General features: G+C 60.8%; 58 protein-coding genes and 4 pseudogenes (1 of these 62 running past the window's edge). 38 read left to right on the top strand and 24 right to left on the bottom strand.

What is annotated here, in order from left to right:
* The 5 genes and pseudogenes from ABIB99_RS39545 to ABIB99_RS39525 all read right to left on the bottom strand — a co-directional run.
* On the bottom strand, positions 1-598 hold the 5' portion of the coding sequence (locus ABIB99_RS39545; protein ID WP_354121983.1) for a class I SAM-dependent methyltransferase. The gene continues 14 nt to the left of window position 1, outside the view; the window shows 598 of its 612 coding nt (coding positions 1-598); the start codon lies at positions 596-598; the stop codon falls past the left edge of the window.
* 81 nt (positions 599-679) lie between these two features.
* The gene (locus ABIB99_RS39540; RefSeq protein WP_354121984.1) at positions 680-1,324 is read right to left on the bottom strand and encodes a c-type cytochrome; all 645 of its coding nucleotides are present in this window, start codon (positions 1,322-1,324) and stop codon (positions 680-682) included.
* Between the two features lie 130 nt (positions 1,325-1,454).
* Positions 1,455-1,718: pseudogene (locus ABIB99_RS39535) on the bottom strand (efflux RND transporter permease subunit); the annotation flags it as partial.
* A 17-nt stretch (positions 1,719-1,735) separates the two neighbouring features.
* On the bottom strand, positions 1,736-2,155 hold the full coding sequence (locus ABIB99_RS39530; RefSeq protein WP_247314859.1) for a hypothetical protein: 420 nt from the start codon (positions 2,153-2,155) through the stop codon (positions 1,736-1,738).
* A 570-nt stretch (positions 2,156-2,725) separates the two neighbouring features.
* The gene (locus ABIB99_RS39525) at positions 2,726-2,926 is read right to left on the bottom strand and encodes a hypothetical protein (protein WP_247314858.1); all 201 of its coding nucleotides are present in this window, start codon (positions 2,924-2,926) and stop codon (positions 2,726-2,728) included.
* A 305-nt stretch (positions 2,927-3,231) separates the two neighbouring features.
* Between ABIB99_RS39525 and ABIB99_RS39520 the strand changes: the two genes are divergently transcribed.
* The 5 genes from ABIB99_RS39520 (at position 3,232) to ABIB99_RS39500 (ending at position 6,037) form a co-directional block, all read left to right on the top strand.
* Positions 3,232-3,441: a response regulator gene (locus ABIB99_RS39520; protein ID WP_247314857.1), complete on the top strand. Its 210-nt coding sequence runs from the start codon at positions 3,232-3,234 to the stop codon at positions 3,439-3,441.
* A gap of 225 nt (positions 3,442-3,666) precedes the next feature.
* Positions 3,667-3,822, top strand: a complete 156-nt coding sequence (locus ABIB99_RS39515; protein WP_247314856.1) for a hypothetical protein — start codon at positions 3,667-3,669, stop codon at positions 3,820-3,822.
* An 84-nt stretch (positions 3,823-3,906) separates the two neighbouring features.
* On the top strand, positions 3,907-4,125 hold the full coding sequence (locus tag ABIB99_RS39510) for a hypothetical protein (RefSeq protein ID WP_247314855.1): 219 nt from the start codon (positions 3,907-3,909) through the stop codon (positions 4,123-4,125).
* A 360-nt stretch (positions 4,126-4,485) separates the two neighbouring features.
* Positions 4,486-4,644, top strand: a complete 159-nt coding sequence (locus tag ABIB99_RS39505) for a hypothetical protein (protein WP_247314853.1) — start codon at positions 4,486-4,488, stop codon at positions 4,642-4,644.
* Between the two features lie 226 nt (positions 4,645-4,870).
* Positions 4,871-6,037, top strand: a complete 1,167-nt coding sequence (locus tag ABIB99_RS39500) for a serine hydrolase domain-containing protein (RefSeq protein WP_354181113.1) — start codon at positions 4,871-4,873, stop codon at positions 6,035-6,037.
* Positions 6,038-6,389: 352 nt separating this feature from the next.
* Here ABIB99_RS39500 and ABIB99_RS39495 read toward each other — a convergent pair whose 3' ends face one another.
* Both ABIB99_RS39495 and ABIB99_RS39490 read right to left on the bottom strand, forming a co-directional pair.
* Positions 6,390-6,734 (bottom strand): hypothetical protein, encoded by a 345-nt coding sequence (locus ABIB99_RS39495; RefSeq protein ID WP_247342836.1) that lies wholly within the window; start codon positions 6,732-6,734, stop codon positions 6,390-6,392.
* Positions 6,734-7,803 (bottom strand): annotated as a pseudogene (locus ABIB99_RS39490) (IS5 family transposase). Before ABIB99_RS39490 ends, ABIB99_RS39495 begins: the two are co-directional and overlap by 1 nt.
* Between ABIB99_RS39490 and ABIB99_RS39485 the strand changes: the two are divergent.
* From ABIB99_RS39485 to ABIB99_RS39455, 7 genes are all read left to right on the top strand, one after another.
* Positions 7,750-8,037: a hypothetical protein gene (locus ABIB99_RS39485; protein ID WP_247342839.1), complete on the top strand. Its 288-nt coding sequence runs from the start codon at positions 7,750-7,752 to the stop codon at positions 8,035-8,037. The pseudogene ABIB99_RS39490 and the gene ABIB99_RS39485 sit on opposite strands and share 54 nt — an antisense overlap.
* 394 nt (positions 8,038-8,431) lie before the next feature.
* Positions 8,432-9,019 (top strand): hypothetical protein, encoded by a 588-nt coding sequence (locus ABIB99_RS39480; protein WP_247342843.1) that lies wholly within the window; start codon positions 8,432-8,434, stop codon positions 9,017-9,019.
* A 294-nt stretch (positions 9,020-9,313) separates the two neighbouring features.
* Entirely contained in the window at positions 9,314-10,240 is a 927-nt protein-coding gene (locus ABIB99_RS39475; RefSeq protein ID WP_354121730.1) for an ArdC family protein, read from the top strand.
* A gap of 675 nt (positions 10,241-10,915) precedes the next feature.
* On the top strand, positions 10,916-11,227 hold the full coding sequence (locus tag ABIB99_RS39470) for a DUF736 domain-containing protein (protein WP_247316004.1): 312 nt from the start codon (positions 10,916-10,918) through the stop codon (positions 11,225-11,227).
* A gap of 130 nt (positions 11,228-11,357) precedes the next feature.
* Complete coding sequence (locus ABIB99_RS39465; protein WP_247316005.1) at positions 11,358-11,666, top strand: type II toxin-antitoxin system RelB/DinJ family antitoxin; 309 nt, start codon at positions 11,358-11,360, stop codon at positions 11,664-11,666.
* Positions 11,663-11,959: a type II toxin-antitoxin system RelE/ParE family toxin gene (locus ABIB99_RS39460; RefSeq protein WP_247316006.1), complete on the top strand. Its 297-nt coding sequence runs from the start codon at positions 11,663-11,665 to the stop codon at positions 11,957-11,959. Before ABIB99_RS39465 ends, ABIB99_RS39460 begins: the two co-directional genes overlap by 4 nt.
* A 552-nt stretch (positions 11,960-12,511) precedes the next feature.
* Entirely contained in the window at positions 12,512-12,823 is a 312-nt protein-coding gene (locus tag ABIB99_RS39455) for a DUF736 domain-containing protein (protein ID WP_247316007.1), read from the top strand.
* A gap of 407 nt (positions 12,824-13,230) precedes the next feature.
* Here the strand turns inward: ABIB99_RS39455 and ABIB99_RS39450 are convergent, their stop codons facing one another.
* Together ABIB99_RS39450 and ABIB99_RS39445 are read right to left on the bottom strand one after the other, a co-directional pair.
* Entirely contained in the window at positions 13,231-13,734 is a 504-nt protein-coding gene (locus tag ABIB99_RS39450) for a type II toxin-antitoxin system YhaV family toxin (protein ID WP_247316008.1), read from the bottom strand.
* Positions 13,731-14,072, bottom strand: a complete 342-nt coding sequence (locus ABIB99_RS39445; protein WP_247316009.1) for a type II toxin-antitoxin system PrlF family antitoxin — start codon at positions 14,070-14,072, stop codon at positions 13,731-13,733. The genes ABIB99_RS39450 and ABIB99_RS39445 overlap by 4 nt, the downstream gene beginning before the upstream one ends.
* 157 nt (positions 14,073-14,229) lie before the next feature.
* On the opposite strand from ABIB99_RS39445, the gene ABIB99_RS39440 reads away from it, so the two are divergent.
* Positions 14,230-14,415, top strand: a complete 186-nt coding sequence (locus ABIB99_RS39440; protein ID WP_247316081.1) for a DNA -binding domain-containing protein — start codon at positions 14,230-14,232, stop codon at positions 14,413-14,415.
* A gap of 9 nt (positions 14,416-14,424) precedes the next feature.
* Here ABIB99_RS39440 and ABIB99_RS39435 read toward each other — a convergent pair whose 3' ends face one another.
* Positions 14,425-15,624 carry an RHE_PE00001 family protein gene (locus ABIB99_RS39435; RefSeq protein ID WP_247316010.1) on the bottom strand — a complete coding sequence of 400 codons (1,200 nt, stop codon included), beginning with the start codon at positions 15,622-15,624 and terminating at the stop codon, positions 14,425-14,427.
* A 212-nt stretch (positions 15,625-15,836) separates the two neighbouring features.
* On the opposite strand from ABIB99_RS39435, the gene ABIB99_RS39430 reads away from it, so the two are divergent.
* A complete protein-coding gene (locus ABIB99_RS39430) occupies positions 15,837-16,070 on the top strand; it encodes a DUF433 domain-containing protein (RefSeq protein ID WP_247316012.1) in 234 nt (77 codons plus the stop codon).
* Positions 16,070-16,438: a DUF5615 family PIN-like protein gene (locus tag ABIB99_RS39425; RefSeq protein WP_256468597.1), complete on the top strand. Its 369-nt coding sequence runs from the start codon at positions 16,070-16,072 to the stop codon at positions 16,436-16,438. Before ABIB99_RS39430 ends, ABIB99_RS39425 begins: the two co-directional genes overlap by 1 nt.
* A 289-nt stretch (positions 16,439-16,727) precedes the next feature.
* Here ABIB99_RS39425 and ABIB99_RS39420 read toward each other — a convergent pair whose 3' ends face one another.
* On the bottom strand, positions 16,728-16,931 hold the full coding sequence (locus ABIB99_RS39420) for a transcription factor (protein ID WP_247316016.1): 204 nt from the start codon (positions 16,929-16,931) through the stop codon (positions 16,728-16,730).
* A gap of 140 nt (positions 16,932-17,071) precedes the next feature.
* Here ABIB99_RS39420 and ABIB99_RS39415 point away from each other — a divergent pair, with 140 nt between their 5' ends.
* The 5 genes from ABIB99_RS39415 (at position 17,072) to ABIB99_RS39395 (ending at position 22,732) form a co-directional block, all read left to right on the top strand.
* Complete coding sequence (locus ABIB99_RS39415) at positions 17,072-18,160, top strand: hypothetical protein (protein ID WP_354121728.1); 1,089 nt, start codon at positions 17,072-17,074, stop codon at positions 18,158-18,160.
* A 333-nt stretch (positions 18,161-18,493) separates the two neighbouring features.
* Positions 18,494-19,696, top strand: coding sequence for a plasmid partitioning protein RepA (repA, locus tag ABIB99_RS39410; RefSeq protein ID WP_247315821.1), 1,203 nt, complete (start codon positions 18,494-18,496; stop codon positions 19,694-19,696).
* Positions 19,681-20,712, top strand: coding sequence for a plasmid partitioning protein RepB (repB, locus tag ABIB99_RS39405; RefSeq protein ID WP_354121727.1), 1,032 nt, complete (start codon positions 19,681-19,683; stop codon positions 20,710-20,712). The genes repA and repB overlap by 16 nt, the downstream gene beginning before the upstream one ends.
* Positions 20,713-20,975: 263 nt before the next feature.
* Positions 20,976-22,208: a plasmid replication protein RepC gene (gene repC, locus ABIB99_RS39400; RefSeq protein ID WP_354121726.1), complete on the top strand. Its 1,233-nt coding sequence runs from the start codon at positions 20,976-20,978 to the stop codon at positions 22,206-22,208.
* A 104-nt stretch (positions 22,209-22,312) separates the two neighbouring features.
* A complete protein-coding gene (locus tag ABIB99_RS39395; protein ID WP_247316018.1) occupies positions 22,313-22,732 on the top strand; it encodes a hypothetical protein in 420 nt (139 codons plus the stop codon).
* Positions 22,733-22,871: 139 nt separating this feature from the next.
* Here the strand turns inward: ABIB99_RS39395 and ABIB99_RS39390 are convergent, their stop codons facing one another.
* Positions 22,872-23,072, bottom strand: coding sequence for a hypothetical protein (locus ABIB99_RS39390; RefSeq protein WP_354116457.1), 201 nt, complete (start codon positions 23,070-23,072; stop codon positions 22,872-22,874).
* 138 nt (positions 23,073-23,210) lie between these two features.
* Between ABIB99_RS39390 and ABIB99_RS39385 the strand changes: the two genes are divergently transcribed.
* From ABIB99_RS39385 to ABIB99_RS39375, 3 genes are all read left to right on the top strand, one after another.
* Entirely contained in the window at positions 23,211-23,393 is a 183-nt protein-coding gene (locus ABIB99_RS39385; RefSeq protein WP_354121725.1) for a hypothetical protein, read from the top strand.
* Between the two features lie 711 nt (positions 23,394-24,104).
* Positions 24,105-24,416 carry a DUF736 domain-containing protein gene (locus ABIB99_RS39380; protein ID WP_354121724.1) on the top strand — a complete coding sequence of 104 codons (312 nt, stop codon included), beginning with the start codon at positions 24,105-24,107 and terminating at the stop codon, positions 24,414-24,416.
* 63 nt (positions 24,417-24,479) lie between these two features.
* Complete coding sequence (locus ABIB99_RS39375) at positions 24,480-24,623, top strand: hypothetical protein (protein ID WP_354121723.1); 144 nt, start codon at positions 24,480-24,482, stop codon at positions 24,621-24,623.
* Positions 24,624-24,641: 18 nt separating this feature from the next.
* Here the strand turns inward: ABIB99_RS39375 and ABIB99_RS39370 are convergent, their stop codons facing one another.
* Both ABIB99_RS39370 and ABIB99_RS39365 read right to left on the bottom strand, forming a co-directional pair.
* A complete protein-coding gene (locus tag ABIB99_RS39370) occupies positions 24,642-24,941 on the bottom strand; it encodes an HU family DNA-binding protein (RefSeq protein ID WP_354121722.1) in 300 nt (99 codons plus the stop codon).
* A 104-nt stretch (positions 24,942-25,045) separates the two neighbouring features.
* Complete coding sequence (locus ABIB99_RS39365) at positions 25,046-25,306, bottom strand: WGR domain-containing protein (RefSeq protein ID WP_354121721.1); 261 nt, start codon at positions 25,304-25,306, stop codon at positions 25,046-25,048.
* A gap of 597 nt (positions 25,307-25,903) precedes the next feature.
* On the opposite strand from ABIB99_RS39365, the gene ABIB99_RS39360 reads away from it, so the two are divergent.
* The 4 genes from ABIB99_RS39360 (at position 25,904) to ABIB99_RS39345 (ending at position 29,646) form a co-directional block, all read left to right on the top strand.
* Complete coding sequence (locus ABIB99_RS39360; RefSeq protein WP_354121720.1) at positions 25,904-26,665, top strand: ParA family protein; 762 nt, start codon at positions 25,904-25,906, stop codon at positions 26,663-26,665.
* Positions 26,655-27,632 (top strand): ParB/RepB/Spo0J family partition protein, encoded by a 978-nt coding sequence (locus tag ABIB99_RS39355; protein ID WP_354116462.1) that lies wholly within the window; start codon positions 26,655-26,657, stop codon positions 27,630-27,632. The genes ABIB99_RS39360 and ABIB99_RS39355 overlap by 11 nt, the downstream gene beginning before the upstream one ends.
* 421 nt (positions 27,633-28,053) lie before the next feature.
* Positions 28,054-28,572: a MobC family plasmid mobilization relaxosome protein gene (locus ABIB99_RS39350; RefSeq protein WP_354121719.1), complete on the top strand. Its 519-nt coding sequence runs from the start codon at positions 28,054-28,056 to the stop codon at positions 28,570-28,572.
* A gap of 189 nt (positions 28,573-28,761) precedes the next feature.
* The gene (locus ABIB99_RS39345; protein ID WP_354181100.1) at positions 28,762-29,646 is read left to right on the top strand and encodes a relaxase/mobilization nuclease domain-containing protein; all 885 of its coding nucleotides are present in this window, start codon (positions 28,762-28,764) and stop codon (positions 29,644-29,646) included.
* 621 nt (positions 29,647-30,267) lie between these two features.
* On the opposite strand, the pseudogene ABIB99_RS39340 reads toward ABIB99_RS39345, so the two are convergent.
* Together ABIB99_RS39340 and ABIB99_RS39335 are read right to left on the bottom strand one after the other, a co-directional pair.
* A pseudogene (locus ABIB99_RS39340) lies at positions 30,268-31,326 on the bottom strand (recombinase family protein); the annotation flags it as partial.
* A 12-nt stretch (positions 31,327-31,338) separates the two neighbouring features.
* Complete coding sequence (locus ABIB99_RS39335; protein WP_354116466.1) at positions 31,339-31,551, bottom strand: hypothetical protein; 213 nt, start codon at positions 31,549-31,551, stop codon at positions 31,339-31,341.
* A 279-nt stretch (positions 31,552-31,830) separates the two neighbouring features.
* Between ABIB99_RS39335 and ABIB99_RS39330 the strand changes: the two genes are divergently transcribed.
* Positions 31,831-32,019 carry a helix-turn-helix transcriptional regulator gene (locus ABIB99_RS39330; RefSeq protein ID WP_247447555.1) on the top strand — a complete coding sequence of 63 codons (189 nt, stop codon included), beginning with the start codon at positions 31,831-31,833 and terminating at the stop codon, positions 32,017-32,019.
* Between the two features lie 104 nt (positions 32,020-32,123).
* Positions 32,124-32,807 carry a DNA-primase RepB domain-containing protein gene (locus ABIB99_RS39325; RefSeq protein ID WP_354116467.1) on the top strand — a complete coding sequence of 228 codons (684 nt, stop codon included), beginning with the start codon at positions 32,124-32,126 and terminating at the stop codon, positions 32,805-32,807.
* A gap of 4 nt (positions 32,808-32,811) precedes the next feature.
* Here ABIB99_RS39325 and ABIB99_RS39320 read toward each other — a convergent pair whose 3' ends face one another.
* Positions 32,812-33,276: a tyrosine-type recombinase/integrase gene (locus ABIB99_RS39320; RefSeq protein WP_354116468.1), complete on the bottom strand. Its 465-nt coding sequence runs from the start codon at positions 33,274-33,276 to the stop codon at positions 32,812-32,814.
* A 597-nt stretch (positions 33,277-33,873) separates the two neighbouring features.
* Between ABIB99_RS39320 and ltrA the strand changes: the two genes are divergently transcribed.
* The gene (gene ltrA, locus ABIB99_RS39315) at positions 33,874-35,256 is read left to right on the top strand and encodes a group II intron reverse transcriptase/maturase (protein WP_354116469.1); all 1,383 of its coding nucleotides are present in this window, start codon (positions 33,874-33,876) and stop codon (positions 35,254-35,256) included.
* Between the two features lie 216 nt (positions 35,257-35,472).
* Here ltrA and ABIB99_RS39310 read toward each other — a convergent pair whose 3' ends face one another.
* The 4 genes and pseudogenes from ABIB99_RS39310 to ABIB99_RS39295 form a co-directional block, all read right to left on the bottom strand.
* The gene (locus ABIB99_RS39310; RefSeq protein ID WP_354121717.1) at positions 35,473-37,578 is read right to left on the bottom strand and encodes an NHL repeat-containing protein; all 2,106 of its coding nucleotides are present in this window, start codon (positions 37,576-37,578) and stop codon (positions 35,473-35,475) included.
* 171 nt (positions 37,579-37,749) lie between these two features.
* Positions 37,750-38,217 (bottom strand): annotated as a pseudogene (locus tag ABIB99_RS39305) (IS66 family transposase); the annotation flags it as partial.
* A gap of 352 nt (positions 38,218-38,569) precedes the next feature.
* The gene (locus ABIB99_RS39300; RefSeq protein WP_354116474.1) at positions 38,570-39,592 is read right to left on the bottom strand and encodes a DUF2971 domain-containing protein; all 1,023 of its coding nucleotides are present in this window, start codon (positions 39,590-39,592) and stop codon (positions 38,570-38,572) included.
* Positions 39,593-40,119: 527 nt separating this feature from the next.
* Positions 40,120-40,923 carry a TIGR02391 family protein gene (locus ABIB99_RS39295; protein WP_354116475.1) on the bottom strand — a complete coding sequence of 268 codons (804 nt, stop codon included), beginning with the start codon at positions 40,921-40,923 and terminating at the stop codon, positions 40,120-40,122.
* Between the two features lie 1,004 nt (positions 40,924-41,927).
* On the opposite strand from ABIB99_RS39295, the gene ABIB99_RS39290 reads away from it, so the two are divergent.
* The 4 genes from ABIB99_RS39290 (at position 41,928) to ABIB99_RS39275 (ending at position 46,319) form a co-directional block, all read left to right on the top strand.
* Positions 41,928-42,692: a bestrophin-like domain gene (locus tag ABIB99_RS39290; protein WP_354116480.1), complete on the top strand. Its 765-nt coding sequence runs from the start codon at positions 41,928-41,930 to the stop codon at positions 42,690-42,692.
* Positions 42,693-43,056: 364 nt separating this feature from the next.
* Entirely contained in the window at positions 43,057-44,649 is a 1,593-nt protein-coding gene (locus ABIB99_RS39285) for an arylsulfatase (RefSeq protein ID WP_354116481.1), read from the top strand.
* Between the two features lie 29 nt (positions 44,650-44,678).
* Complete coding sequence (locus tag ABIB99_RS39280) at positions 44,679-45,767, top strand: HAD family hydrolase (RefSeq protein WP_354116482.1); 1,089 nt, start codon at positions 44,679-44,681, stop codon at positions 45,765-45,767.
* A gap of 18 nt (positions 45,768-45,785) precedes the next feature.
* Positions 45,786-46,319, top strand: a complete 534-nt coding sequence (locus ABIB99_RS39275; RefSeq protein WP_354116483.1) for an HdeD family acid-resistance protein — start codon at positions 45,786-45,788, stop codon at positions 46,317-46,319.
* Positions 46,320-47,535: 1,216 nt separating this feature from the next.
* Here ABIB99_RS39275 and ABIB99_RS39270 read toward each other — a convergent pair.
* Positions 47,536-48,219, bottom strand: coding sequence for a hypothetical protein (locus ABIB99_RS39270; protein WP_502916679.1), 684 nt, complete (start codon positions 48,217-48,219; stop codon positions 47,536-47,538).
* 388 nt (positions 48,220-48,607) lie between these two features.
* Between ABIB99_RS39270 and ABIB99_RS39265 the strand changes: the two genes are divergently transcribed.
* Positions 48,608-50,167, top strand: a complete 1,560-nt coding sequence (locus tag ABIB99_RS39265; RefSeq protein ID WP_354116484.1) for a Do family serine endopeptidase — start codon at positions 48,608-48,610, stop codon at positions 50,165-50,167.
* Between the two features lie 109 nt (positions 50,168-50,276).
* Positions 50,277-50,579 (top strand): hypothetical protein, encoded by a 303-nt coding sequence (locus ABIB99_RS39260; protein WP_354116485.1) that lies wholly within the window; start codon positions 50,277-50,279, stop codon positions 50,577-50,579.
* Here the strand turns inward: ABIB99_RS39260 and ABIB99_RS39255 are convergent.
* Positions 50,558-51,016, bottom strand: a complete 459-nt coding sequence (locus ABIB99_RS39255; protein ID WP_354122499.1) for a response regulator transcription factor — start codon at positions 51,014-51,016, stop codon at positions 50,558-50,560. The genes ABIB99_RS39260 and ABIB99_RS39255 overlap by 22 nt on opposite strands.
* A gap of 372 nt (positions 51,017-51,388) precedes the next feature.
* Here ABIB99_RS39255 and ABIB99_RS39250 point away from each other — a divergent pair, with 372 nt between their 5' ends.
* Entirely contained in the window at positions 51,389-51,736 is a 348-nt protein-coding gene (locus tag ABIB99_RS39250) for an HdeA/HdeB family chaperone (protein WP_354116487.1), read from the top strand.
* A 459-nt stretch (positions 51,737-52,195) separates the two neighbouring features.
* On the top strand, positions 52,196-52,594 hold the full coding sequence (locus tag ABIB99_RS39245; protein ID WP_354116488.1) for a hypothetical protein: 399 nt from the start codon (positions 52,196-52,198) through the stop codon (positions 52,592-52,594).
* A 465-nt stretch (positions 52,595-53,059) separates the two neighbouring features.
* Here ABIB99_RS39245 and ABIB99_RS39240 read toward each other — a convergent pair.
* Positions 53,060-53,993: IS3 family transposase (locus tag ABIB99_RS39240; RefSeq protein WP_354181092.1), on the bottom strand; the 934-nt coding region annotated here is incomplete at its 5' end.

The following is a 53,993-nucleotide window of genomic DNA, read 5'->3' as shown; positions in this document are numbered from 1 at the left end:
CCTGGCCCTCATACATGAAGGTCATAGGTTTCAGTCCATTCATGTAACCGGTGTGCATCACTTCGATATCAAAGCCGTTTCTGCGAAGCACGTCAGCAATGTCTCGATTGAGATGACAACCGCCTGAGATGCGCCTCCATGCGGGCGTCAGGCGATCTTGCCACCACCGCACGCGCGGTTCGGGCGCGCGGCCGTGCTCGACGAAGACCAACTTGCCGCCCGGCGTCAGCACCCGGCGGGCCTCCGCGAGAGCGCGGTCGATATCCGGGATGCTGCACATAGTCCAGGTCGTCACAACGGTATCCATGCTGCGGTCCTCTATCGGAATCGCCTCGGCCGAAGCTTCGACGAATTCGACGGGAATATCCGGCTGTCGGGCGTGGCGCGCCATCTCGAGGAGCTTCGGACCGGGTTCGAGCCCCACGACTTGCTTCACGGCCGGCCCGTAGAAGGGGAGATTGCGGCCAGATCCGATGCCGATCTCGAGCACCCGGCCCCGTGCCGCACGGATCGCCCGCTCGCGGTAGGGCAGTAGATCCTTGTTCCGCATCGCAAGATCGCAGAGCCGCGGCAAAATGACGTCGTTGTAGAAGCCCATTGGGAATCTCCTAGCAGTGCGGTTCGATTGTCTTGCTGATCTCGGCGGGCGCGGCAAAAATCACATCGGCGCGGTCGCCCATCATTCCCGCACGAGCGCAGGCGCGCCGCTTTGCGGGCTATCTTTGCCGGAATCCGTCTTCATGCGAAGATTGCGTTCCCAGAATGCGCGCGTTTTGCCGTCCGCGGTGGTGACGCGATAGGTGTCGTGGCAGTAGGTGATCGCCTTAACCTGCATGTTCGGATCGAGACTTTTCAAGTTGGGATCGCGGCCGCCCCCACCCATCATTCCGCCCATCATGCCTCCCATACTGCCCATCGGAGCCTGGGCATTCCGCTGGGCCGGGCCGCCGGGTTTCGTGGCTTCCTTAAGGAACGCGAGCAGATCGGCACGGGCGCGGCCATCCTTGATGCCATTGAAAGGCATTTCGTTGCCCGGCACCATGCGATCCGGGGCAGTCAGCCAGGCGTCAAGGGAGCGGTCGTCCCAAATGATTCCGGACGACTTGAGCGCGTCGGAGTAGCGCTCCAAGCTTTGCAGGCTACCCGCCTTGCGGCCCCACACGCCTGCGAGGCTGGGGCCGGTCATGTTCCGATCCGGCTCGAGGGAGTGACAGGGCATACAGGCCCGGAAATCCCGTTCGCCTCGCGCGGCCGCATCCTGCTCCGCGAGAACAGGTGAGCACATCAGGGTGGCAGCCAATGCTGCAAGAACGGGACGACGCATCCTCAATCTCCCTTGGAGAGATATTTGATCAGCGCCGCAGCCGCCAAGACCAGAACGATGACGACCAGGGCGAACGTGAGCCCCATTCCTCCCATCATTCCTGACGTCATGTCGTTCATCATGGTTCACCTCATTCGGCTCGCTCGGGAATCGGCTCCCGACGCCGTGTGGACCTGATCGGCGGCAGAGGCACAACTTCCGCGGGCGACTCGGGCGGCAGACCGACGCCCTTGATCAGCCCGAAGATCGCTGGGATCACGATCAGCGTCAGCAGCGTCGAGGAGGTCATGCCGCCGATCATCGGCACCGCGATGCGCTGCATGATCTCGGATCCGGTGCCGGTGCTCCACATGATCGGCAGCAGGCCGGCCACGATGGCGACCACCGTCATTCCACGAACATTAGTCGAGCTCAAGGCTGTCCGGAGCGTCGGATCAATTCCTCTGCGCGGTCCAAGTGCCTGCACAGCGCGACCCGTCCGCGCGACCGCATCCAGATGCCTCTGCCCGACGCTCCGGACAGCCTGCCCGATCCCGATGCGTACTTCTGTCCGACTCTGACCGAGGCGCGAACGGCCCCGGACGGCGTCACACGGCCTCTGAAGGTCAGGATGTTCGGGTGGCTGACGTTGCCATTCACGACATTGACCGTAAAATTGTAGGTCGAGTCGCAAGCGCCGCGCTGGGTGACGAAGACCAGATTCCAAGTCCCGTCGAAGCGGGAGCCTGCGAGCGCCTGGTTTTGGAGTCCCAGGCCGGATCCGCCGAGCACGAGGTACAGGGCGAGCATCCGCGCCGTCCGATGAATGGCCTGCCGCACTTGGTCGCTCATGGCTATTCCTCCTTGACGTTGCCGCCAGCGATGTCCACCGGAGTCACAGCGCGCTCAAATCGTGCCGAACGGATGACCGCTCCTTGAGAGCGGCCCTTCCGTACAAATCAATCGGTCCGGGCGGCGGCCGTTCCATCGGATGTGGGTCGCACACTCGAGCTGCTCCTCGGCGATTCCAGGTTGCATCATCGGCCGAAGGGGCCGTCGCAGCCTCAAACGCGCTCCTTTGTAGGAACTGCCGGACGCGGCCAGGCTTCGGTCGGGGAAGCAGCGAAGGCGATACTGATCGCCGCGAGTGCGGCGACAAGGACGGGCGACGAGCCGGATTGAGGGAATAAATTTCGTCCCGTAAACAGGAGCCGCTGCGCGGCGAACGCGTTGGGCAGCATGCGTAGACGTTCGGCCGAGATCGGCGGTGAGTTCAGATGGGCAGTGATCCTGCTCCTCGTCCTCGGGATCTGCCTGGTCGAGGCGTGGCGGAGGCGCAGCACGTGAAGACGACTACGCCATGATGCGCTCCTAGGCCGCGGTGGCCATCGTCCGAGGAAGTCTTTTGCGGAGCCAGCCGGCCTATCGCCACATGGTGGGCGCTTCGCTCAAGGCTCTCCGCCCGACCTGCTTGAGATTGACCACCGAGGTCTCGCCCCTGATGGCGCATTCCAGGAGCTTCGAGGCCACGTGTGTCCTGGTGCCGGTTTCATAGCGGGACACGGTTTCGCAGACCTCATCGAGGACGGCGCGCAAGCGCGCTGTCGTTTCGGCGTCGAACATGGAGATCTCCCCCTGCGGTGGCCGCATGATGCATCACTCGTCCGCTGCCGGGATTCAAACAAGTTAAATGCTGCAAGAAAAACTCGCCCGAAACCGGACTTCCCGCGATGCAGGATGAGCGTGGCCCCGCCTTTGGGGACTGGGGGGGCTTGAGGGCGGAGCCGCGCAGGCCACGCATTTGCGCGCGGCCTGACGAAGCAACGGCACCGGACCGGCGTCGTTCCTCGCTACGGGAAAAGCTCCGCTCACGAATATTGCAGACTCCGGCTCCGGACGTCGTATGATCCGCGCCGGGGATCACAGGGATGATCGCATCGAGCACCGATCGGCCGATGTGTCCGGTATGCAAGCACCGGATGGCGCTGGCGCGCATCTCGCCTGGCGCACATGGCTTCGAAGAGCGCACGTTCGAGTGCTCGACCTGCGAGCGGACCGAAAAGATCTCGATCGTCGTGGATCCGATGCAGACGGACGCGGTCGGCTGGCTCGCCGGCGAGCTCAAGCCTCCGAAGTGAAGCGGCTTCGGCCATAGCAGTACGGAGAGCCGCCGAGCGGCGTGGATCGTCAATTAGATCTCCCTCGCGGACATACCGCGCTCAGCCGTCGCCGCACCACGACTGGGACTAATCCCAGCCCGGGGACCGATCCACATTCGGCTGGCGCGTGAGAGCTTCACACGCGCTGGCGCGAACATCCGCTACCCTTGCCGTCGTCACCGTTTTCTTCGAGGAGATCGAAGCATGGATTGGGCGGCCAAGGCGCTGGCGAGCGCGACCGGCACGGATGTGGACATCGAGCAATTCACGACCGTCGCGATCTTCTGCGGCGCGGGTCTGCTGCTGTCCCTGGCGGCGGTCATGACCTTCGGCCTCGAGCTCGGAGCCGCTCTCTTCTGAATGACTGCCGGGAGTGCCGCGTCTTGACTCCCCGGCCGCGGATATAGTCAACTCCTGCGAGCAGTGATTTCGTAGGAGTGCGTCATGGAGCGGAAGGAGTTCTACAGAGGTCTGGCGCAGCGCGTGCGCGACCTGGCCGAGAAGGCCGATCCCTTCACCAGAAGGCGTTTGCAGAAGCTGGCGGAGCAATACGACCTGAAGGGCGGTAGCGCCGTACGGCCAGCGAGAGCGGTCGAGCGCCCGCTGCCGGTGCCGCGCACGACGCCGCCGGCGTCGATCTTCTCCGGACCGGGCGAGGCCTGACTGGTCCACCCGCCCGGCCAAGTCTACACGTCGTCCTCGGTGAGCTTCGTCTCGAGCCGGAGGCTGTTCAGCCTGACGCTGCGGTGGCGAAACCGGGACCCGCGCATCAGCACGAACTTGAGCCGACCGGCGACCAGCATCTGCAGGATCGGCGTCAGCGCGTCCTAGGGGATTCCGATGTTGCCGGAGACCCGATCCGTCAGGACGCTGAGGGATCCTAGCGCGACGGGCTCGAACGACTTCCGACGCTCCTCCACGAGATCGGGCGCGGGCAGCAGCGAAATCTCCGCCTGGTCCGGCTTCATCCCGCCGCCGCAGGCTATTGTTCTTCATCGCTGCATTGTCTGGAGGAGGAGACCGATGATGGCCGCACTGGCGAAAGTGCTATCGCATTCCATTGGCGCGGACGTCGACGCCGACGGACTGAAGACCATCCTGATCTTTTGCGGAGCCGGTCTTTTCCTGTCGCTGATGGCCGCCATGACATACGGCCTGAACATCGCGGCGGACCTGTTTTGAGCGGCTGGCCGCCTGGTGTCCGGTTTACCGCCATCAGCGGCCAAAGAGCGGATGGTCTCCGAGGTCGCAGATGGGCCAAACCCAGACATAGCGCCCACACGGGACTTAGGACGCTCTTCACCACGCATTTATAATCAACCTATACGGTTCTATTATAATGAAGACAACCGAAACGAAAGGCGCTAAAGTTTGCTTGCGATCCAGCGTGTAATGGGGAGAGGCGCTCATGGCTTTATCGGACCCAAGCTCGGCGATCCAAAGCATCATAGACGCCGCTGTCAGCGATTACATGGCGATGGCAGTATACGTCTTTACGGATTTTGACGGCTCCGGCGTCCCCTCTGCAAAGTTCTTCTCTCCCTCTAAGATTGAGGTTTGGGACTCAAGCCATAGTTTCGTGAGCGCTGCGAACCTGCCAAATACTCTGTTCGAAATCGGATCCATTTCAAAAGTTTTCACATCCAGAATTTTTTACGGTCTTCAAGGCACATATGATGGAAATACGGTTGGGTCCTGCATGCCCTCGATTTCCCTGCCTGCAGCAATCAGCGGGATTCCGGTTGCCGACATCGTCACTTATGCTTCGGGGTTTCCGCAGGACAATGGCCTGCCTCCCGATCCGCGTGGACAATTCTGCCCGGCCAGTAACTTGCAGACCTTCGCCGAGCTCGTCGATTGGTTCAACAGCGGACAGAACTCGGCTTGGATCTGCCCCGCGGGCCAGTGCTACACGTATTCAAACCTTGCCTGGTCCCTCCTGGCTATCGTCGGCCTCAACCCGCAGAACCCCTACGTCGACGTCTATAATGCGTACAACGGGCAACTCGCGGAGCTGTGCGCGGATCTGGGCATGGGCAACACCGCGTTGTTCAATACGAGCCAAGTTCCCAGCATGGCGTGTGGATATGACGGGACGACGGCTTTCACCGTAAACCAGAGCTACCTGCCGTGCCCACCGATGGTGTTCGGGAGCGGATCGATGGTCAGTAGCGCCTCGGACATGCTTCAATGGCTGCTCTACAACATGGGCCAACTGCAGCCTTCGCCAACGGAATTCGCCATCCTGCAGACGCAGCAGCAGACCGGCTCGGCCCGTGGCCAATGCGGTACGACGGGCACCTGCAGCGTACAGGCGCAGGGCCCCACGGTCGGAATTGGATGGTTCTTTCCGAATATCGCCGGCGCCGCGGGACGTGTCCTGTCGAAAGATGGGGGCGTACCAGGCTTCAGCTCGTGGATGGGGTTTGAGAGCTGGGTTCAGAACGGCGCAAACGCTCCGTCGTGCAATGGCGTAGTGGTTCTGTCCGCTGGCGCCCTCGCTTCGCCAGTGGGACAGAAAATTATGTCCACTCTTCTGAACGCCGAGGTCGAGGCTGGTTTGTCGTCGAGTTGACCTAAGTCCGGGCCCGTCCTTTCGACGACAGTGTGACGGATAATCCTGCGAAGGGCCTGAACGTCCATGATTTCGATGATCCGGCCTCGCTCTCAGGCGGAGCTGAATCGCCTGCCGCAACTCATCCATGACGCGCCGTGCTTCCCGTCGCATGAGGCCATTACGCGCCAACCAACCCGTCGGTCCTCCGGCGCGCCACCTCGGTACCGAACTGGGTCGCTAAAAGCACTCCTGTTTGGGCCTGAAGAGGCGAATAAAGGTGCGAAGAGGACGCACGACAGTTTGTTCCTCGATTTCGCGCAAAGTCCCTGCAAATCGACCTGTAAGATGCACTAGCAGGCTGTTGAAGAACTCAGCCGCGTTCGCAAACGAAGCCTGAATCGTCGCCATTATGTATGTAGAAGTGGCCGACGAGCCTGCCCGCAGCGCCGATCATAACCCATCCGCGACCGCAGGCCGGGTCATTCTCGTCGTGTCCTTCCCATGAGAACTCCGCGCAGGCCGAACCGTCTCGCGCGCCGTAGCGGACGTCGAGAAAGCCCTTCAGCGCTCCGAAGGCAATTTCGCCGTCGGACTTACCCTCGAAGGTGAGATGCGCCTCTTCGACAAGATCGAGAAAGTCGCTGTCCCAGTTGTCCATTTCGACGATGCGCCAGCGGCCGGCAAAGGCCTTGGTGAAGCCGGGTACCCTGGCCATCAGCCGGCCTCCGCTATCAGCTTCGGCAGCCGCACCAGATTGTAGGCGGCGGCAGCGAAGGTAAAAGCCCATGCGACGCGATCACGGCCACGGAAGCTCGTCTTCTCTTGCCGTGCGATCGTTTGATCCAGCCGAATGCCTCCTCGATGCGCTTGCGGATGCGCTGGCTGACGGCATAGCCGCCGTGTCGGGTCGTTCGCCCGTCGATCGCAGAGCTGCGGCCGCTGGTGTTCTGTGCAACATGCGGCGTCACGTTCATCGAGCGCAGCTCGTTGACGAAGTCTTCTGCATCGTAGGCTTTGTCGGCGCCAAGTGTGATCGCTGTCGGTCGGTCGGCACGAGGCTCAATCATGTGCAGCGCGGCCACCCGTTCGGCGTGCCCGTCCGCCAGCGTCAGACAGGCATCGACCAGCAGGCTGTGGCGGTTCTCCATCAGCCCATGCCCGATGAAGCACAGCTTCGTCTCCTTGCCTTTACCCTTGCGATAGAGCCTAGCATCGGGATCGGTGATCGAAGCATGGGTGTCGTTTGAGCGTCTCTGGCCATGGAAGTCCGCTTCGGCATTGCGCCCGCCGCCTTGCGCCGGCGGCTCGCCCGAGCCGTCCTTCGGCTTGACGCTCTTCATCGAGGCCCAGGCCTCGATCAGCGTGCCATCGACCGAGAAGTGATCGCTCGACAGAAGCTTCTTCACCTTGGGCTGCGCCAGCAACGCCGCGAGGAACTTGGCCGAGATGTCGCCTTCCAGCAGCCGGTCGCGATTCTTCGAGAACACCGAATGGTCCCAGGCTGCGTCGTCAACGCCGATTCCGACGAACCAGCGGAACAGCAGGTCGTATTCCAGCCGCTCCATCAGAAGCCGCTCCGAGCGGATTGAATAAAACGCCTGCAATAGCATCGACCGCAGCAGCTTCTCCGGCGGGATCGACGGCCGCCCAATCGGCGAATAGAGCGCGGCAAACTCGCGCTCCAGCGCCGAAAGCGCCTCGTTCACAATCGTCCGGATCGTTCGCAGCGGATGGAAGCCGCGCAAGCCGAGACGCAGCGCCGTCTCGGCCTCATCGAGCGCCAGATCGCGTCACGGGCCGAACGGCTGACGATCACCGACCGGACGAAGCGAAGGCAGCGCGGCCGTAACGCATCGAGCTGGACGAATGCGGATGAGCGGCTGTTTCAGCAGCATGTCGCGGAGCTCGCCTTGGCTCGTCGCGGCGAGATCGACGCTCTCACGCGCAAGCTCGATCGGCAGGAGACGGCGATCGCCCAGTTTCGGACGCGTCATCGCGTTTCCGCTGCGTGGCGGTGAGAGGCGAAGGGCCCACCAATTGGAGCGCGAGCGGCGCGCGCGCAAACACTTCATGTCTAGGCGGAGAGTTTCAGCGGGTTTGGTCCAACCTCTCACGGTTTCGGCGCGCCGCTGACCCTTGCCCGTCACTCCCTCGGTTTGTGCTGCGGTCTGAACCGGCCGCGATCCGCTTCAAGGGCAAGTCGCGAGGCGATCGGCGGCCGCCGTCTCGCGATGGGGGCCGCGTTCTTCGCAGGCCTGAAGGCCCGCTCGCCCGCAACCCACCCATGCTCGCCTTGGCAGCCACCGCCCCCTGAAGCGGCTCGCTGAAGCCGGTTCTGGTCGACCGCACCCGAGGGGGCGACGGACAAGGGCCCGATCGCTTCCCAAGGCGAAACCGAGAAAGGATCTCATGATGACCAAGACCGCCCGCTCTCCCCGCTCCTCGGCCCGTGTCATCCCGCTCCGCCGCGGCACGACCCTCGAAATGGTCCGCCTCGTCTGCCCCGACTCCGCACAGACACTGCGCATCTCCGAGAGCTTCGGCCTTGCGGTCCTCGACAGCGACGGCATCCGCGACTTGCACAAGCGGCTCGTCATCGAGACCGCCGACGCACTCAGGGATGGCCTGAGTGAACGCGCCATGCAGATCCACCTGCAACGGATCGTCGGTGCTTATGTCGGGTCGGCCCACGGCGCCGGCCAGTTCTACACCCGGGCAGTCACCGAAGCGCGAGATGCGACCGCCAAGCTCGCCAACGACAGCCGCGATGAGGACCTCGATGGTCCGGTCGGCTTCGATAGCCAGGCACAGCGCAAGCGTGAATTCGCCGCCGACATGGGCGCGCAGGCTCACGCGCTTCGCATGGCCGCCGAAGGCGCCGTCGCCGCCTACGAACAGGTCGTCGGCGAGACCTGGAAGCCTTTCGAGCGTCCCATCGACAACACGGCCGACACCGTCGGCCGGAAAGCGGCCAAGGCGCAGATATCGGCGTTCGACTGACCGCCGGCGCGGGGCCTCGGCCCCGCGCCTCTTCCACAGTAGCCACGTGACGGGCCGGTCGTCGAGACCGGCCTTTTTCATGTCGCTGCTTTAACAAAGGGAATCGCCGCTCGTGCTGCTCGCCATCCTCGGCCCCTCCCCGTGCGTGGTCCTGCGCCGGACCCGATGTCCGCGCAACGGCTTCGCCGTCCTTCGCTCTGCTTCGGCCCTTCGGGTGCGCGGACTTTGGGCCCGGCGGTGGCGGACCCCGTGAGGGGCCGTGATGGCGCGGCCTCCCGAACGGAGGTTATTATAATGAGCAGGAACGGAGAAAAGTCGCGAAGCGACCTGTACACCCGCATCACGGACCGCATTATCGCCGAGCTCGAACGCGGCGTGCGCCCCTGGGTTCAACCCTGGACCGCCACGAATATGGCGGGCCGCATCACCCGACCGCTGCGACACAACGGCCAGCCCTATACGGGCATCAACGTCTTGCTGCTTTGGTCAGAAGCCATCGCGCGCGGCTTCTGCTCGCCGATCTGGATGACGTTCAAGCAGGCCAGTGAACTTGGTGCGCATGTCCGTAAGGGTGAGACCGGCAGCACTGTGGTGTATGCGAGCCGCTTCACCAAGACGGAGACCGACGCTCACGGCGACGAAATCGAACGGGATATCCCCTTCCTCAAAGCTTATACCGTCTTCTGCGTCGATCAAATCGATGGCTTGCCCGCGCATTACTACGGTCGTCCGCCCGCCGTCGCATCAACGATCGAGCGCAACGCGCACGCCGACGCTTTTTTTGCCAACACCGGGGCGATCGTTCGGCACGGCGGCTCGATGGCGTTTTACGCGCCTTCGTCCGATCATATTCAGATGCCGCCGATCGAAAGTTTTCGCGACACGGGTTCCTATGTCGCCGTCAGAGCCCATGAGACCGTGCATTGGACCGCTCCCGCTCACCGCGTTAATCGCGATCTCAGCCGTTACGGCAAGGATCGGAGCGAACGCGCGCGCGAAGAGCTGATAGCCGAACTCGGGAGCTGCTTCCTCTGCGCGGATCTCGGGATCGTTCCCGAACTTGAACCGCGGCCGGATCATGCAAGCTACGTCAAGTCGTGGTTGGAGGTCTTGTCTAATGAGAAGCGCTTTATCTTCTCGGCTGCTGCGCAAGCGCAACGCGCCGCCGCCTATTTGCACGACCTGCAGCCGAAGGCAGCAGACGTCGAGGAAGCGGCATGATGAGCGCACAGCGTGATTGGGGCCGGCGCTTGCCGGCCCTTACTTATCCGGCGATCAGCGCCGAGACTGCTGCCCCTTGCTTGGCCGCTCGACGGCCAGCGCCCTCTGTTTCTCGTGCTGGATACCGCGACCTGACGGCGATCTTGCTTGCCTTCCTTCGAGGGTACGACTTCTGGCTTTGCACGGGTCGTCGCTTTGCCGCGCAAATCACGCTCGTGGTCTGCGGGTTTACTTTGCGGGCCGTGTGACTCTTGAGGGCCGAGCAGCGCGCCCGCCTTCCCGGTTCGTACCTCAACGCGCAAGCCTGGCGGTTTGCCAGATGTGTGCGATGAGCCGTGATCGGGTTCTTTCCTCGGTCAAGGTATTGATGATCGCAATTCGTGTTCCTCAGCCGTTTCTTCTGGCACGCCCACGTCGTCCTCGATTTGGCATGTCTGACCGTAGGGCGTCGTCGCTTAAGCGCCGCCTCGCTCTTCCCCCCGCAACAGCCGGTTACGACTTTCTTCCCCTGGACTGCTGCGCGTCCATTCCTCGCGCAAAACAAGAAAGTCGCGCCCTGGCTGCCCTCTACTGCGTGCCGGCCCCTTCGGGGTGCGGGTCGACCGCCTCCGGTCTGTCGCCAGCCATCGAGGCCGCGAGGGGCGCGGCCCGGGAAACTGAAAAAAGGACACCACAATGGCGACCATCGGCACCTTCACCTCGACCGGCAAGGGCTTCACCGGCACGGTTCGCACCCTCGCCCTCAATGCCAAGGCCAAGCTGGTTCGGGTCGAGAACCCCTCCGACAAGGGACCCCACTTCCGCATCTTCGCCGGTAACGTCGAGCTGGGCGCGGCCTGGCAGAAGACCGCCAAGGACACCGAACGCGATTACCTCTCGGTCAAGTTGGACGATCCGAGTTTCCCGGCTCCGATCTACGCCACCCTGATCGAGGTGGAAGGCCAGGACGGCCTCCAGCTCATCTGGTCCCGCCCCAGCCGGGACTGAGGGCCCGCGACAGCGGCCCCGCCAAAAGGCGGGGCCGTTTTGCCGTTGTGCTCCCCGGTCACGGGGCTGTGACGCCTCTGGCGCATGTCATTCAAATGCATTACATTAGCCGCGAACAAAGGAGGTCGCTATGGCTTCGAATGCCCTTGTCCAAACCCGAATCGATGCGGACGTAAAGGAAAAGGCCACCGCGGTTCTGGAAAACATGGGTCTCACAGTATCCGACGCTGTGCGGATCCTGCTGACACGCACGGCCAACGAAGGGATGCTTCCGCTGGAGCTCGTGAGCAACAGCCAAGCTTACGATAGCTGGTTTCGCGAGAAGGTGCGCCAGGCGCTGGCGGATACCCGGCCCAATCTCGATAATTCCGAGGTCGAAGCGCATTTCGCGCAACGCCGTGCCGCAGCGCTTCGAAAAGCGGCGGAGCATGAACGGTGAAACTCGTCTGGTCGCGCTTCGCGTTGTCCGATCGCGACGGCTTTTTTAGCTACATCGAAGCCGAGAATCCCCGTGCGGCGGTTCATGTTGATGAACAGATTGCCGATGCCGCGCGGCGCCTGCTCGACTTTCCCGACAGTGGTCGGCCCGGGCGTGTCGCTGGCACGCGCGAGTTGGTCATCCCGCGCACGCCTTATGTCGCGGCCTACCTGGTCGACGGTGAAACCGTTCGCATCTTGCGCGTGCTTCATGGCGCGCAGATGTGGCCCGACGAACTTACCAATGACGATTGAGGCCGGCTCCGTACAGTATCCTGCGACCGGAGCTGGATCCCTTTTTGCGGCTATTCTTGTCAATGCTCCGGGTTCGGCTGGAAGAGGTGGCCGGAGAGTTTGTCGGATGCCTTTGGTGTCCGTACTCGGGCTCCCAAATGCTGCTGTTGATCAAGCGCGGTGTTAACTCAGGCTCGCCACGGACTTTCAGCGCCGGCCTTAGGGCACTGTTGGTCTGGAATACATGATCAGTTGCAACGTCGCGGGGAGCGTTGTCCGCCATCGCGTCCCACGGCCGTTTCTTCTGGCACACCCACGTCGTCCTCGATTGGCATGTCTGACCGAAGGGCGTCGTCGCTGCGCGCCGCCTCGCTCTTACCCCCGCAACAGCCGGTTACGACTTTCTTCCCCTGGCCGCTGCGCGTCCATTCCTCGCGCAAAACAAGAAAGTCGCGCCCTGGCTGCCCTCTACTGCGTGCCGGCCCCTTCGGGGTGCGGGTCGACCGCCTCCGGTCTGTCGCCAGCCATCGAGGCCGCGATGGGCGCGGCCCGGGAAACTGAAAGGACACCACAATGGCGACGATCGGCACCTTCACCTCGACCGGCAACGGCTTCACCGGCACGGTTCGCACCCTCGCCCTCAACGCCAAAGCCAAGCTGGTTCGGGTCGAGACCCCCTCCGACAAGGGACCGCACTTCCGCATCTTCGCCGGTAACGTCGAGCTGGGTGCGGCCTGGCAGAAGACCGCCAAGGACACCGAGCGCGATTACCTCTCGGTCAAGCTGGACGATCCGAGCTTCCCCGCTCCAATCTACGCCACCCTGATCGAGGTGGAAGGCCAGGACGGTCACCAGCTCATCTGGTCCCGCCCGAACCGGGATTGAGGGCCCGCGGCAACGGCCTCGCCGAAAGGCGGGGCCGCTTCTGCATTGACACCAGCAGATGTGCGCACGCTCAGGGCGCCGGCGCGGGTATGGAGCCTGTTTAGCTTATCCCTGTGAATCGCCGCCTTGCTACGGGGATATGAACCGACCAGTTTGAACTGGAGGCCAAAGTCGTAGTTCGACTACGATAACTAACATTAATCTAAGCGAGGAGAGTGACCTTTATTGATCCGCACCAGGGCACGATTACAAAACGTCCCACGCGCAATACGTCGCTGTCTGGTCGCCCTGCGCAGGCCGGGCTCCGCGACGAGATCCTGCGTCGCGCCGGGGTGGCGAGTTGCTCCGCTACCATCCGCCGAGACGCCCGAACCCCACCGAACGCTCGGTTGCTGGCCGAGCGAGAGCTATGTCTTAGGAGCGGCGCGAGCCAGCCGTTGCTTCGCCGAATCTGCGCTCGCCGCCGCGAGCAGGTTGGTCCAGCTGTCGGGCGGATTGCCGCGATTGAGCATCCTGCGAAACACCGCGTAGGCGTCGTCTGCGCTCTCATAAGCGCGCAACGTCGTGTCGTCATTGACCCAAGCCAACACTATCACCTTCGCGTCCGCGGACTGCTGGTAGCGAAAGAACAGCCGGAACTGCTGCAGGAATTTTGCCCGGAACCAATGCTTGTACGCGTCGCCGAGCGTGCCGCCCTGGCGGTAGGTGTCGCGCGTCGGGTCGCTCGGAATGTCTTCGAACGCGACCTTGAGAACGGCCGCGAGCAGTTTTGTAGCGCGCTTCTTCTTGTATCCTTGCGGGTCTTTCTTCCGCGCTTTTTCGACGGCGCCGATCATCGCCTCAAGCTGGTCGAGAAACAGCGGGTGCGCGTAGATCGTCCAGCCGTTGATTTCGAGCGTCTTGTCGCTCACGCCTCGTCATCCGCAAGCGGCGCGTCGAGATCGACTTTAACGCCCTTGACCAGGTCCTTGCCGCGGGACACGAGTGAGCGCGGCACCGGCCGAATCCGCGACGGCTCTTTCGCCATGTCGCGCGCGAGAAATGAGAGAAACTTGCCGATCACCGGATCGCCATCCTCGACCTGAGCCACCTTCTTCGCGATCACGACGGTGCCATCCGCAAGCCCGCGAAACACCACCTGATCGCGCTTGCCGAGCGCGAGCATTTTCCGGATTGCCGCGGGCACGGTCGTCTGGCCACGCTCAGTGATGGTGGCGGGGATTTCGAGAATTTCAGCCGTTTTCGCCATGGCCGGCTCCGGGGTTGCACACTCTTCGATGTAATGCATTTGCATTGTATGTCAAGCCGCCAGCGGGCGTGATCGAGATACAGCAAGAGCCACGGTGCGCGATGCACCGACCGCCTCCGTTCTGACCGGCTACGACGAAGAGCACCTGGTCACCTAACTGCGCCTGCTCGACGCCGAAGCCGACGGCGCCGACTGGAAAGAGGTTGCGCGGATCGTGCTGCACCTTGATTCGGCCCAAGAGCCTGATCGTGCCCGCCGCGCCTGGAGATCCCATCTCGCCCGCGCCCACTGGATGACGGAGCACGGCTATCGGCATCTGCTTCGTGGCGGGGCACCGCACTAACTCGGCGTCCTACAGGATGCCCCAGGCCCGATAGCGTCCACGCCCGGTCGCCTCGCGCAGGCCGAGCTCGGCAACGAGGTTTTGGGCCGCACGGGGCGTGATCCCGAGCTCTTCGGCGATCATGCCCGCCGAGACGATCGGCCGGGTCAGCACGTAATCGAGGAGCGCCGGCAGCTTTGAAGTGGCGCGCCGGCCGGCGAGTTTGCGGGCGAGCAGGTTTCTGGTCATCAGCCAGCGGTCGTGGTCCTTGCGGCCGGCCTCGGCGGCGGCCGTCATCGCCTCGAGCTGCACGGCAAGCCGCGCTGCGGCGTCGCGCGGCCGCCGGCGCTCACGCGAGATGCCCTTCAGCCCGGCATGCAGGCACGGCAGATGCCAGCGCGTCTTGCCGCGGGCCCGCAACACGCTAGCTGCGAGCAGGCGGCCGAGCCAAGGCGTGTGCTCGAGCGGTTGGATCGCGTTCCAGGCATCCGCGGCGATCGCCGCCGCCAGGGTCGGCGGCAGCGTGCGGGTCTCGTCAACGACGGCGCGCCAGTCGTCGAGGCGGCCGTCCTCGTCCCAGTCGGGATCGTAGACGAGGGAATCCCGCTCCGGCCGCGACCGGGCCTCGTCGGCGAGCCTGCGCTCCGCCCTGGCGTTCGCGGCGTCGACCGCGGCGAAGGCGGCGGCCAGGTGGGGATCGGTGTTGATGGCGCCAAGCGGTCCTTCGAAACCCGCCTCCTCCCGCTCCGCGTCCTCGTCAACCTCAAAACTTCCCTCATCTTCCTCCCGGTTGCCCGTCCCCTCCTCTCGCTCGCTCCGTCCGCGGAGGCCAGCGAGCCCGGCAACGGACAGCACCCAATCGGGCTTCGCCTCGGCGATGCGCCGACGGGCGCGCAGCACGGCATGAGCCCGGGTCAGCTCGTGGGTCGGGGCGCGGACGTCCATGCCGGCGTCGTGGAGGACGAGGTCGTCGAGGTGGACAAGTTCGCCGTCGAGCCACAGACTGGCGCAGGCATCAGTGAAGTGCATCCGGCTGATCGCGCCGTCGCGTATTGGGCTTTTGGCCAGCCGCTCGTCGAAGCGGGCGAGCGCATCCTCGGCGACGGCGAGCGGCCCGGCGAGCTGGGCCCAAGGTAGCGGTTCGGGGATTTTGTAGCTGGGCAGCAAGGTCTTGATAACCTTAACAGGAAGCGGCGCAACGGAAGCTAACATGGCTTTGGCTTCCGTCATAGCGAGGCCTGTTCCCGGCCAGCTCTCCTAATCGAAACCACCGCTTATCGATGGTGTTGGGAAATCGCGTTTCCAGGCCCCTGAGGTCGACCAAAGGTCGTCCCTCCTCCTCTGTTGCGGGGGAGCCTGTTCTTCCCGGATGCTCTGTCATCTCGAGTGCCCGCTTGGCGCCAACTATGATAGGCTGGCGTTGCGATGTCGAGGTGAAACGCATGAACGAGTTTAGGCGAATTACGCAAGATCCTGCCGTGATGGGCGGGAAACCCTGCATACGTGGCCAGCGCGTTACCGTCGGCATGATCGTCGGCCAGATCGGCGCCGGCCGCAGCATCGATGCGCTGCTTGCCGACTATCCCTATCTCGCGCGCGAGGACGTGCTTGAGGCCTTGCGCTACGCCGCCTGGCGGGCCGAGGAGCGCGAGGTCGATCTGCAGCACGCATCCTGATGCGATTCCTGATTGACATGAACCTGTCGCCGAGCTGGGTTCCTTTCCTTCAGAACGCGGGGTTCGAAGCGGTGCATTGGTCGGCGGTGGGTGCGGTGGACGCGTCTGATCGCACGCTGATGCAATGGGCGGCCGGGCACGATCATGTAGTGGTGACCAACGACCTCGATTTTTCGACGATCCTTGCCGCGACGCAGCGCCGCAAGCCGAGCGTCATCCAGATTCGGGCCGATTTGCTGACGCCAGTGGCGATCGGCAGCGCCGTGCTCCGTGCAATCGCACAAACCGAGCGCGAGCTCGCCGAAGGCGCCTTGATCTCCATCGATCTCGACCGGGCGCGGGTGCGTATCCTCCCGCTCGGGTCGTAAATTTCATGACAGGGGCGGAAATCAACCCGCAGAATCGGCGATTCTGGCGCCAAGGCACCTGCAAATCCCGTCCGCCCAGGCCCCGGATGGATGAGAGACGACCACGTCAGCCCAGCCCCCTCCCCTTCCGCCGTTTTTTCGGTTGGCGCCGGTCGTCTGCGCGGACGCGATCGAGGTCAGGCGTCGTCGAATAGACCGTCACGAAGTACCTTATCGGCCCCCCCCCCCCCCCGCGCATTGCTGCGGGCACGCAGCTTCCGGCCAAAGTCGACACCAACATCAAGCAGAGTCACCCCGGTATCGTCGAGTTCGGCGTTGCTTCCTCGTACAGGCTGTCGCGGAACGCCTTGTCGGCAGGTTTGCCGTTTTGCGGATTGGCCTTTGTCCTCAAATCGCGACAAAACTGGACGCCTAGGTCGACCAGGGACGGCCTGCCCTGCTCGCGCTCATGGGCCAGCGCGTCGGTTTCCGGCTTCTTGATATGGAAGGCCATGAGGCGCTCCTCCAGCGCGTATCGTGTATCCTTATACAACATTCCGGATGCATCTCGTGAAGGCCGAGGATTCTCGCCAAATCTGATGGAGAAGTTCATAAGAAGTCGGCGGAGGCCTAAATTATTATGGTTAACGTTCTATGAGCGCCACCCCTCTTCGCATTCCCGATGCGGCCTCAATCGAGGCCGTTCTGGCAGGGCTAGATCCCGCCTCGGCCGACGCGGATCTCATGCCCGCACTCGCCGCGGCCTTTCCGAGTTTCGATTTCAGCCTAGCCCACGTCGACGATGATTACTGGCGCGACACCCGATCGGTCATTCGACCCGACTGCACCCGAGTCGGGGAGCTGCGGCAGTGGATGACGGCCGAACTCGTCAAAGATTGCGGGGATATCAAGGCGCTCTGGACGCGCCTGAGAGACACTGATCTGCAGATCACCGAGTGGCGCGGGACCCGCGCCTTCGTCTTCGCCCCGACCGGATCCGGGGCCGCCGATTATATCCAGATCGCACTTGGACGAGAAATCGAGTGGCGCGCTGGTCCGATCGTTAATCCGGACTATCGACCTTGGGGCGAAGAGGATCTGCTCGATCCCAGTTGGCCCAGCCAGTCCCTGCCCGAGACGGAGCGGCTCGCCGGTCCAGTCTACCGCCTGCTCGACCGCGCCGGCGGCGCATTCGTCCATATCCGCAGTTTCCTCGATCGCTGCAGTCGTGTCGAGCGCGAGAAGCGGGAGGCCAAGCGGCCCGAGATCGAGCGGCGCGTGATCCGTGAAGTCGGGCCTCAGGGAACGCGCGAAACGCCATTCCTCGATGCGGTTCCCGACTGGTTCGAGTACGTGCCGCGCGAGGTGCGCTTCATTCAAGACTGGGAGGGATCGAGCGCCCGCGCCCATCGCGTCTTTGAGCATTGGGCGCTCGATGTTCGAGATTATAGCCACAGGGGCGAGCGCGAAGTCGGTTTCATCCCCCGGCCGCTGAAGCCCCCGAAGGAGCGGCTGCTCATGTCATCGGATGTTTCGGTGCATCTCCTGATGGATCGGATTGAGGCCTTGGACAGTGAGGTCGGCCTGTCCTTCGGCTGGTTCTTCCTGATGACCCACGGCCATTGGGTTGATTCCGACATCGGCATGGCGATTGCGCAAGGCCTGAAGGCGCAGCGCATTCGCCTGCCCGATCCCGACGCTCGCGTGCTGCTGCGCTGGGCGGATCGAAGCTACGGCTTTTGATGGCGCCGTCCATGGACGATCTTAGGTAGACTTCATGAAGGCCGATTCGGCCCAATTCAAGAAAGTTGACCGCGGTCAACTTTGGCCGGTCTCGCGCGCGAGTTGGCCAGAGCAAACGGATGAGGGGGCGGGCACGTCGAATCTCCCAAGTTGACCGCGGTCAACTTTTCCATTCGCATGTGGCAACCTGAAGTGACCGGTTAAGGATTCGTTTACCCTTTAATTGTTGCGCGACCGCTCAGAATCGGGCGTAGTAGCCACGCTTTGCGCATGCCCTGCATCCGAAATTCGTAACTACGCGAGAAAGCCGTGGCCCTGAACGACCAACAAGCGATGGCGTCAATCCCATCTGCCGCACCCCAGGCGATCCACGATACGATCGCGGCAGACGCGCGGGAACTATCCGCGAAACTTCACGCCCACCGAACGAAGCTGTTCCCGCCAAAAGCACGCAAGCATCTTCGCCGGTTCACATCTGGCGAAGTCGCTAAACTCGTCGGTATCAATGACGGTTACCTCCGCCAATTGTCGCTGGAGGGTAGGGGCCCTCAGCCGGACACCAGTCCATCGGGTCGAAGATCGTACACATTCGAGGACATCCAAAGCCTTCGTGCTTATCTCGACGAATCCGGCAAGGGCGTGCGCCGATACCGACCGCATCGCGTCGCGGGCGAACAGTTGCAAGTCATTGGCGTCGTTAATTTTAAGGGAGGATCGGGTAAGACCACCACCGCCGCGCATCTCGCTCAACATCTCACACTGCAGGGCTATCGAGTGCTCGCAATCGATCTCGATCCGCAGGCCTCGCTCTCCGCGCTGCACGGCTATCAGCCAGAGTTTGACGTCGAAGAGAACGGAACTCTCTACGGCGCCATCCGCTATGACGACGCGCGTCGCGAGCTGAATGAGATCATTCGGCAGACTTACTTTTTGGGGCTCGACATTGTTCCCGGCAATATCGAACTGATGGAATTCGAACATGAAACCCCGAAAGCTTTAGCTGCGCGCCAGTCGGGTGACCCGCTTTTCTTCGCCCGCGTTGCGCGTGCCCTCGCCACGGTCCAGGACCGTTACGACGTCGTCGTGATCGATTGTCCGCCTCAACTTGGATTTCTCACGCTCTCCGCGCTCTGTGCAGCAACCGCAATTCTGATTCCGGTGCATCCGCAAATGCTCGATGTCATGTCGATGTGCCAATTCCTAATCATGACATCCGACCTCCTTGCCGTCGTCGCCAAGGCGGGCGGCAACATGAATTACGATTGGATGCGCTATCTCGTCACGCGCTATGAGCCCGGCGATGGACCGCAGGCCCAAATGGTCGGCTTCATGCGCTCGCTGTTTGGCGACCGCATGGTCACCAATATGATGCTGAAAAGTACGGCGATCTCGGACGCCGGCATCACGAAGCAAACGCTCTATGAGGTCAGCCGCGATCAGTTCACACGCGCTACCTACGACCGCGCGATGGAATCGCTGGATAGCGTCAACGGCGAAATCCAAAGCCTTATCCAGGCTGCATGGGGGAGGGCCTAATGGGTCGAAAAAACCTGCTTGCTGAGCTGATGGACGACAAGTTGACCGCGGTCAACGAACAGCCGTCAGGTGAGCCTAGCGACAATTGGAGACCATCCCAACCAACACACGGGTCGCGCGGGGCAGTCGGTGCCATGAGCCGTTCGCTCGAGATGTTGTCCGCGGAGCGCGATGCCGCCAAGGCCTTGACCGAACGACTCACCGCCGGTCAAACCGTCGTTGAAATCGCCCCAGATTTGATTGATGCCTCGATAGTTCCGGATCGCATGACGAGCGTCGACGAGAAGCACTCCGCTCTCGTCGAATCGATACGCGCCAATGGGCAACTGGTTCCGATCCTCCTTCGCCCGCATCCGACCAGCCCAGGTCGGTTTCAGATTGCCTACGGCCATCGTCGCGTCCGTGCGCTCGCCGAACTTGGCCGCCCCGCGCGGGCCGTGGTTCGTGACCTCAGCGACGAAGACCTGGTGGTAGCACAAGGCAAGGAGAATGGTGAGCGGGAGGATCTCTCCTTCATTGAGCGGGCAACATATGCCACCGCTCTCGAGGATCGTGGATTCAAACGTGAGATCATCATGGCGGCGCTCAGCGTCGACAAGACGGAGCTCTCCCGCCTCATCACTGTCGCGCGGACCCTTCCACGGAGCCTAGTCGATGCGATCGGGCCAGCGCCGAAGACCGGCCGCCGGCGCTGGATGGAGCTCGCAGAGCGGATTGTAGGTCGCCACGATCAAAAGGCATTGGCTGACAGCATTGCTAGCGATCGTTTTGTGCGCGCCACTTCCGATGAACGGTTCGCGATAGCGTTCGCCGCGCTCGCGCCCCGCAAGCCAAAAGCTCCACGGCCGACAACTTGGGCCGATGACGACGGCAAGAAGATTGTGAAGATTGAACGTCGCGAAGGTCGCGTCACGCTAGCGCTCGACGAAAAGGCCGCGCCTGCGTTTGGAGACTTTGTGATTTCGCGGTTGCCGGAACTCTACCGATCTTTTCGCGAGGGGCGCACCGATGAATGACATCACGCGTGTCGCCGCTTTGGATATGGCGCCGACCGGACCTCTCATGGTCGGGCAGCGCGATGCGTACCCGCGTTTCCGTCCTCTAACCGTAGGAGCATAGCGGAAAAGAAAAAAGGCCCCCGGAACGTCTCCGTCCGAAAGCCTTCTCTCGTCACGTTTGGCGACTGACAGAGAATCACTTTCGCGAATCGCAGTCAAGCGTCTTTAGCAACGGCGCCGTTTCGGCGAGCAGATTTTCTTTGCCCGCATGAGGCAAAGACATGCAATCACACTCCCCAACGACGCCCTTTGGGCGGCGATCGCTGACGCTTGCCCATGTGACAAGCCAGATGGTCGCAACGGAGCGTCCTCCCGAAAAGATCGTACACAAATGGAAGATCTTCCACGCCATCTGCACGGCGCGGCCGCGCCTTGGGGTATCGGAGCGTTCGCTCTCGGTCCTAAACGCGCTGCTGACCTTCCATCCCGAAACCGCCCTGACGGGGGAGGATGATCTGATCGTCTTCCCCTCGAACCATCAACTCACTCGGCGAGCGCACGGCATGCCGGCATCGACGCTGCGGCGTCATCTCGCAGTGCTGGTTGACGCGGGCCTGATCGTTCGGCGCGACAGTCCGAATGGCAAGCGCTATGCGCGGAAGGACAATGCCGGCGAAATCGAGCTCGCCTTCGGCTTCGATCTGTCGCCGCTGGTCGTGCGCTCGGAGGAGTTCGAGAGCCTGGCGGCCGATATCGAAGCCGAGGCCCGCGCGCTCAAACTCGTACGAGAGCGCATCACGCTCTGCCGGCGCGACATCGCGAAGATGATTGCAACTGGCATCGAGGAAGCCGTTCCGACGCGAAGGGGAGGGCAGGGGCCTGCCGATTGGCAGGTCGTGCATGCTGCCTTCCGCGCGATCGTCGACCAGATTCCGCGTACGGCTACGCGCCAGGAGCTCGAGCCGATAGCCGACGAGTTGTCGCAGCTCGCCGACGACGTACTCAATCTTCTGGAAGAGCACATCAAATCCAAGAATCCGAGCGCCAATGAGTCCCATTCTGAGCGCCACATACAGAGTTCAAAACCAGAGGCCCCTATTGATCTTGAACCTGTCCTTCAAGAAGGCAGGGCGGCGGGAGCTGAGCCCAAACCTCAACCCTCGCGAGTCGGGGAGGGGGCGTATCCGTTAGGAATGGTCCTGAGTGCGTGTCCTGACATCGTCGATTATGCGAAGGGTGGGGTTTCGAACTGGCGCGATTTCCTGGCCACAGCAGCCGTCGTACGATCAATGCTGGGGATCAGTCCGAGCGCCTGGGAGGAGGCTCAAAAGGTCATGGGCGAGGTGCCCGCCGCCATTGTCGTCGCGTGTATCCTGCAGCGCGGGACGGCGATCAATTCCGCCGGCGGTTATCTGCGCGGCCTGACGCGAAAAGCCGAGGTCGGCGAATTTTCGCTTGGCCCGATCCTGATGGCGCAGATCAATTCTCGCCGGCGAGACAAGCAGCGGGCGTAAGGCGATGAGGCGCCGTTCCCAGGTTGCCTTTTTCGTGTGATCAAATTACCCGCGCTAATCCGGCTGCTGCGCCGGGTCGACGCAAAGCGTTCGGAGAGATCGTCATGGCAAAACACCCTCCAATCATCCTCACGCCGTTCTTCCAGCCTCGGGATGAAGGCGCCGCGGAGCCGCGGATGTACGTGGCGGGGTTCGCGGACGAGGCGGGCGAGGCCTGGGGGACGCTGATTCCGTTGGATGCGGAGATGGTCGAGCACGCTGTTCTGGGACTTCAGACATTCACAGTCTGGTGCAACTCCGACGGTCGCATCCAACCGCAGCCGAGCAGCGCCAGTCTGTTTGAAGAGCTCTTGGAGAAAGGCCAATTGGAGGAGACGCCTCTCGATGAGCTCGTCGCCGAAGCCATCGAGCAGGGCAAGAATGAACCCAATGATGACATCCTCGATATGTTCGAGACTCTGCATGAACGGCTGGTGCGGGCGGAGGGCATGGTCGCTGACGAGATCGCGCGGCGCAGGCGATGACCCTTCGCGGCGCGCGTGCGCGGCTCAGTGCTGTAGGGCCAGCTTGTACTAACGCGAGCACCGCGACCGCGCGCGGCCGACACCCGGACCGGTCGATGAAAACATAGAAAACCGACGACCGGGCCGCGCTGGGATTATCTCAAGCTTCGCCGGAGCCGGAAAACAGCGCCGTCGGTGGCGTCGCGCGCGGCGGCGGGAGGGGCCGACCGCCCGGGGCTCCCGGTCTGCTCTTGAGATCGTATCGCTGGGCTAGGTCGAGTAGCCGCCGCTTCGTGAACGGGTCCGCGTTCTCCGCCAGATCGCGCGCCCGCTGCGCGAAGCCCCTGTAAAATTCTTCCACGACGCCACCCTCGCAACATCACTGAAAATCGGATTTCAGCGTGAGACGCGCTCCGCGTCAAGCGGTCTGGTAATTTTCGTCGATCTACTTGTGCTCGCGGCGCACGCGGAACTAAGCTGGTCTCGGCAGGCAAAAACCATGACTCCGCTCTACCTCAGCCGGAAGCTGTGCCCGAAGTGCGGCAAGCCGATGACGGCCGTGCCAGACGACGTCGCGCCCGGCCGGCCGCGCTACCTCTGCCCGGTCTGCGAGGACGATCCGCTGCGCGATCCCGCCGCCCGGAAGTGGGCGGAAAGCCCGCTGCGAGCGCCGGCCAAGTAACGTTCGAGTTAAAATCGAGCCGGGCAGCCGGATTGCTGCAGAGGCCGATTGTGCTCACAGCCCTCTCCAACGCTGTTGCGTTGCAACCCGAACGCCCAGCTTCGTTCCATCTAGCGTGCCGGCGAAATCGTCCCGGACTCGCAGGCCGGCATGTCCAGCGACGCCAGCATCTGTTTCACGCCGCGCAGGGCGTGCCGGGCGCACGGATGCGGGGGCGGGGTCGCATCCAGATGGCGAGTATGTCGCCAGCCTCGTTATCGATGTTGCGACGAGTTCGAAGGTGCGCCGACGTTGCTGACAGCGACGGTTTCCATTGCGGGTGGTGACGTGGCGCTTAGGTGGCCTGCTTAAGGTGAACTACGTTTCGCTGCGACGCTCGTTGCCTTGAGATGCGAATGGCCGAACCGACTAGGGCCGCCTGTCTTCATTCCATGTGTTTTCGCGATGGGCGCACCCATCAGCGTCCTCGATAGGGGCTGGTCTGACCGAAGGGCGATCCCGCTTGGCGGGCTCTCGATCTTGTCCCTGCAACGACCGTCCTCGACTTTCTTCCCCTGGCGCTGCGCACCATTCCTCGCGCTCCAAGAAAGTCGCCGCCGGCCGCCCTCCATTTCATTTCGGCCCTTTGGGTGCAGGTCGATCGCCTCCGGTCTCACGACCGCCATCGAGGTCGCGATAGGGGCGGCCCGAGAAAACCAAGGATATGAGACAATGGCTACCATCGGCACCTTCACCTCCACGGGCAATGGCTTCTCCGGCGCCATCAAGACGCTCAACCTCAACGTCAAGGCCAAGCTGATCCGCGTCGACAACCCTTTCGACAAGGGCCCGCACTTCCGCATCTACTCCGGCAGCGTCGAGCTGGGCGCCGCTTGGCAGAAGACCGCCAAGGACACCGAGCGCGACTACCTCTCCGTCAAGCTGGACGATCCGAGCTTCCCGGCTCCGATCTACGCCACCCTGATCGAGGTCGAAGGTGCGGAAGGCCTCCAACTGATCTGGTCCCGGCCGAACCGGGACTGAGGCTCCAGAAAGTCGGCTCCGCCGCAAGGCGGGGCCGGCTTTCCTTCTACCGGAGATGCGATCATGACTGTCGACACCATTGAAGAATTGCGCGCCGAGCTGCGCGAATGCGTGTTCACGCCAGCGGAGCGCAAGGCGCTCGAGGCCGAACTGGCCGAACTCATCCGTCAACGCGACGAAGCGCTCGCAGCCGAGGAGGGGGCATAAGCCCCCTCGTTCCGCGTCTTACGATGCTCCGTCGTTAGGGATCGTTCCTCCGTTGAGACCGTCCTTGATGGCTTTGGCGGGCGTAAAAGTCAGCTTCCTGGAAGCTGCGATCGCAATCGTTGCGCCGGTCGACGGATTGCGGCCCTCACGAGCGGGGCTATCCTTGAACTTGCCGAACCCGGGAAGGCTCGTCTCGGCTCCGCTCACGGCCGCATCAGCGATCGCCTTGAACACGTTATCGACGATGGTTTTTGCCTGAACCTTTGTCAGGTCGTTCTCGGCTGCGATCTTTTCGGCGATCTCATTGGCAGTTGTCATGGGACGAGCTTCCGTCTTGTTTCGATTTTGCTCGTCTGACATCAAGGCCGTGGAACAGATAGAGCCGGCATCAAAGGAGGTGTAATCCCCTAAAAATTGTCAGGCTATGACATTTTCCCGTCCGCGGCAGCGTAGCCGCGCCTCCGCTTTACGCGCTCCAGGCGTGCGAATGCTTCGATCGCCTCCGCACGACCATCGAAGGTCTGCACCATGGTCTTGCCACTCGTACCGATCCGGCCCCAATTGCGGATCAGCGAAATTTCTCCGAACAAGGTGGGCTGCGTGGACAGCGCATAAAACCGCCGCATATTGCGCGCGGCATCGATGCGGCGCAGATGAAGCGGTTCTGGTTCGGGTTTCGGCACGGACAGATTCTCGCTTCCGAGGGAAACGGCGTCCAATGAGTTTTATGAATCGACCGGGCAGATCGATTCATTTTATCGATAGGTCCATTTCGCCGGAAATGCTGCGACCCGTCCTATTGCCGAATAGAATCTCTCCTCGACGTAGACTTCGCGATCGGGACGCGCGTCGCAATGCTTAGCTTGCAATTGCGCCAGTCCTGATCACAACAGCCGCCCGCAAGAGATCGGCTCTTAAATTCAAAGGTTCCTGCGGCTCTTAGAGCCTTGCCTGCTTGGGCGAGCCCCTTTCGGGGACGGCTCTACTCGCGCCGCCGCGGCGACGCTCCCGGAGCCCACAAGCGGCCTTCGCGTGACGATCCTCTCGCGAGCGTGTCGCAGAGCGCCGAGCAACGAGTACGATTCCCGTCTCGCTTCGTCAGAAATTCCCTCGATGGCTATCGGCTGACCTGCCACTTCTGGCAGGGGATTCGCCGGATGAATTCCGGGATCGTTCCCACGTTCGGATTCGCGATCGCTGTTGGTTCAAACCAACATCCCCAACGACATGATGGACGAGGATATGACCCCAGCGCCGTTAGACCTTTTTCGGACCTTAAGATGAAGACCATTGTCATCAACAATCAAAAGGGCGGGGTCGGCAAGACGACGCTTGCTGTGCATTTGGCCTGGTTCATGGCGGAAGCGAATCTCCGCGTTCTGGTGATCGACGTTGATGCGCAGAGCAATGCGTCGGATACGTTGAGGCACTACGCTGGTTCAACGTTAGCCGCGGATCTGTTCAAGCCGGGGATACGGGTCGTGCCTCGGGAAGACGAGTCCCTAACGCTCGCGCCGGCCGATAGCTCGCTGACCGATCTGGATCGCAGCAATGCGGCCGCCATAACGACTCTGCAAGAGAACCTCGCTGTCGCGTCGGGTCAGTTCGATGCCTGCGTCATCGACACGCCGCCATCACTTGGGCTGCGCAGTGTCGGCTGCTTGGTTGCGGCGTCGCATGTGCTCGCCCCCATCTATCTAGAGGACTATTCGATCAAGGGCGTCAAAGGTCTGATGCAGACCGTGATTGGCGTGCAGAGACGCTATGGCCGCCAGGATACGAAGTTCCTCGGGTTGCTGCCTTCTAACTTCAACACGAAATCGCCCCGTCAAAGGACGCATCTTGAGCAACTCTTGCGCGAGGCGGGCAAATATGTGTTCCCGGGCCAGATCGTTGCAAGGGACGGCTACGCTGAGGCCGTTGCGGAACGCCTGCCGGTCTGGAAGCTGAAGCGCCGCTCCGCGCAGGAGGCGGGTCGGGAAATCCGCGAGGTTCTCGCCAAGATCGTCGCGCAGATGGACGAGCCGGCACATGGCGCTTGATCTCAGCTTTAAGCAGCTCATCGACGCCGCGGAAGATGGTGCTGCAATCGGGCAACCGATTTGCATCCCCATCGACCGTATTGACGAAGATCCGGACCAGCCCCGTCGCAGCTTCGACGAACAGAAGCTCGAGGAGCTTGCGGAATCGGTCCTTCAGCATGGTGTGCTGCAACCGATCGTCCTGAGGCAAGCGATCGAGGAAGGCCGATACATGATCGTCATGGGTGCGAGGCGGTATCGTGCTGCGAAGCGCGCCGGGCTCCGTGACATCCCGGCCTTCATTCATGCCGTTGGGTCTGCGGATCGTTATGCTCAGATGATCGAGAATATCCAGCGCGATGACCTCAATGCTCCCGAAATTGCGGCATTCATCGCGGACCGCTTGGGGCAGGGTGACAACCAAGCTGACATCTCGCGCAAGCTCGGTAAGCCCAGGGACTGGGTGTCTCGTTACGCGTCGGTCCAGAGCATGCCGGAGTTCCTCCGGTCGAAGCTTGCCGGCTCATCAATCCGTGCTGTGTATGAACTCTACCAGGCTTGGCGTGAGCAGCCCAACGCCATCGAGACTTTATGCGAAGCACAGGAGAGCTTCACTGACGCCCACGCTCGTCAGCTGGCCCGCAAAATTCGCAGCGAAGCCGGCGGCGCCCCTGCTGATGGCGAAGGACCCCCTGGAGCTCAACCCGCACGAACCTCGATAGCGCCGCAAGTGGCATTGCGACGCAGAGAGACAGACCGTGTGACAGCGATCGCGAAAAAGCCCCCTAACTATTCGGTCGATCGGTACCAGCGAAAGAGTCCATCACTGACGATCAGAGTGCGTCACCAAGGTCGCACTGGCTGTCTTCTGGTCAATCGACTCGCGTCTCAAGGCTCACGGCACGCAGTACTGCTGGTTGATGGCGCAGAAGAGGCGGAAGAGGTTCTAGCATCGACCATCACAATCGAAGAGATCCTTGTCGCATGAAGCTGGTCTTAGACAGCCCCCTCAGAAACGCTGCTCCAGTTGGTGCGCCGGCGGAGCGGATTTCCCATCCGAAGGATGGCGCGTCAGCGCAGCAGCCGGAGGCCGAACGCGCCCCCCGCAGCGCTGTAGAGAGGCCGGAGGCTGCTGGAAAGCCGCGGTCCACATATTCGGTGCCAATGTTGCCGATCCGCGCGCACGGCATTCGTGGACAAGGATTAGCAGCGACGGCTGCATCATTCCAAGAGGAATACCTTGCATCGATCGCCCGCTGGGTTCGGCCTCACCTGCAGCACCTGCCTAGCTGTGGATGCCGAGTATGTTGGTTTGAACCAACACGGAGGGGGTGGAAGGTTTCGCGTTTTCTAGTGCAGGATAGGCTTCGCGCCAGCGATGTATTACATCGCGATTGGGATTGGACAGCATGGCTCTGATCTCGCTTCGCGTCTCCGACGAAGTCGCGGAGGAGTTCTCAGCTTTTGCGGCTACCCAGGGCGGCAAATCCACGTTGTTGCGGCGTCTCATTGCTGAGGCACTAGCTGCACCAGTCCCGCGCATCTTGGCGTTGCCTGTTGGACGACCGGAGAAGGTGACGGTGCGATTTCGCCAGAGCGAGATGCTGCAGCTCGCGGAGGTGTCACATCGGCGCGGCATGACCCGAACCGGCTGGATCGTCGCGCTGGTGCGCTCGAGATTGGCGTCACCAGTGCAACATTCTCCGAGTGAGCACGAGGCGCTTCGCGCGATCGTTCGCGAGCTCAACCGGATCGGCGGCAACATCAACCAGATCGCGCGCGCCGCAAACGCCAGTGTGCTGCAGGGCAGGGCGGTTGAGCCCGATCTGGCCGCAATTCAAGAAGCCAAATTGGTCATCGAAAGAGAGCTCGCGCAATTACGGGATGCGCTACATGGCAACGCGGATTATTGGGATGGGCGGCGATGAGTCGGGCGCTCCTCCCCTCGGCCGGCCGACCTGGCCCCCGAACTTCCGCCGATCTCGTATGTCTGGGAAACGCCGAATCGGCGCCCACGGCGGGCGGAGTGGGATATCCCCGATCCGGCCGCTCCCGGCCGCCTTACGCCGGCGATGCGTGCAAAGCTCGAGCGCATCGTAGGCCGAGCACCAGAGGTGATGGTCAAGATCACCGGCCGCACCAAGGGCGTGGCGCACCTCAAGTCGCACCTGGCATACATCACGCGAAACGGTGAGCTCGATGCGGAAACAGAGCAGGGCGCGACGCTGGCGGGTCGTTCCGGATTGAAAGACCTGCAGCAACGCTGGGAGGATGATGCCGGTCTCGACGACAAGCGCCGCCGCGATGGTTCGCTTTCGATCAACATCATTCTGTCGATGCCGGCTGGCACCGATGCCGTTGCCGTCAAGGATGCGGCTCGGGCATTTGCCATCGAGACGTTCGGGGGCAATCACGACTACGTCTTCGTCCAGCACCTCGACGACAGGCATCCCCACGTGCACTTGACCGTTCGGTCGCTGGGCCATGACGGCAAGCGCCTCAACCCTCGCAAGGCGGATCTTCAGGCCTGGCGGGAGCGGTTTGCTGGCGAACTCCGGCTGCGCGGGATTGCGGCGGAGGCAACGCCGCGGCGAACACGCGGACGGGTTCGAAAGGCTGATCGCGGGCCGGTGCTCGCTTTGCGCAAGCGAAAGATCACGCCCGATGTCGATCGGTTCGCCCGCACGGATGTGCTTTCGGAGGTGAGGGGCGGCAAGGCTGTGAAACATCCTTGGGACGAAAAGATTAAGTCACGTCAGGATGCGATCCGGCAGCGATATCTCGACTATGCCGCCGAGCTACAGCGCTCTGGCGTGGCAGCAGATCACGAGCTCGCGCGCCAGGTTCGCCAATTCGTCCATGACATGCCTGCTGTCGAAACCCGTCGGCATGCGCTGAAGAATGAGCTTTCGGAGCTTGCCAGTAGCCGGCGCCGCGGCGCGGAGCAGGGCGTCGATCCAGAGGAGCGCCACCAAACAAGAGGCAATGACCGGACCAGATGAGCGAGCGTAGGAATCATAATCCTGGGGTCGGGGGTTCGAGTCCCTCTCCCCCCCCCCCGCTACCAACGTTCCCCCCGACATAGCCATGTTTGGAAACAGGCCCGAATTGCCGCAAAGGGCGGCAAGGCGCCCCTTGATGTCGATCCGCACACTCCGGTCATCCTCAGTGTTGGCTTTGGTTCCAGCACCGCCCGGTCGGCTCGGGCTGGCATGCACGATGATCGCCGTCACCAGCTCGCGGATGGTCGCAAACTCGGTCGGTGTGCCGCGCTTGAACTCGCCGGCTAGTTCCACAACAGCGCGCTTGTAACGATCGAGCGCCTTGGGGTGCAGGGCGATGACATTGTCGCTTTCCTTGGCGGCATCGAGCCCGGCGATGACCTTGGCCTTCTCAGCCTCAAGCTCCTGCATCCGGGCGACGAACTGTTCAGGCGGCATGCCGGTGACAACGATAGAGTCAACGATACGCTTCATCTCGCGCCCGATCTCGCCGAGCCGCCGTTCCAACTGCGCGCGTTCAGTAGTCGCCTCTTTCTTGAGCCGCTTGCGCTCGGCGTTATAGGCGTCGACAAATTCGGTGATCACCTCGGGATGCATGAGGTGCTGGCGGAGCCCCTTGATGGCGAGCGCCTCGATGTCGTCGAGATAAACGCGGCGACCATTTCCGCACGATCCGCTTTCCCTATGGGTTGAGCACTGCAAGCGGAGACCTTTCGCGTCGCTGCCGATTGACGCCATGCCGCCGCCGCACGAGCCGCACCTGATCAAACCAGAAAAGACCCGCTTCGGCGCGCGCGCCTTTTGCGCGTTCGCCGGTGTGGCGTCACGGCGGCGCTCAGACTTGACAGCTTGCGCGCCCCTGAATGTCGCATCATCAACGATGCGCAGATGCGGCGCCTCGACGATCTTGTATTGATCCTTTGGATTCGGGCGCGAGAGACGCTTGCGTGTCACCGGGTCCTTGATCATGCGGACTTTGTTCCAGATGATCCTGCCGGCATACAAATCGTTCAGGATCAGCCCGCCGCCGCGCGACACGTTGCCGTTAATCGTTGATGCGTTCCAATGGCGCCCACGCGGCGGCCGCACACCGCGCTTGTTGAGATCGTTCGCGATCATGCGCGGCGTCTTGCCCGAGATGTAATCGGCGAAAATCTGGCGAACGATCTCGGCTTCTTGCTCGACGATCTCCAACTCGCCCGGGTTACCAGCAACAGACCGATAGCCGTATGCGCGACCACCGGCATGGCGGCCATCGCGGATCACTCCCTCAAGACCGCGACGCGTGTGGATCACGAGGTTCTCGATGAACATCTCTGACATCAGCGCACGCAACGCGCCGTCGAGCTTGCCGACCTTGCCAGACACGGTGTGCAGTGACACGCCAAGGTGATCGAGATGCTTGCGGGCAGTGTGATAGTCGGCCTGATCGCGAAAAACGCGATCCAAATCCTCGGCGACAATCACGTCGAATAGCCGTGCCTCGGCGGCGCGCATCAAGGCTTGGAAGCCGGGACGGTTGATCGCGCCGGTGCCTGAGATGGCCCGATCCTCAAACGTCGAGATCACCGCCATGCCCTCGCGACTGCAAAGGTCGCGGCACGATGCAACTTGATCGTCGATCGACTTGTCGCTTTGCAGGTCGGAGGAGAAGCGGGCGTAAATGGCGGCGCGGATCATCGTCTTCGCTCGTCACAGGTTGGATGCTTGGCGGGTCGCGATCTCGACCTGATGATCCTCTCGTGCCAGCCGTTTGGCAAGCTCCCGCACATAGCGGAGAATAGCCTCGTCGGGCCGATCCAGCGGTATTATAGGAGTCATGCTGCCGTCAGGCGCAATCGCGGCCGGCGCCCGCAACGGGCGATCTAGCGTCAACGACTCATCATCCTGATGATTGCGCTCCACCAGGAAGCATCAAGCAAAGTGCACTGCTTCGCAGAATCCACTTATGAACCAGAACATGCTGCTCGCCGCTGCTGCCTGTTCAAAACACACCTTTCGGCGCGATGATCCCGCCGTTCAGCCGAAGATGACTTATGAACCAGCACGTCGCCTCATGACGACGTGCTTGTTCATAACTCACTTCTCAAAGCGCGAATTAGGTCTAGTTAGGATGCGTCCTGACGTAACAGGGCGCACGTCCAAATGGATTGGCGTGCTTACTCTAGAAACAGGAGCACGACCATGTCAGTTCGCAAGCTGTTGTTATTTCCTGAACTGCACGACCACGGCGTTCCCTTCGGTCGCCGGTACATCGATCGTCTCGAAGCTGAGGGAAAATTCCCGAGACGCGTTCCGATCGGCGCCAAGCGCGTGGGTTGGGTTGCCACCGAGATTGAGGGTTGGGTCAGTGCCGCGATTGCACGGCGCTAGGCGCAAGGTTGCGACGCAGGTCGCGGTCGACAGCGTGGCCTAGTCGCGGAAAGAAAAAGGCGGCCTGCCAGCCGCCTCTCAATCGTCCTCTCAGGAATTTTAGAATGTTAGTCACTGATACAAGGGCGCCCGCGTGCGCGCAAGCCAGCAGCACGAACCCGCAGGCCATCGGCCCGATCGACTTCCTGAAAGCACTCCTCGCCAACGCCACCGGGCCGGCTTACATCTGCTCGTTCACCAATGAGCGCGTAGAGGGCGCCGAGCGCCACATCATCGGCCGCAATTTCGTGCACGTCCAAGGCTTCATGGAGAAGTGGGACATCAACGGGCGCGGCATGTTCGTTTGCGTCTCGACCCAGCGCGAGGGCACGCAGAAGCGCAACAAGGAGAATTGCAAGGAGACCAACGCCGGCCACACCGACATCGACTTCAAGGGTGTCGACGGGCTCGGCGCCGACCCGCGCGGCGAGGTGCTGAAGCAGCTCAAGCGGTTGAAGTATCAGCCGAGCGCGATCGTGTTCTCCGGCAACGGCTTCCACGTCTATTACTTCTTCAAGGAACCGGTCGACACCCAGGAGAACAGGGAGCGCCTGGAGGCATTCTATCGCCAGCTCGCCGAAGTGATGGCCGGCGATCTTGCTGTGTGCGAGGTCTCACGCGTGATGCGTCTGCCCGGCACCCACAACAGCAAAAACGGCGAGATGGTGCCGGTTGAGATCATCGAGCTGCATCCCGAGCGGCGCTATGACCTCGCAGAGCTGGAGGAGTGGTTGCCCTGCTCGACGTGAATGATCATTTGCTTGCTGTCGATGTCGGAGATTTTGAGCGAGATGACCTCGGTGGCGCGCAGGCCGGCGCCGTAGAGGCCACGCTCAGCGCCGCCTTGTACTTGAGCCCGGGTGCGGCATCGAGCAGCCGCGCCACTTCCTCAGGGCTGAGCACCACCGGCAGCTTGCGCGGCTCGCGAATGAAATGCGTGTGCTCGACGATATCGTAGCGCCTGAGCGTGACCCTGAAAAAGAAACGCAGCGTCGATACGGTCTGGTTGATGGTCGGTACACCAACGCCGCTCGCCGCCAGATGCAGCTGGTAGCGGCGCACGTCCTCGAAGCTCGCCATATCGGGTGATCGCCCGAGGAACGCAGCGAAGTTCTTGACCCTCTGCACGTAGTCATGTTGGGTCTTCGGCGCTAACTTGCGGATCGTCATGTCTTCGATCATGCGCCGCCGCAATGGGCTCATGGCCTCGTCGGTCATGGGGATGCTCCTGTCTTGAGTGAGGTTGTCGAAACCCCTCGATCTCAAGACAGGACGCCCCGTTGCGCTATCCCTTTGCCCCCGACGCCCGCCGCAGTGCCCTACCGCGCGAGCGGTTTAGTCGTGTGCCGGGCATGCTCAATAGCTCGGAAGTGAAAGTCTTCCACCCAACCTGATGGAGGTGAAGGGTTAGTGAAACGCAAGGGCTGCCGTCGCGAGGCGGGGTCTGAAGGAAGCGTGGATCAAAGGTGCGAGCCGATGAACAAAAACCGGATATGAGGCGCAAGCGTCGGACGAGCGGGCGACACATCGCGAAGTCCAGATCCATCAAGGATGCGAAGCGTAGATCCGGCGGTTGTGCACCGAAGGCGATTGAGCTTACCCCGGGAGATCTGCCCGGTGTCGCCCTCGGGCGACTGAGACGACCGCGAGGCCGTCTGACCGCCGGGCAGAAGTCAGCTGAGGGCGTATTAGGTCAGGCTGTCGGCAAAGCTATTGAGGCACTCCAAGGCCGAAAGGCGGAGAAACAGATAGGCGGAGCCGGAAACGATGGCTGAAGGCCCGAACGATTGAGAGAGCAAGTAGGACTGGTATCTCGTGAATAGAAAGCGGCAGAACAACCAGCAAGTGCTGGCCTTGGAACCGAAGGACCGGGGTGAAGCCCCGGCGCACGGTGACGAGGAGACCGAACCATTCATGGCGAAATCAGCTACCGAAAACTCGGCTTTCACAGAACAACTGATGGAGGAGGTGTGCGACCGAGAGAACCTCGAAAGAGCATGGAAGCGTGTTAAAAGGAACAAGGGAAGCCCCGGCGTTGATGGGATGACCATCGACGACGCTAAGGCGTTCCTGCGTCAGCACTGGCCAAACACTCGGTCTCAACTGCTCGACGGAAACTATCGGCCGCAGCCGGTTAAGCGGGTCGAAATCCCGAAGCCGGATGGCGGGGTCAGGAAACTCGGCGTCCCCTGTGTCGTCGACCGCCTGATTCAACAAGCTATGTTGCAAGTTCTCCAAGAGCGATGGGATCCGACGTTTTCGGAGCACAGTTTCGGATTTCGGCCGGGGCGGTCCGCCCACCAGGCTGTAGCCCAGGCACAGCGTTACGTCGCCGATGGCTACAACGTAGTGGTTGATCTCGATTTGGAAAGATTTTTCGACCGAGTCAACCACGACATCCTGATGTCGCGCGTCGCCGCACGGATACCCGATAAACGCGTGCTCAAGCTTATCCGGGCATTCCTGAATGCCGGGGTATTGGAAGATGGTTTGGTCCGACCGGTGGACGAAGGGACCCCGCAAGGCGGTCCGCTCTCGCCCTTCCTCAGTAATATCGTGCTCGACGATCTCGACAAGGAATTGGCTCGACGTGGTCACCGGTTCTGCCGTTACGCGGATGACTGCAACATCTATGTTCGTAGCCACCACGCCGGCGAGAGGGTGAGGGCCTCGATAAGCCGGTTCCTGACCGACAAGCTCCGCTTGAAAGTCAACGAGGCCAAAAGCGCGGTGGCGCGACCCGAGGAACGTAAATTTCTCGGATTCAGCATTGCGAATGACGGGAGCGAGCGACGCATTGCGCCGAAAGCCCTCGACAAGTTCAAAAACCGAATCCGGGAAATCACATGCCGGACGCGAGGGATCAGCTTGCAGCAGATGGTCGCAGACCTCACGCCATACCTCATCGGATGGCGCGGGTACTTCGGCTTCTGTCAGACCCCGCGCGTGCTAACGAACCTGGAAGCCTGGATCCGCCGGAGACTGCGTTTGTATCTCTGCCGGCAATGGCGGAACGGGCATAACCGATTCACGGAGCTTCGCCGCTTCGGCATCGCGAAGTTCGCCGCATCGGTCGCTGCCGGTTCACCGACTGGACTCTGGCGCATGTCCGGACACCCGGCGGTTCAACACGCCCTACGAAATCATGTGTTCGACTCTCTTGGTCTCCCCCGAATCTTCATGCCTGTGCCGGCTTAATTCGATCGAACCGCCGTGGTACGGACCCGTATGCCCGGTGGTGTGGGAGGGGTGGCGTCGCGAGACGTCCCCCTATCCCGATCGTTGACCCATCTCGGACATCTGAGAACAGACACTCGGTGCTCGCCGCGCACGGCGATAGACCAGTTCGTCATACTGATTGAGCGTTCGGATCGCGTGATGATGCCATCCGAACGCTTCGAGAGGAGCCTGAAACTACGGCGCGCGCGCCGGACCGATCTGCGGCGCGCGAACCGGCTTGGCCATGCCGTAGAACACAGTCACCCCCTGGCCGCCGCAACGGGTCGAGAGCGCCTCGTTTGGCTCGCCGAAACAACTGGCAATGTCCGTCCAATTGTTCATTACCCAGACGTTGCCCGCTGGGTCGACGGCAAGATCAGTCTGCATTTGCAGGCCGCCACCGACATAGCCTCCGGGCGGCGAAATCTGGTCGCCTGTCTTCATGCCCGGAGGACAGGTCTCGGTGCGAGTGCCGCACAGCTGGGTGATCGGACTGTTCGGCATGGCAAAGTTAGAGATCCAGACGTTGTCGTTGCCATCCACCGTTGCCGCCCAAGGACCGGGGAGACCGCCGCCCGTGAACGGCGAACCGGGATACTGAGTACCATCGGGCCGCAACAGCGTGACGCTGCCACCGTCAGGGCCGCCTACCTGTTTGGCCATTTGCTCGGTGAGTGTCCGATCAGCGTTGTCGCCCATCTTCAGGACAGCGATGTCCTCGACAATATCGAACATTCCGCGATCCCTGCTACCTAGTCGATTGGTGACCCAGACATTGCCGCGGCTGTCGATGCCAAGACCGCTGCCGCTGTACCCGGTTTTGAACTTCTCGACCTTATTCGGGTCGGAGGCGGGAAATCGCGTCACATGCGCACCAAAGGCGTTCGTCACCCAGATGCGATCTTGCTGATCAATACCGAGATGGAACGGTCCAACGAACGATTTGCAAGGCTCGACTTCTCGGCCCTCACAGACGATCCGGCCTTTGGTTGGATCACCCTTTGGGAAGTGGAGGAGCTGGCTCTTTGATATGCCTACTGCCCACACGTCTCCACTGGGTGTTGCGATAATACCCTGCATGAGACCTAGCTTGCCATCAAACGTAATGCCCTCCGGCGGTGTCAGTGGCTTGCCGTTCTTGTCGAATACCGCAATTGACTTGCCGCCGTAACTGGAGAGCCAAGCGTTGTCTTTTGCATCGACGGCTGCGCCGAATGTGCCGCCCTGCATTCCACCGCCCGCGAACCCGGTCGTGATCGGGGAGAGCGGACGACCGTTAGGGGCGAACTTGGTAGCGTTGCCTTGCCAAAGGGTATCCTGACCCTGCCAGCCGACTGTAAAGTTGTCACCGACCCAGAGGTTGCCTTGGCTGTCGAACATGGCTTTGCCGCCCGCACGATAGCCGCCACCATCGAATTTGAGCGGTAGAACCCAAGCGCTAGGCGCAAAGTTCAGATAGGGCATGTACGGAACGGCGCGCATGGTCCTGCCCTTCGGGACCGGATAGAACTGGTCCAGAAGTGCGAACAGTCTCGTGGGCTGATACCACGGAGCACGCGCAATCGACTGTGCTGCCGCCAGCGTGTCATTCGGGGCATCACCTTTTGGCGGGGTGGCCGCCGTGTAGAGCTGGGGGCACGCATCGGCCGTCACACGCGTGACGCATCCGGCAAGCGCATCCGCGAGCGTGGCGAAGTTGGCCATCGTTGGCGTCTGGACGCTGTTGAGCGGGTCCTGAATTGTCGTGCCCCAGCCGCCCGTCTGAAGATCGACGAAGTTCGGAACGTTGCCAGCGGCAATGCGCAAGCTGAGCGGCGGTCCCTTGATCACGGAGCCGTCGAGAAATTGCGCGTGGGTCCATACCGAGGCCACGGTCGTCATCTCGTTAATTGTGATAGTCGCCGGTGGTTTACCGCCTATCACCGTCATCAGCGCAATGGCAGGGTTGTCACCACTTTGCGCATTCGATTTAGGTTGGCCGCCCTTCGCAATCAGATAAAGCGTGGCAGCGCCGGTCCCACCCGTTGAATTGAGCGTAAACCTGCCATCGGCTCCGGTGCGGGCCTGACCCAGCTGCTGCGGCGCGCCCGCGCTCGTAGCCCAGAGGCTGACTGTCGAATTGGTAATCGGCTGGCCGCCGCCGAGAACTTTCCCCTTGAGGGTATCCGCAGCAGCCGGGCCAACTGCCCAAGTGAGCAAACCGCCAGTCAGTAGTATGGTGACGAACTTCGCCTTACTTTTCGCTATCACAAGAGCCTCCAGCGTTTTGGCCGAAACCTGCAGTCTGTCAGCTGCTCTCATCTTGTTCTATGCAATTTCGGCAGAATGATCCCCAAAGGCGCACGCATCTCTGGCATATTGTGCGACGCGCTATCTATATTACCTGCACTTCCGTTTTTGTGAAGGTTTGCGGATGCCGGCCCCCATGATGGTGGCGCCGCGCAGACCGGGGGTAAGCGCTTAGCCGCAACCCTATTGAGGCTGGCTTGACGTTTTGCGGAATCGCCACGGCATGAGGTCTTCGATGCGGCTATGGGGATGGCCGTCGATGATTGCCTCGAGTGTTTCGGCGATGTAGGCGGCCGGGTTAACGTCGTTGAGCTTGCAGGTGGCGACGATCGAGGCGAGCAAGGCCCAGTTTTCCGCGCCGACTTCATGACCGGCGAAGAGCGCATTTTTTCTGGTCAGGCAGACTGGCCGGATGGCGTTCTCGACCGGGTTCGTGTCAAGCTCGAGACGCCCGTCTTCGAGGAAGCGGGTCAGCCCCTGCCAATGATTGAGCGCATAGCGGATGTCCTCGGCGAGCGTCGAGCCGCTGGAGATCATCGACAACTGTTTCTCGAACCACGTTTTTAACGCGGCGACGAGAGCCAACGAATGCTCCTTGCGTGCGGCCAGCCGAATGTCCGACGATGAGCCGCGGACCATGGCTTCGTGTGCATCCTATCCACATCGGGAACGCAACTTTACAGGGACGAGGACTAGCTCCCCATCCATATACCAAGATCACACACAAGAGTGCGATCGGAACGACTATGATCAGAACCGCTCTCATCCACGCGGTCAAAAAGGGTTCCTGATCGGCGACATTCGGATCGGAAACCGAATCTATCATGCGGAGCCTCACAAATTATTCCTGATCTTAGCGCCCGGCGTCCTGATCACCAGTGTGCAAACGACGGTATCGCTTCATCCGGGCGGCGATGGCAGTAGGCCCTCTGGCGCGGCCGATCCTCATAAGCGCAAAAACCAGCGACATCCTTCTTGGACTTGATGTTGTAGAGAGTGCACATCAGAAACGAAGTGTCGTGTCAGATCGGTGCACCGGAACTTCGAGATCGTTCTCTTCGAGCAAGAGGCTTACGGCGTTGTATTGGTTTTCTTGGTCTCGGTGCGGGCCGACGATGATTGATTTGATCGGTAGTTTTGCGTCCAAAGTTTCAAACAGTCGGATATAGGGTACTACCGCCCCAGCCGCTCCTTCCCGAAAATGGATTGGAATGGTTGCGCGCGTCTCCTCGCTAGTCTTACTCGGACGGGTCGCTGCAACAACGAGGCGATATTCATTTTCTTCTTGGAAGCGCGGTGTTTTGAGAAACGGAACCGTTTCCAGAAATGCACCTACGTAGGTGCCGAATTCTACATTACTAAGAATGGCTGCAACGTCTGCCCGTGCGGCTAAGTTTGGTGTCTTTTCGCGAAACGCAGTGCTCAGTGCCGCAAGTCCGAGACCGATGAAACGATCTTTGTTTGCCGCCTTCTCGTGACTTGTGTACTCGACCTTGCGAGTTGCGATCATCTGAATAGATCGATTTGTGTTTTCCAAAACGGTGAGCCTATCCAACTCGCTCTCGTCAAATTCAATCGCGAAGCCGCCGCGACCATAGCCCCTCCACTGACTGAGGAGCCCGTGCCGGCTCTCTTCACTTCCAACAGCGTGCATGCAGAAGGACGTGACGTACATTGGCGCTACGGCCTCGATTGCTCTCATCACCGCTCTGCAAGCATTTCGAGCTTCGCTGTCATAGATGCTCTCGCCATAGCTATTGAGGAGACCGGGCAAAAACGCGTTTGCGGCTATCAGCTTAGGTATGCATTGACGAAACTCTTGAGATATTTGCGGCGTAAGCAAATCCGATAGAATTTTCAGTTCGGCGGTGTCATTCAGATAATTTGCGTGAGTGGCCCAAAGCACGCGCTGCGAGATGATGCCGATCAAGCCAGATGCGGTAGTGTAGTGAAACAGCGAACCAGATTTCTGTGACTGACCTCGATCTTCGCTTGCGTCTTCGTCTTGGTGCTCTCGCTCATTCATAAGGCGGCTCCCCTTTGGTCCTATCCTTTTGTGACCAACGCGCGAGTGTCCAGCGCAGAATTGCGGCCCTCCTCTTTCATTTAGAAAGGCGTGTAGCAAGAGCCTACCGAATTCTCGCCACAACTGCATGAAGCAAATGCGCGGATGCTCGAAATCCCCTGCTGCGATCACTGCGAAGAAGAAATCGCGCCTGAAGAGCTGACCGTTCTTGCGCCACCGGCCGGGGACGGCGAGTTGATCTGCGCTCGGTGTATTGAAATCAAGTGCGTCGGGCTGTCGTGAAGCTGGCGCGGGGTTGATGATTGATGCCCCAGCGCATCATCGATCTCGGTTACAACTTCAGTGTTGCGGATCAGGGGCGGCCGGGGATAGTCCAGGAAAGACCGCCGCGTGGTTGCAAGTTGCCGACGTGGCGGTTGACTACCGGAAAGAGCGCGAGGATGCTCGCGAATGCTGTAGAGGTTGCACATGGAGAACACCCGTTGACGACGTACTGTATCTAGCAGCCGTGTTGTTGCGGCTGACAGCTACGGTTTGGAAGGTTTTTTTGCTTCCTGCACGCGATAGGCAAGAAGACTTAATAGGGAGATGTACTCTATCGCGCGCTGTTCTGTACCTTCCGGAAACGAATGGCCGCCGGGGTTGCGAATACCTAGCACCGCGCCTTCGAACAAATGCATCATGCCTTCTTGCTCGTCCAATTTTGTCTGGTCCGAGAGATCATTAAAGGCAAGCGCCGGGCTATTTTTCGAAAAGACCGTGCGCATTAGCGGCGCGCCATCAAGATCGTGGCGTCCTGATCGCTCTTTGACGAAATTCACTAGTGCTTTTGCCGCCGCAAAAACCGCGTCGAAATGGTGGCCGTCAAGAAACAGGTCACGGGCAACATCCGCAATTCTGGGATGAAGATTGAGTTTTTCGAAATAGCTTGACGGTGCTGGTCGTTCGCCACCTTCAAGGTCCTCGCGCTTTTCCTTGAGGCTCGCGATCAACCCGCTGATGATGCCTAAGACTTGCCTGCGACCATTTTCGCGCCCTTCTAATATTTGACCCGGATGCATGTCCACGAACATAGGACCGGCCCAAAAATCAATATGCTGATGTTCTCGATATTCAGGTGAGTTTGGGCCGTAAATCTCTAAGATCGCTTTCTGCAGGTTGCTCCTTGCTGCGTCGTCCGCGCCTGTGTGATGACGCTCGGCGGCAACGAAATCGATATCCGAAATCTCTTTGATGCGTCGCTCAAGTTTCACGATGGCGCGAGCAATTTCGTCGGTATTCTGAAAAACCTTTGGCTCTATCTCCGGTGGAGCGGCTGGCTTGCGAGCCATCTGGTGATTCCCGTGCTAGTTGGGGAGAGTTGAAGGGATCAATCCTAGCACGCAGGCAATCACAAGGCTGGCCACGGTTGCGTCAGTCCCCATGTTTCTGCAATAGAGGATGCTTCGATCACCGAATGACCCGATAGACCTTCGCCCGCTTCCGTCGCGGCGTGGGCTCAGGCTCCGCGTTGTGCCGGCAGACGTGATCGATAGTCGTCGCAGGCGCATCGCCGCCGCAATAGATGCACCACGGACAACCGTCCAGTACGGCCGCGTGCGCGCGACGCTTCTGTTTGCTTTCGCCCATTGAAAAATATTCCCTGATGCTGCTTCCCACCGACCTATCGTCAGCTCGTCCCCATGCACGCCTGCGAAAACTTCGGCCGCCACCTCCGCGCCGCGTTGTCCGCAGCGTTGACAGATGAAGCGCGGCTCGATGTCGGAGAGCCGGACCTCATCGGGCCAACCATCGGCGCTGCTTTCGACATGGTGCCCGCAACGATACCAGCAGTAGCGCTTCCATGGCGGCCTGCCATTCCGGGGCGTCGTGCTCAGCCTTGGGCACCGTGGTGACGTAATGCGCCGCGTCCCGCAGGGTAACGAGCGGCTTGCCGCCTGGCACCGGGACCCGGTTGAGAGAACGCGGCGCGAAACTCCCACGAGGGGAGAAGGTGGCCCCAGCGCAGCTAGGCCACCGACACCATAAACTCAGGGGAAAGCGGTCGGGGGGAACGTAGGTAGCGCTCTCCCGCTACCAATCTCACCCCGGAAACGGAACGATCCTCGAACGACTGTTTGAGAAGTGTTTCCAGATACCCTTCGATCCTGATTTCCGGCGCCTGTCCCCGAGGTCGGCCGTTTCGCCGTAAGGTATCGCAGGATATTCGGAGAAATGCGCCCGACCACTTTGCGTAGAGCCGCGGACTGAAAAACCGCACCACAGAAGCACATTCGATCTTTAGGTTTGCGAGAAATGCGATAAGTTCCGCAATCGGCTCAAGCCGGACAGAGGTATGGAAAATCTCACGCATTACCCATTGCTTTTATCGATAGCAGTCTTCCTCGCTCTGTGGCTGGCCACGTTGGCGGGCTCGTGGCTGCACAACCGCGATCCGAAAGCCCGAGATGAGCAGAAAGAGGATCTCGGCATCATCCTAGCGGCCACCCTGACGCTGCTCGCATTGGTTATCGGCTTCAGCGTTTCGATGGCCAGCAATCGCTACGATCAGCGAAAGAATTTCGAGGAAGCCGAGGCGAACGCGATCGGAACCGAAGTCCTGCGCGCCGATCTTCTTCCGCCGGCAGGTGCCGCCAAGGTGCGCGAACTTCTCGGCGCCTACCTCGATCAGCGTATTCTGTTCTACATGAATCCTGACGACGAAAGGCGAATCCAGATCGATCGGTCAACCAGTCAGTTGCAGGCCGAGCTGTGGGCCGCGGTCCGCGAACCGGCGATCGCACAACCAACGCCGGTGGCGGCGCTGGTGCTCGCTGGCATGAACGACGTGATCAATTCGCAGGGCTATACGCAGTCGGCGTTCTGGAACCGTATTCCCCGAGCCGTCTGGTGGTTGATGGTTGCCATCGCGCTCGTTGCCAACGTGCTGTTCGGATATCGGTCGAAAAGCGGACGAGCAGAGAGGAAGCTGAACCTCGTGCTACCCCTTGTCATATCGATCGCCTTTCTCATCATCGCCGATATCGACGCTCCGAGGCATGGCTTGATTCATGTCAATCCGCAGAATTTGGAAAGTCTAGCGAAGTCGCTCGGACGCTGAGCTTGGACGCCCGAGCAAGCTTGCCACAACCTAATTTTCTTTGCGCGCAACCTACTTGTCGATGTTTGCGGGCTCTTCGAGAGTTGATCAACGCCTCCGGAGGGCTTGGCGTTAGTGTTTGATAATAATGCCCATTTCGTCCGAATGGACGGAGCGCAATCGAGCACGTCGCGCAGCTCGATCCCGGACCGGCGTCATGACGCCCCAACCACTGTGCCGAATTTGCATAGCGCGCAGCCTCCATCGGGGTCACGATTAGGCAAGGGCGTGCTGTGCTGCAGCCATTCGATTGTCCGTGCGCTCTCGCGAGACTCATACGATTGACCGACAAGTCACGGAAAACAAATTCGACCAGAGGGAAATTATGAAACAGCTTTGCAGAAGCATGCCGTTCGCGCTGGCTCTCGCTGCGGCAGCTCTCGCGGCTCCGGCTTGCGCGCAGCAACAGCAGAAACCCAACATCCTCGTCATCATGGCCGATGACATCGGGTACTGGAATATCAGCTCTTATAATCGCGGCATGATGGGATACCGTACGCCGAACATCGACCGCATCGCCAACGAAGGCGCCATCTTCACCGACTATTACGGCCAACAATCCTGCACGGCCGGCCGCGCCGCGTTCATCACCGGCCAAAGCCCGCTGCGAACCGGATTGTTGAAGGTGGGATTGCCGGCGGCTAAAGAGGGATTGTCGGAAAAGGATCCAACCATCGCCGAACTGCTCAAGCCGCAGGGCTACGCCACCGGGCAATTCGGCAAGAACCATCTCGGCGATCGCAATGAGTTCCTGCCGACGGTACACGGTTTCGACGAGTTCTTCGGTAACCTCTATCACCTCAATGCTGAGGATGAGCCGGAAAATCCGGACTATCCGAAGAATCCATCTTTTAAGGCGCAATTCGGTCCGCGCGGCGTCATGAAGTGCGTCGCCAGCACCACGGACACGCTTGGCGAAGATCCCCGTTTCGGCGCCTGGGGTCGGCAGAAATGCGAGGACACCGGGCCGCTCACCAAGAAGCGCATGGAGACCATTGACGATGAATTCCTCAACGCGTCCATGAATTTCATCGATCGCGCCAATCGCGATAAGAAACCCTTCTTCGTATGGTTTAACCCGAGCCGCATGCATATCTGGACCCGCCTCAAGATGGAATCCCAAGGCAAGACCGGACTTGGAATCTATCCGGATGGTATGGTCGAGCATGACGGCCAGGTCGGCCAGTTGCTGAAGAAGCTTGACGACCTCGCCATCGCCAACGATACGATCGTGATCTACACCACCGACAACGGCGCCGAGACGTTCTCGTGGCCCGACGGCGGTACCACGCCCTTCCGCGGCGAAAAGAACACCAACTGGGAAGGCGGTTACCGCGTGCCGGCGATGATCCGTTGGCCCGGAACGGTGCCGCCGCGTACCGAGATCAACGAGATATTCTCAGCGGAGGATTGGGCGACCACCTTAGTCGCCGCCGCGGGCGAGCCCGCGGTCAAGGACAAGCTGCTGCAAGGCTATGAAGCGGCGGGGAAGACCTTCAAGGTTCACCTCGACGGCTACGACCAGCGCGAACTGCTCTCCGCCAACGGGCCGGACAAGCGCCGCGAGTTCTTCTACTGGACCGACGACGGCAACCTTGCCGGACTTCGCTATGAGCAGTGGAAGGCGGTGTTTCTGGAACAGAAGGCCGAAGGCTTCAGTGTCTGGCAACAGCCACTCGTTCAGCTCCGCCTGCCGATGTTGTTCAACCTGCGCTCGGATCCGTTTGAGCGAGCGCAACACGAGGCCGGCGACTACGTGAGATGGTTCATCGAACATGCGTTCGTGATCGTTCCGGCGCAAGGCATCGTGGGGCAGCATCTCCAGAGTTTCGTCGCGTTTCCACCACGACAGAAACCCGGCTCGTTCTCGGTAGAGCAGGCGATGGACAAGCTGAGGAGTCCGCCCGCGAACAACTAGCCTGATGTCATGGGTCTGGAAGGACGTAAATGAACAAGGCATCCCGTGAAACGATAATTTCGCCAATTGGCTTTAACCGCCGTACCGTCCTGTCGGCGTTGGCGGTACTCCCAGCCGTGTCTGGACCGCTCCTGACCACGTCGGTGCAGGCGCAGACCGCAGCGACCGGTAACGCGCTAGCTTCCTGGAACGAGGGAGCTGCGAAGCAGGCGATCATCGAGTTCGTTCGCGCTACCACGATGCAAGGCAGCCCCCAGTTCGTGACGCCCGAGGAGCGCATCGCGACGTTCGATCAGGATGGTACGCTCTGGGTCGAGCATCCAATGTATTCGCAAGTGATGTACTGCCTGGATCGCGTTCCGGCCGTGGTGGCGAAAAAGCCCGAACTCAAGAGTATCGAACCCTTCAAGACCGTGCTGTCGGGCAATCTTGAGGCTATGGCAAAATTCACGATGAAGGATCTCGAGAAGATCCTTGCCGCTACTCTGACTGGGATGCCGGTGGAGCAATTCAATGCTGAGGTGAAGCAATGGATTGAAACCGCCCGGGATCCGCGCTGGAAAAGGCTCTACACAGAGCTTGTCTACCAGCCAATGCTCGAAGTGCTGAACTACCTCCGCGGCAATGGTTACAAGACCTACATCGTGACCGGCGGCGGCCAGGATTTCGTACGGGTGTATTCCGAGCGCGTCTATGGCATCCCGCCGGAACAGGTCGTCGGCACCGTGGGCGGAACGAAGCTCGGTTATGACAAGGACGACAAGGCGTTTCTTACCAAGGAGCCGAAGCTTTTGCTCAATAATGACCATGCCGGCAAGCCCGAAGGCATTCACATGATGATCGGACGGCGACCCTGTGCCGCCTTCGGCAACTCGGTTGGCGACCAGCAAATGCTTGAGTGGACCGCCGCCGGATCCGGTGCGCGGCTGAAAATGCTTGTGCTGCATGACGACGCGAAGCGTGAATATGCCTACGGTCCGGCGCTGGGCCTTCCCGGCAGCAAGGTCGGCACCTTTACGCCGGCGCTTTACGATGAAGCGAGAAAGAATGAATGGATCGTCGTCAGCATGAAGAACGACTGGAGGCGCATTTTCGCTTTCGATGAACGCGATAGCTGATTCAGGAGGGAAACTGTCATGACCGATACCGTATTGCTGCCCCAGAGGTCGACCATCTGGTGGATATTCCTGCTGCAGGGGTTCGCAGGGATCATGCTGGGTCTCATGCTGGTGACCCAGCCCGGCGCAACGATCGTGGCGCTGGCGACGTTTCTGGGGTTCTACTGGCTCATTACCGGAACGCTAGGGCTGGTTCAGGTCTTCGTCGATCGGGCGACTCCCTGGATATGGTCCTTGCTCAGCGGCCTCGTCGGCATTCTTGCAGGTCTTTTTGTGCTGAGACATCCCCTATTTGCCGCGTTCACAGTCCCTACGATGATCGTCATCATTCTCGGCATTCAAGGCCTGGCTATGGGCGCGCTCCAGATCGTGGGAGGATTCAAGGGCGGCGGACTTGGGCCCATTATTCTCGGCGTGATCAATGTGTTGGTCGGACTATTGCTGTTGGGCTCGCCGATCGCGGCCTCGTTCGCTGTACCGATTGTGTTCGGTGTGCTGTTGCTCATCCAGGGCGCAGGATTGGTCATGCTGGCGTTTCGTGTCCGCGCCTGACAGCGCTCGTCCCGTTGGAATGCGTCTATGTTGCGGTCGAATATCATCGAGCGTTTCTCGAAATCTCGGGTGTCGAAGCGATGGGCCGTTAAAGGCTGCTCCACGCCACGTCACGACTCCGATGAACTGATCGCGAGATGGCACCCAGAGAACCGGCTTTTGGAACGAAATGAAAAGGAGGTTACCATGCGGCTATCAAGAATGTCCGTGCTGGCTTTTATCCTTACGGCGCCAGGATTGATAACCCATGCCGCGGCTCAGAATGCTCCTCAGTGCCCAATGTCGGGATCGCCATCGGGGTGGGGCGTCAACTCGATCGGCTATATTGAGATAAATTCGGGGACAAGCTGCTTATTCTCGCTGAATGTCAGGGGCGAAATATTGAGTTCGCGCGTGTCACAGCGGCCGAGGCACGGCAGGCTGCAACGAATAGATAGGTCGTCTTACGTGTACACGTCGCGCGCCGGCTATAGAGGTAGCGATACTTTCTCGGTGCGGGCGACAGGTACGAGCGCGTATGGTTCGGGTACGTCGGTCATCACAATCAACGCAACCCTGGAATAGTGACGATTGGCCGCGCCGTGGTCCACGACACATAGCCGCGATAGGAGCGCGTTCGAACAATGGGCTTCCATATCCCCGCCACCGTTATCGTCGCCGTCGTACTCATCGTGGTATCCTTGGCGATGCTTTTCAGATGGCACATCGTCTCGTCGTCGATCGGGGTTCACCGGCTCGACCGCTGGACAGGGAAGGTGGAGTTCTGCTCTGAACCGGACGGAAAGATTGTCTGTCACTAGGCACAGAGTGCGACGATCGTCGCCCGTAGGATGTGATCGAAATGAAATCCAAGGCGCAGCCGCGCGACTGGCGACGAATCCACCATTCACCGGCATTCTGGATCGGTATCTCGCTCTGTCTCGCGGCGATCACAATCTACGTGTTGTCGGATGATCTTGCCTGGCGGTCCACGTCACCAGGACATTGAGTGGAACCGCGGTACCGAGGTCTCGTCGCCACGAACATGAGTCGAAATAACCGCCGCCTCAAGGGGCACATTTCTTCACGCCGATCGAAGTCGAACCGGTGTTCCCCGAGTGTCCCCTCTCGCCTGTCGAGAGGGGCCGATAGCTTGCAGGGCGCAGCGGACGGGTCCGTCGGGCGGTTTGCTTCGACAAAATGAGGTAGGCGCGTAATCTAGATCACTCCGTTCGCCTCAGTAGCAGGGCGGGTAGGGATAGTATCCGCAGGCCGGCCGCCCATAGGGGTAGGCATAAGGCGCGGCATACGCTGCTGCGCCATACGCCGCCGCGCCGGCGGCACCAGCATACATCGCGCCACGGAACGCGCTGCGCCGGGCAACGCCGGCGAATGACAATGGCGTGAATGGCCGTCCGATAATGTCGATAGAAATTGCAGCGCCTCCGTCGCCGCCGTTGAGATCGCCTTCGAGTGTCTGAACGTTGAACGTCAGCTTATCGCCCTCCAGCTTCGGGCTTCTCAGAACGACGACGGCATCCTTCACCGAGCTATCCTTGCCGAGGACCGACACGGTCGCGTTCGGGGGATTCTTCGCAAAACTGTCGTCACCCGATCCCCAGTCCGCGATGACGTCGGCGGTGAGCTGATGGCCGGCCGCCCTGACAGGACGATCGGCGAATATGATGGAATTGGACGCCAGTCCGGTTAGCGTGAGGGTATCTCCCTGCAAGGTCGCGCCGCGCGAATTGAGCACGATTAACGAGGGCACAATCTCGGGTCGTGCCGCTGCGGCTGGTGTGCCGATCGTCTTCATCGAAGAGGGGACCGGGGACGTCTGGGCCAGTGCCATGTTCGCATTACAGAATGTCACCATCGCGAGCATTCCGGCCATCCGATGCAGTCTCATGGCGCCTGCCATATCGTTCTCCTTGTGAGTTTAGCCCAGCGTTAACGCGTTGGAAGCGGTCTCATCGGTGAGAAAGCTTTCGACCTCATCGTATCGGCAGGCTTGTCCGGGTGGCTATGCAGAAGCGGCAGAAAGCCAAGAAGGAAGTCCAATATCAAGCGATTGCGGCACTGCCGGCTTGGCTGCCAATCCCCCGCGTCGCGATCGCGTGCCTGCCCGTCGATCCATTTGACGCCGGCATCCAGGGCCGGCAGCGCGGGCGTGCTGGCACGGCAACGTTGGTCCGCGGGTTATTTCGAATCATTAATTCTGCGTCCAGCGCTGCGTAATGTGAAAACCTGCATTGCCCGGTCATAACGGCGGGCTATCGCGCGCCGAGTTCTCCATGGAGACTCGTTTTATGACCGACTATCTTTCGGACTACCGGACGGCACTATCCTTCCAGGCGCCGCGACGCTCGCCGTTCGCAGCGCGAAAACTCGCATTGATGGCATCTGTCTTGACCGGCATGTCCATCGGCGCTTACGGCTTCAGCTCCGCCTCGGGCGGGTTCGATATTCTTGGTAGTCCCGCGCACGCCGAAGTCGGCGGCGCCGCGCAGCCCGCGGGCTTTGCCGATGTGGTTGAACGCGTGAAGCCTTCGGTGATCTCGGTGAAGGTCACGATGAAAGAGAAGGCGGTCGATACGAGCAGGAAGGGCGAGAACGATGGCTCGCCGATGGAGCGCTTCTTTCACCAGTTCGGCGGCCCTGATGGGTCTCCCGAAGGCTCAGGGCGCGGCGGCCGGCACGGTGAAATGATCGGCCAAGGTTCTGGCTTTTTTGTTTCATCCGACGGATATGCGGTCACCAACAACCATGTCGTCGACGGCGCCGACAAGGTCGAAGTTACGACCGATGCGGGAAAGACTTATGCCGCCAAGGTCATTGGAACGGATCCGCGCACCGACGTCGCCCTGATCAAGGTCGAGGGCGGCTCCGACTTCCCGTTCGTGAAATTGTCCGAGAGCAAGGCCCGAACCGGCGATTGGGTGCTTGCGGTCGGTAACCCCTTCGGCCTAGGTGGCACCGTGACTGCCGGCATCGTGTCGGCCAGCGGGCGGGACATCGGAAACGGTCCCTACGACGATTTCATCCAGATCGACGCGCCCGTCAACAAGGGGAATTCCGGCGGCCCGGCCTTCAACCTGCAGGGCGAGGTTGTCGGCGTGAACACCGCGATCTATTCGCCATCCGGTGGCAGCGTCGGCATCGCATTTTCGATTCCGGCCGCGACCGTGAAGACCGCCATCGCGCAGCTGAAGGATAAGGGAAGCGTGAACCGCGGCTGGATCGGTGTTCAGAGTCAGCCAGTGACCCAGGATATCGCAGATAGCATGGGTCTGAAGCAGGCCAACGGGGCGTTGGTGGCCGATCCTCAGAAGGATGGTCCCGCTGCCAAAGCCGGGATCGATTCCGGCGACGTCATTATTGCCGTCAATGGTCAGTCGATCAAAGATGCTCGCGAACTGGCGCGCGTAGTCGGCAGCCTTGCTCCCGGCAGCACGGTCAAGCTCGACGTATTGCATAAGGGTAAAAGCAAGGTCGTGAGCCTCACCCTCGGCCAATTGCCGAACGTTCAGGAAGCCAAGGCAGAATTGGGTGTTGACGGGAAGGGCGCAACGCAGGGTGCAGAGATTCCGCGCCTCGGCCTGACAGTCGCGCCGGCTGGTAAGGAGAACGGCGCGGGCAAGGACGGTGGCGTCGTTGTCATGAAAGTCGACCCGAAGAGCGCGGCCGCCGATCGCGGGCTTAAAAAGGGCGACTTGATCCTGGAGGTTGCCGGCAAGAGTGTGTCGAATCCCGGCGACGTTCGCGAGGCGCTCGACGCCGCGCGGACGGACAAGAAGAACAGCGTATTGATGCGTCTTCGCTCCGGCGATGCGTCCCATTACGTCGCTGTGCCGCTCTCAGACGGCTAGACCCTGGTTGGCAGCGGCCTTGCCGCTGCCAACCGTTATGGGAGCCACTCGCACCGGTCAGCGGCCTTTCCGGTATCAACGCGTCGCAGCGCCGACGGAAGCCATCACTATGAAGACCTTCCGAGGCGCGGTCATGTGCAGGACGTCCGACAATGAGTTCATAAAGCTGCGGATTGCACGGGCCTATATCAAGTTATTGTGCCTTCCAGAAGGTGATTCGAGGGTCGTCACGCTCGCGCACATCGGCAGCTGCGAGGTTCGCATGTTTGACGGCTCGCAAGACGGCGCCAGCTCGGCATCGCTGTTCTCGATTGAACTCTTCGATCATGATGCGGGCTCGCCGGTCGAATCTCGCGCCTGCTTCGACATCGAGCAGGGAGCGGCTGCATATCAGGAGTTCATCTCGCGGTAAGCGTTTTCGAGCGGATGTGCCGTGCGTTCAATGTTCACTGGGCCGGCAAATGAGACAGCATCGTCGAATGCAGCCGACGCAAGTGCTTGTTCCTGGCGGTACGCCATCGAACTCGATCCTGACGACATATTCGCAGGAGAGCACTGGCTCGTGAATTCTGGAATTGATTGTAGACCGCGCAACGCTGCCTCGGCACGCGCCGTGATCAGAATTGTCGGATCTTTATGCCCTTGCTCATAAGATGCCGCCGAAGCGCCAACCAGCTCATTTCCGGCCGTTGGAAGATCGACAATCAGACAGTCCGGACGGAAGACAGGCAGCAACGCCGCCAGAAATTCCTGTCCTGATCCATAAGCGCGGGCGCAAAATGCGTGTGAACGTAGCAGGCGGATCAAGGCCCTAAGCACTGCTGGATCATCGTCCACGATAGCGACCATGAGGGAGCTTTCGCCAGAAACGACCATCGCAGTTAGATCGGGCACTGGCGATCCGGCTTTGGGCCGATAGGTGCGTCCAAATTCGAAAAGGTGAGCATGCTCGGGCGGCGAACGAGATCGGCCATGTGCGAATGCCCGGCTCTTCCATCGTCCGACCCGGTGGGACCTTGATGGTTTTTTCAACCGAAACCAGCTCGTCAGCAACCTGCTTGGTGACCCGGGCCCCCTCAGACACCCAGAGCAGTACCATGTTGCGTATGTCGAAGGCCTGGGAGCACAAATTTGCCGAAGGTGCATAGCGCCGATTGTTCGAGCCTGCCACGTCTCTTGAGTCGGCAACGGAAGTAAACCAGATGACGCAGGGGTGACAGCATGTGGAAAGTGCTATTGGTCGCGACGACAGTACTGGCTGCGGCGAGTGCGGGCGTTCGGGCGCAAACAGATCTCACTGCGTTCGCGGACGCCAACGGCTACATTGATGTCCAAGCGTTGACCTGCGCTGCCCTTGCGGGAACTTGGCAGGGGGATGCCGACAGGCTCACAACCTGGTACAGTGGCTGGTACAATGGGCTTGCAAAAAAGCACTATTTCAATATCGCTCGTTCGAAGGAACTCGAACACGAAGTTATCGTGTACTGCAAGGCCCATCCCGAAGTTCGAATTATCGATGCCATAGGTGTGATGCTCAAGGAAGAGCGGCTTATGAGTGGGTTTAAATGAGATAAGAAGCGCGTCCGGGCGTGATGAGCAATGTTTGTCAGGGCGTCTCTGTATGAGTGCGAACGTTTCGCGGGCGTCCTGAGGTGCTGGCAAAACGGCAGTGCCAGCGCGGTTGTATGGCGGATTTGACGGCCGGCTTCAATTCGTCTGTGATTTGATCGATTTGTCGCTAGTTAGTTGATTACATAGGTTTCGGCCATCTCGTCGCAGTGCTCGGGTCTCCAGGAGGCTACTTGCGGCAAATCGGCTCAAATGGGTATCTTCGCCGAAGTCGCGCTTGCACCGGACTTCTCGCTGTCGGCTGGCTTGCACTTTGCGTCCCATCGACTGGGATGGTCACACAATCACAGGCGCAGCAACTTCTCCAGAGGCGCAGCAACTGCTGCCAGACTCGCACATTGAACTTGCAGACCAGGATCGCTTCACCTGGACTGTGAGGAAAATTCCGCCCAGCTTTACATGAATGAGATTTACTGGCTGCAGTACTCGACCGAAACCCCGGCGATTGTTCGTGATTCATTTTTGCAATATGTGCTGAGAAGCTTCGAATTTACGCGCGACAATTTCAATGGATCGAAGTCGCAGGCTTGGACTGCCGGTGGCTGGTTGGCATTTCGATCCGGGCTTATCGGTGACGTGTTCGGAGTGCACGCAGCCGTCTATACTTCGCAACCGATTTTCGCTCCTTCCGATGAAGGTGGCACCAAACTATTGGCACCCGTTCAAAACTCGATAGCCGTGCTTGGCCAGATATGGGCGCGTACAGATCGGAGACCAGGAAGTTCGAGGCGGCCGCCAATTGGTGGACACGCCTCTCATCAATCCGCAAAACAACCGAATGGTGCCCAACACGTTTGAAGCCGCCACTCTGGTCTCCCTGCCGGACAGAGATCGTAACTACGATTACTCGGTCGGTTATCTCTGGAATATGAAACAAAGAGACTGGAACACCTTCATTCCGCTGTCGGATGTTGTCGCCGGCAGGAGCGATGTTGCGAACCATGGTGCGGTCTTCGGGATGATCAGATACCGGCCGGTTCGGTCTCTCGCTTGCCGCCATGGACTACAACGTCCAAGACTTCGTCAACACAGGCTTCGCGCAGGTCGACTACGATTTCAGGCAACCGAAGGGGGTTCCAAATGGGATCATCGGCGCGAAGGTCATCGATCAACGAAGCGTTGGAGCCAACCTGCTCACAGGAGTTTCCTTCGAGACCTTTCAAGCCTCCACAAAGGCGCAGATTCTTTACGCCGGATGGACGAGAGCTGGTCCCGGTTGTCTGAACAGAATCTCCGCGTTGATAAGTGGAGCTTCTGCCGGGGTTAGGCTGCCAAGCGGATTGGCAGCGGGGTGAAGTAGGCTTGATCCGGTGTGCTGCCGTCAAGGCTCGAATGGGGACGGCCGATCGAGTCGCGCGCCTCGCTGACGGTCTCGTAGGCCCGCAGATACACCTCCTCGTACTTGACGCTGCGCCACAACCGCTCGACGAACACGTTGTCCCGCCAAGCCCCTTTGCCGTCCATGCTGATGGCGATGCCGTTGCCGGCGAGCACGGCGATGAAGGTCGCACCGGTGAACTGCGAACCCTGGTCGGTATTGAAGACGTCAGGCCGGCCGTGCCGCGCCAGGGCATCCTCCAGGGTCTCGACGCAGAAGGCCGCTTCCATCGTGATCGACAACCGCCACGACAAGACACGTCGGGTAGCCCAATCGAGCACGACAGCGAGATACACGAAGCCGCGCGCCATCGGGATGTAAGTGATGTCCATCGCCCAGACCTGGTTCGGACGCGTGATCTCCATGCCGCGCAGCAGGTAAGGATAGATCTTGTGGCCGGGCTCCGGCTTCGTGGTCCGAGGACGGCGATAGAGCGCCTCTATCCCCATCCGCCGCATCAGCGTTTTGACATGCCGGCGGCCGATCTTGCACCCCTCGGCAGCCAGCAGGCCTCTCAACATCCGCGAACCGGCGAAAGGAAACTCCAGATGCAGCCGATCGAGACGCCGCATGACCGTGAGATCGGCGTCCGACACCGGGCGCGGCAGGTAATAGACGCTGCCACGGCTGATCTGCAACACTTCCGCTTGCTTCGTGATCGACAAATCGTGCTCGCGGTCGATCATCGTTTTGCGCTCAGCAATCCCGCCTTGGTGAGCGCGCTTTCTAAAAAACTGATCTCGGCGCTGCACGCCCCCTGTGGGATAGAAACGGGTTAGTGATAGACTGCGTTCGGAAGGGAGCGGCCGATACGATTTT

This window comes from Bradyrhizobium sp. LA6.1, assembly GCF_040547805.1.
GTDB classification, from domain to species: Bacteria; Pseudomonadota; Alphaproteobacteria; order Rhizobiales; family Xanthobacteraceae; genus Bradyrhizobium; species Bradyrhizobium barranii.
The sequence above is the reverse complement of the archived record's forward strand: the minus strand, read 5'-3'. Positions and strand labels throughout refer to the sequence as shown.

Bases quoted from the DNA above. Each gene is read 5' to 3' on its own strand.
- ABIB99_RS39540 (WP_354121984.1), bottom strand. From the start codon at position 1,324: ATGCGTCGTCCCGTTCTTGCAGCATTGGCTGCCACCCTGATGTGCTCA.
- ABIB99_RS39530 (WP_247314859.1), bottom strand. From the start codon at position 2,155: ATGAGCGACCAAGTGCGGCAGGCCATTCATCGGACGGCGCGGATGCTC.
- ABIB99_RS39525 (WP_247314858.1), bottom strand. From the start codon at position 2,926: ATGTTCGACGCCGAAACGACAGCGCGCTTGCGCGCCGTCCTCGATGAG.
- ABIB99_RS39520 (WP_247314857.1), top strand. From the start codon at position 3,232: ATGATCGCATCGAGCACCGATCGGCCGATGTGTCCGGTATGCAAGCAC.
- ABIB99_RS39515 (WP_247314856.1), top strand. From the start codon at position 3,667: ATGGATTGGGCGGCCAAGGCGCTGGCGAGCGCGACCGGCACGGATGTG.
- ABIB99_RS39510 (WP_247314855.1), top strand. From the start codon at position 3,907: ATGGAGCGGAAGGAGTTCTACAGAGGTCTGGCGCAGCGCGTGCGCGAC.
- ABIB99_RS39505 (WP_247314853.1), top strand. From the start codon at position 4,486: ATGATGGCCGCACTGGCGAAAGTGCTATCGCATTCCATTGGCGCGGAC.
- ABIB99_RS39500 (WP_354181113.1), top strand. From the start codon at position 4,871: ATGGCTTTATCGGACCCAAGCTCGGCGATCCAAAGCATCATAGACGCC.
- ABIB99_RS39495 (WP_247342836.1), bottom strand. From the start codon at position 6,734: ATGGCCAGGGTACCCGGCTTCACCAAGGCCTTTGCCGGCCGCTGGCGC.
- ABIB99_RS39485 (WP_247342839.1), top strand. From the start codon at position 7,750: ATGGAAGCCGCGCAAGCCGAGACGCAGCGCCGTCTCGGCCTCATCGAG.
- ABIB99_RS39480 (WP_247342843.1), top strand. From the start codon at position 8,432: ATGACCAAGACCGCCCGCTCTCCCCGCTCCTCGGCCCGTGTCATCCCG.
- ABIB99_RS39475 (WP_354121730.1), top strand. From the start codon at position 9,314: ATGAGCAGGAACGGAGAAAAGTCGCGAAGCGACCTGTACACCCGCATC.
- ABIB99_RS39470 (WP_247316004.1), top strand. From the start codon at position 10,916: ATGGCGACCATCGGCACCTTCACCTCGACCGGCAAGGGCTTCACCGGC.
- ABIB99_RS39465 (WP_247316005.1), top strand. From the start codon at position 11,358: ATGGCTTCGAATGCCCTTGTCCAAACCCGAATCGATGCGGACGTAAAG.
- ABIB99_RS39455 (WP_247316007.1), top strand. From the start codon at position 12,512: ATGGCGACGATCGGCACCTTCACCTCGACCGGCAACGGCTTCACCGGC.
- ABIB99_RS39445 (WP_247316009.1), bottom strand. From the start codon at position 14,072: ATGGCGAAAACGGCTGAAATTCTCGAAATCCCCGCCACCATCACTGAG.
- ABIB99_RS39435 (WP_247316010.1), bottom strand. From the start codon at position 15,624: ATGACGGAAGCCAAAGCCATGTTAGCTTCCGTTGCGCCGCTTCCTGTT.
- ABIB99_RS39430 (WP_247316012.1), top strand. From the start codon at position 15,837: ATGAACGAGTTTAGGCGAATTACGCAAGATCCTGCCGTGATGGGCGGG.
- ABIB99_RS39425 (WP_256468597.1), top strand. From the start codon at position 16,070: ATGCGATTCCTGATTGACATGAACCTGTCGCCGAGCTGGGTTCCTTTC.
- ABIB99_RS39420 (WP_247316016.1), bottom strand. From the start codon at position 16,931: ATGGCCTTCCATATCAAGAAGCCGGAAACCGACGCGCTGGCCCATGAG.
- ABIB99_RS39415 (WP_354121728.1), top strand. From the start codon at position 17,072: ATGAGCGCCACCCCTCTTCGCATTCCCGATGCGGCCTCAATCGAGGCC.
- repA (WP_247315821.1), top strand. From the start codon at position 18,494: ATGGCGTCAATCCCATCTGCCGCACCCCAGGCGATCCACGATACGATC.
- repB (WP_354121727.1), top strand. From the start codon at position 19,681: ATGGGGGAGGGCCTAATGGGTCGAAAAAACCTGCTTGCTGAGCTGATG.
- repC (WP_354121726.1), top strand. From the start codon at position 20,976: ATGCAATCACACTCCCCAACGACGCCCTTTGGGCGGCGATCGCTGACG.
- ABIB99_RS39395 (WP_247316018.1), top strand. From the start codon at position 22,313: ATGGCAAAACACCCTCCAATCATCCTCACGCCGTTCTTCCAGCCTCGG.
- ABIB99_RS39385 (WP_354121725.1), top strand. From the start codon at position 23,211: ATGACTCCGCTCTACCTCAGCCGGAAGCTGTGCCCGAAGTGCGGCAAG.
- ABIB99_RS39380 (WP_354121724.1), top strand. From the start codon at position 24,105: ATGGCTACCATCGGCACCTTCACCTCCACGGGCAATGGCTTCTCCGGC.
- ABIB99_RS39375 (WP_354121723.1), top strand. From the start codon at position 24,480: ATGACTGTCGACACCATTGAAGAATTGCGCGCCGAGCTGCGCGAATGC.
- ABIB99_RS39370 (WP_354121722.1), bottom strand. From the start codon at position 24,941: ATGACAACTGCCAATGAGATCGCCGAAAAGATCGCAGCCGAGAACGAC.
- ABIB99_RS39360 (WP_354121720.1), top strand. From the start codon at position 25,904: ATGAAGACCATTGTCATCAACAATCAAAAGGGCGGGGTCGGCAAGACG.
- ABIB99_RS39355 (WP_354116462.1), top strand. From the start codon at position 26,655: ATGGCGCTTGATCTCAGCTTTAAGCAGCTCATCGACGCCGCGGAAGAT.
- ABIB99_RS39350 (WP_354121719.1), top strand. From the start codon at position 28,054: ATGGCTCTGATCTCGCTTCGCGTCTCCGACGAAGTCGCGGAGGAGTTC.
- ABIB99_RS39345 (WP_354181100.1), top strand. From the start codon at position 28,762: ATGGTCAAGATCACCGGCCGCACCAAGGGCGTGGCGCACCTCAAGTCG.
- ABIB99_RS39330 (WP_247447555.1), top strand. From the start codon at position 31,831: ATGTCAGTTCGCAAGCTGTTGTTATTTCCTGAACTGCACGACCACGGC.
- ABIB99_RS39325 (WP_354116467.1), top strand. From the start codon at position 32,124: ATGTTAGTCACTGATACAAGGGCGCCCGCGTGCGCGCAAGCCAGCAGC.
- ABIB99_RS39320 (WP_354116468.1), bottom strand. From the start codon at position 33,276: ATGACCGACGAGGCCATGAGCCCATTGCGGCGGCGCATGATCGAAGAC.
- ABIB99_RS39310 (WP_354121717.1), bottom strand. From the start codon at position 37,578: ATGAGAGCAGCTGACAGACTGCAGGTTTCGGCCAAAACGCTGGAGGCT.
- ABIB99_RS39300 (WP_354116474.1), bottom strand. From the start codon at position 39,592: ATGAATGAGCGAGAGCACCAAGACGAAGACGCAAGCGAAGATCGAGGT.
- ABIB99_RS39295 (WP_354116475.1), bottom strand. From the start codon at position 40,923: ATGGCTCGCAAGCCAGCCGCTCCACCGGAGATAGAGCCAAAGGTTTTT.
- ABIB99_RS39290 (WP_354116480.1), top strand. From the start codon at position 41,928: ATGGAAAATCTCACGCATTACCCATTGCTTTTATCGATAGCAGTCTTC.
- ABIB99_RS39285 (WP_354116481.1), top strand. From the start codon at position 43,057: ATGAAACAGCTTTGCAGAAGCATGCCGTTCGCGCTGGCTCTCGCTGCG.
- ABIB99_RS39280 (WP_354116482.1), top strand. From the start codon at position 44,679: ATGAACAAGGCATCCCGTGAAACGATAATTTCGCCAATTGGCTTTAAC.
- ABIB99_RS39275 (WP_354116483.1), top strand. From the start codon at position 45,786: ATGACCGATACCGTATTGCTGCCCCAGAGGTCGACCATCTGGTGGATA.
- ABIB99_RS39270 (WP_502916679.1), bottom strand. From the start codon at position 48,219: ATGGCAGGCGCCATGAGACTGCATCGGATGGCCGGAATGCTCGCGATG.
- ABIB99_RS39265 (WP_354116484.1), top strand. From the start codon at position 48,608: ATGACCGACTATCTTTCGGACTACCGGACGGCACTATCCTTCCAGGCG.
- ABIB99_RS39260 (WP_354116485.1), top strand. From the start codon at position 50,277: ATGAAGACCTTCCGAGGCGCGGTCATGTGCAGGACGTCCGACAATGAG.
- ABIB99_RS39255 (WP_354122499.1), bottom strand. From the start codon at position 51,016: ATGGTCGCTATCGTGGACGATGATCCAGCAGTGCTTAGGGCCTTGATC.
- ABIB99_RS39250 (WP_354116487.1), top strand. From the start codon at position 51,389: ATGTGGAAAGTGCTATTGGTCGCGACGACAGTACTGGCTGCGGCGAGT.
- ABIB99_RS39245 (WP_354116488.1), top strand. From the start codon at position 52,196: ATGAATGAGATTTACTGGCTGCAGTACTCGACCGAAACCCCGGCGATT.